Consider the following 57,671-nt stretch of genomic DNA (forward strand, 5'->3'; position numbering starts at 1 on the left):
TGTTGCGGCCGTAACGTTCTTGGATTTTGTCATCAGCGCGGGTCACATCGAAAGCCTGTTGGACTTTTTGATTGGACAACAGCGAAATGGCGGATTGGCGATGCAGATCGTACGACCGGCCTTCGGCTGATCTCTCCATCGCTCGTCGTTGATCATCGATCGAAGCCAGCAAATCCAATCGGCGGTCCATACGTTTGGGTGAAAGCCCCTGGGGGAGTTTTAGGTTGGGTGCTTGATAGGTCCGGGCATCCGGACTGCCGGGCGGTTTTTTGGACTGGTTGGGGAATGTGTATTCCGGATAGGCACCCCGCCACATCGGATCGCCATAGGGAGACGCTTCGATAAAAAACGGATCACGGCGACGCCCCATTTGTCCGCCATAGGCACCGGGAATCACACCGCCCGACCAATGCACGAGTCGTTCGGGCAAGACGACCGCCGGTGGCAGGTTGTCGTTACGCGGCGGTATCGCATCTCCCACGATAGAAGCGATGGAAGGCCAATCGCCGGGACGCGGTTTGCGGTCCCCCACAAATCCGGGATTAGCCACCGAGCGTCCGGTGAGCATAAAATAATGACCGAGCGTGTGTCCGTTGGTGGGATGCGTCAACGAACGGACGACCGACCAGTCGTTGCTCCGCTGTGCCAACAACGGCAGATGTTCACAGATTTCGATTCCGGGTGTCTGCGTGGCAATCGGCTGAAAGTCGCCGCGAATTTCGGCAGGGGCCTGCGGCTTGAGATCGAAACTATCTTGCTGCGCCAAGCCGCCGGATAAAAAGATATAGATGCACGCCTTAGCGGTCGGTTCCACGGGCGTATATTTTCCCTCAACCCGCGTTGCCGCATGCAGCGCGTCGAGGTGATTCATCCCCAGACCGAGCAATCCCACCGCACCGGCCTGCAAAGCAGTCCGTCTGGCGAACACCGGATGTTGAGCTGCTTGTGGGTTGTATCCGCTCATCGGGCACGTCCTGCAAGGGGGGAAATTCCGGTTCCTGCGCGAAGCATTTCACCCATTATGCGCTGTTGATGCGTTGCTCGCAATTACAAGATAAATCAACCGGCAAAATGCGCGAGGTTTTCATCAAGTTCCTCTTGGCAGTGTGCGGCCTTGTCGTTATAAATCGCCGCTGCCTGCCACGGGTATCGTGTTGGAATTCCATTCCAATCGTCTTGCGGCGGCCACTTCGAGTCTCTCAAAAACACCGACTACTCACAAAACACAATCGAATGTTGCGTGATCCTCAGCATGCGCTAGCAGGCTGTGTATCGCCAATTCCCCGGTCTTCGCACGCCGGTTGCCTACCACGATCGTGGGCAGACCTGCTCCCCGCGATATCGAACGGGAAAGGAGTCCTTACGTGTCTTCCCCTCTGCGAATCATGATGTTTTGCGCTGTAGGCGCGATGGCGTTCAGCCATTCGGGTTGCACCGCGGTTCCCCGCAATCAGTTGTCGCAAAGCCAAAACCGGGCGCGGCAATTGTACGAACAAAACCAAGCCTTGGCCGCCGACCGGCAACAAATCCATAACCAAGCGGCCTCGCTAGCTGCTCAGCAGCAACAATTGGAGCAGGAGTTACAAGCGCTCCGCATGGCCAAACAAACGGATGAGCAATTGTTGGTCAGCGCTCAAAGCGAACGGGACAAACTGCGTTCGCGGTATACGAATCTGTTAGACACAACTCGCAACGCGACCAACCCGCTCTCAGCCGAATCGACGCGGCAGTTTCAAGATTTGGCCCGTCGGTACCCGAACTTCGAATTTGATCCGCAAACCGGCGTGAGCAAGTTTCACTCCGACGTCTGGTTCTCCTCCGGGAGTGCCGAAGTGCAAAAGAATTCGCAAGAACTGCTGACGGAATTCTCGAATATCTTAAATCAAGGGGATGCCCAAGATTTGAATATTCTGGTTGTGGGTCACACTGACGATCGCCGAATCGCGAAAGCCAGCACCAAATCGAAACACCCCAGCAACTTGCACCTGTCCGCCCACCGTGCGATCAACGTCTGCGATTCGCTGGCAAAACACGGATTGCGACGCGAACGGATGGGGATTGCCGGTTACGGTCCCTACCAACCCCTGGCCCCGAATAAAGATAACGAGTCGCGACAGAAAAATCGTCGAGTCGAGATCTTCGTGTTGGCCCCCAATGCCCCGATTGCCAGCTTGAGTTCAGGCAACGGGATTCAGTAGTTTTCCGCCATTTTCCGCGGGTTTGTTAAATTGCGAGAGTATTCCGCCTGGAGATGGCCTTGCCAGGATTCCGAAATATCCTCAATATACCGCCGCACAATCCAGGGACGGAGCTACGGATCGCTGATGACAGGACAGGCCACACGACATGACGTTCGGTCCAACGCTTCCGTTGCGCCACATGGCGACAGGAACGTTCACCCGCCGCTGAAAGGCCCTAGTCAACTTTGGGTCAATCGGCAACGAGGTGCGTCGCCAAGAAATTCCGCTGCCCAGAAAACATTTTTGTTTTCGGTGATCATTCCCGCATACAACTACGGTCGCTTCGTCGGGCGGGCCATCAAATCGGCGTTGCAGCAAAGCGGCGATGACTTTGAAGTTTTGGTTATCGACGATGGCTCCACGGACAACACCCGCGAGGTCGTCGCGCGGTACGAAGATCGTGTCAGCTATTTCCACCACGAGAACCGTGGGCAGTCCGCCACGCGCAATCGAGGCATCGATCTGGCCCACGGCCGCTATCTCATTTTCCTCGACGCCGACGATGCCTTGTTGCCCCATGCGTTGTCGCACCTGCGGCGTGAAGTGCAAGCGCATCCCGAAGTCGGTATGGTGTTCGGCCAACATTTTGCCGTTTGTGAGGAAGGCATTCGTGTCTCGGGTAAGCTGCACCCTGAGTTGGGTGAGCCGATGGAAAACTTTCGTGACTTCCTGGACCGCAAATTCGGCATTTGCAACGGCACCGCTGCGGTCCGGCGCGATGTCTTTGACGTCATCCGTTTTCCCGAACATATTCGCAACGGCGAAGACCTACCCGTCTTCGCTGCGACCTTGTTACATTTTCCCTGCCGCTCAATCAATGAAACTTTGCTGGAAGTCAACGCTCATGACGGGCGCGTGCGGCGGAATATCGAAGCCATCCGCGAGACCGCCGAACAGGTGATCGACGAATTGTTCGATCCGGAGCACATGCCGCAACCGGCTTTGCGGTATCGTAAATTGTTTGCCGCCCGTAAATACCTCTCCATGGCTCGGTCATTTTATCGCTCTGGACATTACGCGGAGTCACGCCGCTATTTTCGCAAAGCGGTGGCGACACAATGGCGGCGTTTGCTGAACTCCACCGCCGTCGCCCGCTACCTCAAAAGCTTCATCCGCCAAGGCCTGGCGAAAGTCGGTCTCGATCCGCAAACCCACAGCTAAGCCCAGAGCAATGCGGGGACGTCGTGTCATCCGGCGAACTCGCGCCGTGCCTGCTGCCCTTGAGACCCGCTGTGTGCTCCGATAAGCTTTCCGACGACGATTCATAAAATCACTCGTACGGATATTGGTTGGAGATGCGGCATGAGCGAAGCTGCGGGAAAAATCATTGTGCTGACCGGCGTCACCAAGGGCTTAGGCCGCGCGCTGGTCGATCGATTTGTCGAAAGCGGACAGACGGTCATCGGTTGCGGCCGCTCCCAGGAGGCCCTTGACGAATTGCGATCGCGCTATGCTGCGCCGCACCATTTCTCCACCGTCGATGTCAGTAGCGACGACAGCGTCCGTGCCTGGGCGGAAACGGTGCTCAATGAATATGGCCCGCCCGACATCCTGATCAACAATGCGGCGATCATGAACGAAAAAGCTCCCCTGTGGGAAGTCGGGGCTGAAGAATTCGCGCGGATGACCGCTGTGAACATCAACGGACCGGCCAACGTGATCCGCCATTTCGTACCCGCGATGGTAGAACGAGCCACGGGGGTGATCGTGAATTACAGTTCCGGCTGGGGACGCGCCACCGGACCAGGAGTCGCACCGTATTGTGCCACGAAATGGGCCATCGAAGGCCTGACGCAAGCATTGGCCCAGGAACTTCCCGAAGGCATGGCCGCCGTGCCGCTCAACCCGGGCATCATCAACACCGATATGCTAAAAATCAGCTTCGGCAAATCCGCCGAACGCTACGGCACTCCCGAGGAATGGAGCCACGCCGCCGCCGAATTGATTCTGGGCATCGGCCCTCAAGACAACGGCCGACAACTAACGGCCGCATCGTAATCACGCCGCTGCTGACAACGCCCGCAATAAAAACCGTTGAGGCTACATAGCAGCAATTTTTTCGTAAACCGACAGTGACGTGCGCACTGCCAGTCCAAGAGTGATCAGCAGTCCCACCGCTGCGACGCCTTTCAACCACAGGGGAACGGCGCGCTGGCCGGTCAAATCGGGACGCGTGGCCAGCCATAACATGGCTCCGGCCAAAATGGGGAAGCCGACGACAACCATTGCCTGTGCGAAGATGATCAGGTTGACCGTGTTGAAGTCAAACGCCTTGATCGCCACAGCAACGATCATGCCGGTTAGTAGCGCTAGGATCGTACCCACCTTCGGACCTTTGGCATCCATGTCGCCGCCAAATCCCAAACCGTCGGACAGCATCGAGCCGCCGATCATGGCGTTGACCATAAACGAACTGAAGGCGGCGCTAAACAGCCCCATGCAGAACAGGCTTTTGGCCAAGAACGCGTGCTCCCCGAACAAAGGTTCCAATTGCAGCGCGACATCAGTCGCCGACTTGAGATCGCTGCCGGCCATCTTTCCATGCAGCACCGACGCAGCTGTGAGCATGATCATCAAGGTGATCGTCCCCAACACGGCGATGCCGACTGAGGAATCAATCGCTCCTTGCCGGAGATTGTCGGTCGTCCAACCTTTTTTGCGGACGAGATACGATTGATAAAACGCTCCGGCGACGGAAAACGTCGTCGCAAACAAACCGATCAGCGGCGCGAATCGTGTCATCATGTCGACGCCCTCTTCGGACGCGGGAAGACTGGGAATCAAACCCCGCGCGATGTCCGCCGGGGAGGGGGCGGCCAAGATGAGATTTGCGGCGAATCCGACGAACATCAAACCGACCAAGAACATCATCATCTTCTCGACCGGCTTATACAGATTTTGGAAACCGAGCAGGACGCAAATGATCACCGCGTTCAACCCGATCACCAACAGATTTGGCCAGGTGGTCAATTTGGCGAAAAGACCAGCGTCCGCGGCGACCGTTGCATCAGCACTTTCCACAAATGGTTCGATGGCGGCCAACACGCCGAGGTTGTTGCCAAATTGAAAACAGGCAGCAATCAGAAACAGCGAGATCCCCGCCAGTGCTGCCACGGGACGCCCCGCGCGGCGAGCCAATTCGTCGCACAACGTCCCCTCTAAGACGACCCCCAGCCTGGCCGAGAGGGCCGTCATGCCCATCATCAACAACACCGCAATCGCCAGCACCCAGATCATGCTGTAACCGAATTCGACGCCGATCCGCGAACTCGTCAAAATACTGCCCGGTCCAACAACCACCGAAGCGACAATGATCGCCGGTCCGACGGCGCGAAAGATACTGAGAAACCCGGAAGCGGCTGGACGTGGTTCGTTCATGGTGTTGCTCTTCTGTAAGACGGCTGTAAATCACTCGCCGCCATCATAACAGCAACGCCCAAGCAAACCCAACGCACGCGTCCCGAAACCCATTCCGGGCCCCACCCATTCCCAAACCAACGGCTCCGCCGTCGTACTCCGCGTCCCCGACAAGAAATCTTGCCCCCCACAATGTTCATTCCCGCATAACCCCAAGCTGACTTATGTTCCCGACAGCCGACGATTACAATGCCACTTTCGCTGCAATAGGCAATTCCCGTCTCACATTGAGGTCATACTCAAACCCGCCATAAAGGAAGTTGTGATGTCTCGTCATCGTCTGACTGTTTGCTGTATGTTGTTCCTGCTCTGCGGCCCGCTGTTGTCCGCCTGCAATTCCGCCCCTGACAAACCGGTCGACCCGCCCGCTACAACCGAAGTGGAAACCCCGGCGCCGGTGGTCGAAGAACCGCCGTTTGAATTGGAAGAGGGCTTCGTCTTTCTCGCCAATCACGAAGACATGAGCGAATTCACAGTCCCGGTCGGTGAGGCATCAACGTGGTCCATCGAAGGACACACCATCCGCTGCGGCGGACGCCCCCGTGGGTACTTGGCGACGAAGAAGAGTTACCGCAACTTTACGCTGCGACTCGATTTTCGTTATGAGCGGCCCAAGAACCTGAAAGACGATGACAAGTTCAAAGGGAACACCGGCTACATGATGTACATCAACAACGACAACACCCCCTGGCCCGCCTGCATCGAGGTGCAAGGAAAATATGTACAGCTCGCAAAAATCGTCGCCATCGGCGGCGCGGATGCCGTCGAAGCGACCGACGACGAAGAAGCCCGCATCCAACACCGCAAACCAGCCGGACAGTGGAACAGCCTGGAAATCCAATCCCAGGACGGTGCGCTATTGTCGATCCTCAACGGCGTAAAAATCGCCGAAAGCCAGCCCGGCCCCCTCACCGAAGGCCCGATCGGCTTTCAAGCAGAAGATTGGAAAATCGATTTTCGTAATGTGCGGATTCAGGAGAACTAAGCAACGTAGCGAGTCGGTACGTGGCAATTTTCTTAGCCACAGATGGAACACAGATTAAACACGGATTTTCCGGAATGACCATCAAAAATCCCAAACCGACCGCTTGCGGTCGCATTGTGCGATCTGCAACGGAAGACGCTCCGGCGGAGGTGGATTGAGATGCAATCCTGGGTAGATCAGGCAGCCGCCTGATGCGAATCACGACTTAGAAACTGTCCGAGCCAATGCGGAGACATCACATGCAACTTGTCGGCGATGATAGCTACCATATCTACCCGTCACTCATCTACGAGTGCCAAGATATGAGCACCATCAAGAAGGAATGGGCCGAGCAGAGAAACGATGGCTGGCATTTTCAACCGGGTCAGTTTGGAGGCGGGATCCTTGCGCAGCCGCGAGATATTCCCGAACGCAGCCGGAACGGATTCGCGAGACCAGACGGTCTGGATGCCAATTTAATGGCTCCTCATGGCATGGTTTTAGGAAACGAGGCCGGAGAAAAGCTGTCGAATTATGTTAATTATTTTTTGCCGATACAGCCTCCTGCATTCGCCATCGCCGCAGGATTGACAAAACGTTATCGCACTCCCACCGTGGCGTTCACTGCTGAGCACGCGGATTGCTTGACCGACGAGCGTTATCTATTAGTTCTTCCCAAAGTGAAGCGAAAAACATTGAAACTGTTGGACCAGCTTCCCGTCTGGCTTGCATATTTCGGAATTGATTTAGACCTTTCCTCCTCGAACGTTCCTCAACAGCTCTGCGACGAAATGCATGATTGGTTTGATGATCCGGACCGCACGATGTGGGCATTTCCGATAAGCGGGGGCGAGCCGAATGCCGCTTGGCAGGTGGCGGTCATCTACTATATTGCTTTGCATTGGGATGTGAACATTACGGGGTTGAACAATATGCATTTCATTGCGAATATTGAAGGCCGACCGAATTTTCGCAAGAACTGGACATCCAACAGGTAGCTTGTCAGAGGCTTGTCCAAGCTCACCCGCGAGTTGCCACTAAGGCAGATCGATTCGAGTACTCAATCGAAGGAACCTGTAGTGAAACCACTTCGCAAACTGATCGCGGCAGCGATCACGGTCCTCTCGCTGGCCACCGTTGCTTGGACGCAATTTCCCGGGGGACCGCCACCGGCGCGGCGGCATACGACGACGCAATCGACCGGGAAACTGCAGCTCGTTCCCGACACTCAAAAACCGCCGGGAAAGAATAGCGTGTCGATCCAGGTCGACGGTGACATGCGCGTGATTCGCGCCAACGGCATCCCGAATCATTCGACCGGGGCTTTCCCCAATCGCGGGAATCCGCACCGCATCACTGCACAAAAATACTTGTTCCGCATTCCGGCCGAGCCTGAACAAGCCCGACGAATCACGCCGCTGGGATTGCAGGACTTTGGTATTGCCGTCAACGGCATTCCGTTTGATCCGGGAGCGGCGGAGTTTTTTCTCGGGAATCGGCAGAGCGGCTGGCAATACGAAGCTCTGTCGGGAGCGGTTCGATTGGGGATCGATGGAAACTACGCCCACGTGCAACCAACAGGCGCTTACCATTATCACGGACTGCCCACGGAGTTGCTTGAGATACTTGGACTCAAAAAGGAGAGCCATTCTCCGTTGGTCGGTTGGGCAGCGGACGGGTATCCGATCTATGCCGTTTATGGCTACGCCGATGCTGAGAATCCCGAAAGCAAAGTAAAAGCACTCGCCTCAAGTTATCGTTTGAAATCAGGACGTCGCCCCAGCGGCCGCGGCGAACCGGGGGGAAAATACGACGGGACATTTGTCGCCGATTATGAATTCGTTGAGGGCGCGGGAGACCTGGACGAATGCAACGGCCGCTTTGGCATCACCCCTGATTTCCCCGAGGGAACGTATGCCTATTTCTTGACCAAAGAGTGGCCGGTGATTCCCCGAGCCTTCCGCGGCACCCCCTCCCGCGACTTCGAACGCAGCGGCCCCCCCGGTGGACGTGGCCGCCGTCCGCCGCCGCGACGTCGGCGTTAACCGTGGGTCGGCGGGAGGTGCTTCGTTTTACGCGTGATTCTCTGGCCGAACCCTAGTTCCTGATTTTGCATTCTGGCAGCGCGTCTTGAATACGCTGTAATCCCGCTTCGCTAATTTTAGTCTCTTGAAGATCCAGCTCTTCCAGTTGAACGAGGCTGACAATTGTGTCGATCGACGCGTCCGTGATAGGCATACCACCAAGTGAGAGGCTCTTGAGCGTGGGCGTGAGTTGCAAGATCTTCAGGTCCGCGTCAGTCACGACGGGATAGGTCCGCGTTGCTGCACGCTCGACACGCGTCCATGTATCTTCTGATAAATCGATTTCGGCGACGGGATTACTCAATCGACGGAGTAACCTTCTGGAGGACTTACCGGTTTGCTTCCGTTGCCGAGCACTGGCCGATGTAAAAGTGCCCCCCAATTTGGAAACTTCGAGACAGACCGTGTTTTGGATTTGATGAGAATGCCAAACGGTGTAAGCACTCGACAACACCAGGATGACGATTCCGATTGCGATGCTGTACCACAGTAATTGGTGACGAGCTGTCATTGTCGGTCATTCCCTATCAACATCAGCCTAAAAACCACGAGAGAAGGCAACAACAGCCAAGTCGCCATTTGCGGCCTTTTTAATACCCCACGACTTCTATGATGAATGTATGCGGTAATGCCTTCTTCAGACGTTGAAAACCCTTATTCGTCAATTTTGTGTTTCGCAAATGCAAGAATCGTAGTTGCTTCAAACCGGCCAACACTTCGACACAGCCGTCGGTTACGTCGGTGAATTCCAGGTAGAATTCGTGCATGTTTTTGAGCCCCGCCAACTTCTCAATTCCGGCATCGGTTACGGCGGTATTTCGCAGGTTCAATTCCCAAAGCTGCACTAGTTGTGACAGATGTTGCATTCCCACGTTTCCCACATGGGTATTTCTGAGATCCAAAAATTCCAATTGCCGCATCCCGGAAAGATGTTCCAATCCCGCATCGGTGATATACGTATTGCTCAGGCCCAATCGCTTGAGGCGTTTGAGACCGGAAATTGCTTCCAGGCCAGCGTCGGTGGCTTGCGTGCCGCCGATGTAAAGGGCCTCGAGTTTCTCAAGGCGGGCCAACTCTTTGACTCCCTCATCGCTGATCCCGGTGCCGTGCATACCGAGCATCCGCAAATTTTTGAGGTGCGTAGCCAACTCGTGAACGGCCGCGTCCTTTAAGAGAATTCCACTTGCGTCCAATTCCTCCAGGCCTGTGAGTCGGCTCACGAGTTTTAATAATCCTTCTTCGCTGACTGACATCGACGGTAAGATCAGCGACCGTAAATTGGACATCCCGGCCAAGGCATTCAAGCCCTTGTCGGTGATTGCCGTGCCGTTGAGGATTGCCGAACGCAGTTGGACCAGCGCTGCCAGACCACGCAACCCTTCGTCATTCAACTTGGTATTGACCAGCAACAGACTGTCCAAATGTTTCAGTCCGGCGAGATGTTTCAATCCCGCACCGGTGATCTTCGTTCCCAGCAAATTGACCGAGCGCAATTCATAAAGTTCCATGAGGTATTGAAAGTCCTCGTCCGTCAACGGGGTGTCACGCAGATTCAGGTGCATGAGATTTTTCAGATGTGAAAGTTCACGTAGCCCCGGGCCTGAAACGGACGTGCGGCGCAGGTCGAGTCGCTCAAGCTGATCCAGCCCGGCTAGAAATTTCAGACCTGCCGTGGTCAGCTTTGCATGCCGCAAATTGAGCATTTGAATTTTGTTGAAATGCGCCAGGTCTTTGAGATCGTCATCGACAACTTGCGGGTTGTCGAGCGTCAGACTAAACGGCACAGCGGGAGCCGGGAGTCCGGCCAGTGCACCCGACTCATACTTGCCAAATCGAAAATCGGGCAGTGTTCCCGGTATTGGGGACTCCTCAGCAGCCAGTCGGCTGGTGATGCCTTTCCGTTCAATTCTGATCCAAGAAAATTTCGCCCCCGCCGCTTTCCAGGCAGCGATCACATCCGCCGCAGGACGCACCGGAACCGGCAACGGTTCTTGGCCGAACAATACGGTTTGGCCGACGACGAGCGTGGCAAAAACGATCGTGGCATATTTCAACTTCAGATCAAACCACCGACACATGGGGCGCCTCCCAATTTGTGGTAATCAGCGAGTAGGCTAGGCAGTCTCCTGACGCTACGACTTGATTATGAATTGTGCGAATTGTTATTGATCGACGCAATAGCAAACCGGCGTAATTCTTCAATCGCGGGGTGGCAGCAGGTGCGTTGTTTTCACGTGAATCTCTACCAGAACCCCTACGACTGCGCCGCCCCGAAAGAATCTTTCGGGGCCACCCGCGATGATTAACCACTGGCTCCCCGTGATGCCGTCCCTTTTTTCTCGCGAAGAATTTGAAGGCGTTCTTTAATTCCCCCGCTCTGCCGCTTTTAAAGCTTCTAAGCGAAGATCTTTGAATGGGTTATACTCAAAGTCCTGAGCAGGAACCAGTTTTTCTCCGTCAAAGACACTCAGCGTATTTTTAATGCGATCACAAAACCGATCCCCGTACTCCCACTGAAATTGTTCGGTCGAAAACGCTTCCGGCGGAATCGGCTGGTTCAACGTCGATTTCTGCAATGTAAAGATGCGTGATTCCCTGGACACTGGAGAATCCGGATCGTTGTAATCCCACGACTTAACTGTGACAACATCAGGAATAAACAGTCCGCCCTCTTTTTTGTAGTGTAGTAATGTTTGTCGAAACGGTTTTCGCTGCGGAAGAACAATACTTGTGTCCGACACAGGATTCATCGAGACTGACGAGTCGAATACGATTTCAGTGACAAACATCTCCTTCTTGGTGCGGCGATCCAACTTCCGAATTCTCACCGTATACAATTTGTGTTCGCCCTGTTTTGATAAAGTCACGCTAATCAAATTGCGGATGTCATCGACCGCGATGTCTTTGGGAAGAGTGGGGTCACTAAGTTTTTCAATATATGTTTTTAGATAATCAGCGTAAGTCGAGTAACTAAAACCACCTTTGAAATGTTTGAAAAAGTTCCGGCAGTCAAATAGGTGAGGCCTTCTTTCTCTTATCCGAGTTGTTTCCCGATAACTGACACGGCTGATATTCGCCCGCAAGCCAGGAATGGATGGAAAACCTTCGACATCCACCATGTTTGCCCCATAGTCGCAAGACAACAGATGTTCGGGAGTGACTACGGCACGGTACATCCCTCCGAATTGCATGCGAGATGAGTCCAAGGGCTTTCCCGATGCGATTTCAACAAATCTCGCCTCAGTGGACGGAAGAAACTCGATGTACATTTTGCCAGATTGAAAATCGGCATCGAAGTGAACCGTGCCTTGCTGGCTGATGGAATAAGGGATCCCGAAAGGATCGGTTTTATTTCCGAACCCGGGATGCGTGAGGGTTTCTTCAAGTGTCCATTCACTAGACCAAGTGTGAACCCTATTCAGATTAGATTCAATTTTGGTAGCGATCCGTTCTAGAATCTTTGCACTTCTTTCACCTTGAGTCCCCTTCTGGGTTGATGTGCGAACATCTGTAGAAGGCTCGTCAGCAAGGGTTGTGCCAAATGCCAATACCAATAACACTGCGTTCGCTGCAGCCATGTAAGATGATTTGATCATGCAGACCTTTGCGAAATGCTTGACAATATGCCGATATGAATGGGTGGAGCGCGTAGGCCAAGCGGCCGCCTGACGCCACGACGGAACGGCTTACTCATAAATTGTGCGAATTGTTATTGATCGACGCAATAGCAAACCGGCGTAAACCTTCATTCGCGGGGTGGCAGGTGGTGCGTTGTTTTCACGTGATTCTCTACCAAAACTCCTGCGACTGCGCCGCCCCAAAAGAATCTTTCGGGGCCACCCACGGCAATATGTTGCGAAGGGGACGGACTTTCGTGAAATATGTCACCAAGCGGTTGCCAAAGTACAGCAGCGGCTGAATAATCGTCCCAGGAAATGTTTAGGCTACCGCACGCCTGACGAGGTTTTATTTGATGAATGACGAAGCGGCAATTGTTGCATTTCAGATTTGAACTTGACGACTCAAACATGAAACTGGTTGGAGTTATTGAACTTTATGATAGTTAGATTGAGACATCTGCACCGCGTTGCGGAACATCTGCAATCGTTAAGAAATTGACCCAAATATTTCGGGTGGTACTTGTAAATCCACATAACGCTGCTTTGTCAACTCCAAGCCACCACGCTCGAGGCAATACAAGCACTAAGAATTCCCTGCACATCTCACCGGGCGAGCCTAACTTTGCATATTTAGATTTCGACAGATCAATCCATTCGCAGTTCGCCAACTTGGCTGCATAAAGTAAGCGTTCTCCTTTGTGAAGTTCAACAATACCATCTCTGACGGACACTCGAGGTTGTGGGTCAGACGCTTGATGGAAAGGGCTCATGTTGAGATACAACCAGTAGCCAAAGATAAGTTCCCCCAGCAGCATACAGAATACAATTACACCAATCACCTCGAATATATCGCCCGATAAAACAAGCCAGGTGAATGCAAACACATAGAACACGAGTGAGATAACCATTGCTCGCCTATAAGAACTATAGCGAGGTAAGGTTGCGTTGACGGACTCACTACGCGTTTCCTCAAGCTGAGGATTGGATAGTGCAAAGTCTGCTAACTCAGGCGCAGCCTGTTCAAGACATTTTGAGCAATATCTATTTCCATCCCACAACCTTAAGGATTTCCCTGAATTTGGCGATTCTCCGCAGAGACGACAGACATCCTCTTGAGTGGCCATATGGTCATATCTCCCGTTGAATGCGAATTATTTATCAACCACAGGGTGGCCCACAAAGTTTTTTTGTGGGCCGACGAAGTCGGCTGGAGGTCATTGTTCTCTGGACGAATTTGCTTCGATGATTTCACGTAACGCGCGTAAATAGGCGAGTCGTGCTTGGCACTTCGAGCAATAGCCATCCTTTACAACAACGGGGTCGTAAATCTGGCGGACGAGAAATAAGTCGTTGCATGACAACCGTTGATCGGATGGGAATCCCCACGTTTCACCACAAAACGCTCCTATGTCGAGATAACAAATCTCGCACAACACCATCTCAGTACCGTTAGGAAATCGATAGACGGCATATTCGTGGCGACCGTCGGTCAGGTGTTCGATTCCCGATTCGCTGTCGCCGCACATAAAACACGGAGCCACCGCGCGCGTTTCGAGTTCAGAATAGCAAGTTGGGCATTGTGGATTGAACACGTTTTTCTGCTCCGACATGCAGTCGCGAATTCGCGTCAGGCGGGAGCCTGACCTACTGCACTGCACGTCCTCCTGCGGCTGCGCCGCCCCGATAGAATCTTTCGGGGTCACCCGAGGACTTTAGATCAATGGTCTAGGTGTTATTATTTTTCCCAACCAAACTGGCCAGGACTTCGTTGTCGATCTCGTAGTTTCGGTTTGCTGATTCCTGATCCGGCTGCCACATGCCTTTTCGGACGTGCCGGATAATTTTGCACACAACGCTGGGAGTAATCGAGATCGATCGTTTCCGCATTTCTTCGATCGCTGGATAATCATGCCAAAATGAACGATTGACGAGACCAGTCACGCTACAAAACGACCGGTTTCCGAACTCCGCGCGGATTGTAATGCGGAGGTGTACGCCGTTATCGCTGTCGATGTCTTTTACCGTGACGGCGACAGTATAGGAATTGCCGTCAACTTCATATTTTTTACCCTTCAAGCTTGGCATTGCCATATTGAGGCGACCTCACAGGCGTGGCCTGACCATGTAGCGGCTCGGCATTTGTGTAGATTTATGCGATATCGTTGGCTCGTGCTACGGCGACCATGCACCCGTCGGTGCCTTCAACTCTTCTCTCCTCACAAATGACGACATTGCCAGGCTTGTATTGCCAAACGTCGGTGCCAACTTCACCTGGATACTCAATTATTCGAAAACGGTTGCCGGGCAACCACTCCGCATGCGCGCATACTAATTGATTTGAGTCATCGCTTTGCATGGGGATGTAGATCGGAACAATTGTAGAAAAGCCCTCGGTCCAATGGTCCTCTCCAATCGTATACTCATCAATCGAGAAGCCGTTAGACCAATCGCGAAATCCCGGTTGTGTCCTGAGTCGCGAGATCGCTCTTTCCGCTTCGTCCTTAGTCGCGTACACACCGATGATCTTACATTCGTCACGGCCTAATCGCTCATATTCGTGAAAAAGCGTGAAGACAGATTTCATAACCTGCGATCTATGTAACGTATTAAGCGTCAGGCGGGAGCCTGACCTACTGCGCTAATACTCGCCGTCCGTCGCATGTTCGTTCCAATTCAACGAACGCAATTCGTTCTGAATCACGGGATCGATTGGCATCGCAAAATTGTCTTGGTACCAAACGACGGTCAGCGAGGAACAATCTTTTCTCGAATCACGCGCCGGCTTAACCGATGCGAAGCAGCCGATGCAACAGACAAACGGAATCCATTCCGGCAGTCGCTGTTGCAGTCCCTCTTCCCAATCCCCAATCCGCTTTTCGATATCCTCGCGGATCCGATCCATGTCACCAGGAACACGAACATAATCACGACGATTCGGTGCAATCAAATAGGGGTCACCGATGCTGCCCGCCAACTTTCTGGCAAAACTCAAGTTATGTTCGATTCCCCAATCGTTCGCCACCCGATTGGGTGTGCCTTCGAGCAGACCACGATAGGTCCGTTCCTGATACAACTGCTCCAAAACGATGTCACGGCCCGAATCGAGTGTGAGCTTGCAGGTCAAGTTGTAGGAAACATCGAATTCCACTCGTTTTTCCATTCCTACCAGAAAAGACGTTCGGTCACAGGGTGGCCCACAAAGATTCTTTGTGGGCCGACGAAGTCGGCAGGAGGTGCTGTTATTGACGTGATTCTCTGCACGAACTCCTGCGGCTGCGCCGCCCCGAAAGAATCTTTCGGGGCCACCCGGGAACTGGATCACTTCCCGCCCGCAAACTGCAACGCGTACAAATCCGCGTCCTTCATCACGAACTTTAACCGTACCGGTTTGCCGGCGAGTTTGCTGACGTCTTTACTTCCCTTCCAACTGGCGGCGCGGCTGATTTCGTTGCCGATTAATTCTTGCGAATCTCCCAGCGTGAAGCCGGGGATGGGTTTTCCGTCGGCGTCTTGGATTTCGATGCGGATGCCGCCGGCGGCGGAGGTGGCGAAGTTGAGGTCCAGTTGGTTGCCGGTGAAAATCAGCGGCTTGGTGATCATTTCGCCGCCGGTGTACGGGGCGCGGACTGAGGCGAAACCGTCGAGGCGGATTTCGTAGCGACGCATGTGGGCGGTCGGCTGGCCGTAGTTTTGGTTGACGTAAAACGACATGGTGTCATCGCCGGTTTGCACCACGTTCAGCGCGGGGTAGTTGGTCCGCGAGACCCAGTTCTCTAGGCCGATGCCGGGGCGGACGAAGCCTTCGGGAAAGGTGCGGCTGTATTGGTCGCCGCCACGGGTGGTGATCAGTACGCCGTCGCTACAGTCATTGAAGTAACCGGGATCAACACCGACCTCTTTGGCTTGCTCGGGTGTGAGCACGCGGCGGCCGGGGAAGAAGCGAGCGGCGATGCCGACGTAGATGTGCGGGGCACGGAAGTATGGCGAGGTTTGATTCGTGTAAAGATGTTCGATCGGTCCGCCGTCATAGCCCATCAAGACCGGTTCGGTCCAGGTGATGAAGTCTTTGGAGGTCGTGCGGGAGATGCGGCGGATACCATCGACGAAGACGCGGAAGTAGCAGACGTATTGGTTTTCGGACTCGGACCACATCGGCACGTTTTGCGAATCGAACGCCCCTGCGGTAATCACCGGTTCGTCTTGCAGTTTTTTCCAGCTGAGACCGTCGGCGGAGACGAACGGAACCAGTCCGGTTTTGCGCGTGCCGGCCAAAGCTTTGTACCGCTGGTCAGCGGGAACTCCGTCCCGTGTGTCGAGCATCGGGCAGAAGTTGTGTGAAAAGGGTGCGTGATTGGCCAAGATAACGTTGTTCTCTTTGGAGCCATCGACCTTAAAGAGGCCGAGTTTGGGTTTGGTCCAGGCGATGCCGTCGGTCGATTCGGCAACACAGGTGACTTCGGAATTACTGCCATCGCGGCGGGGTTGTGGTAGTCCGCGGTAATAGGCGCGGTAGGTGTCGCCATCTTTAATGATCGTGCAATAACCACAAAACGCGCCTTCCCAGGGGGCGTCGAATTCGACAGCGCTGCCCATATCGCGGGGGCGGTTGAGGACCAACTGGGCGTCTTCCAATTCGCCGATCAGGTGGCGGTCGACAAATAGTTCGCGTCGCGAGCCGATATCGATGGGTTCCTCGGCAACGACCTCACCGGCCAACAGGGCGCAGTACATGCCCAGCAACATCGACAATCCAGGTTTCGTAAAGCGTTTCATCGTTGTAAGCTCCGCGTTTGATTCTGGGGCATTCATTTGGGGAATTCTTTATTTTCCGAAGCTAACTGGAATATGTTGAAGTTGCAACCAGTTCGCAGAAACAAGACACTAGGCCGCTGCGTAATTAAACGAACCTGGCAGCCTGGACCGGGGTCTCTTTGTCAGTCGTTTCAAAACCCACTGACGCGTCCGACTGATAAAGTCGGCTACGAGTTTCGAGAACAAACGCAACCGGGTTTTGAAACGGGTTCTACGAGTATTGTCGAGAATTTGTGAAGTTGCCCCCGGAACGTTGAATTGAGATACTGCCTATTCCCGATGCAAACGCGTAGACGCACCTGTTTTCCTTGATGGAATCCGGTGGTGAACGTAACAACTGTGGAAGAGACAATCGAACATGGGCTGGGAAGCTTGGTACACGCTGGCGGTGACGGCATTGATTGTGGGCACGCTGGCCTTTGGACGCGTCGGTGCTGACATTGTCTTTGTCGGCGGCGTGACGCTGTTAATCGCAGCTGGGATCATTTCCGAAGAAGAAGCGCTGCAGGGATTGAGCGAGTCGTCGTTGGTGACGATTGGTGCGTTATTTGTCGTAGCGGCCGGTTTGCAAGAAACCGGTGCGATGGCATTTCTGTCGCAGTATGTCCTGGGCAAACCGTCGACAGAACGAGCAGCGCAGGCGCGGATTATGCTTCCCGTCGCGATCATGAGCGCGTTTTTGAATAACACCCCCGTCGTGGCCGTTATGATGCCGGTGATTGGGGACTGGTCCAAAAAGTATGGACAGTCAGTCTCGCGATTACTATTGCCGCTCTCCTATGCTGCTATTTTGGGCGGCACGTGCACGTTGATCGGCACCAGCACGAATATGGTGATCAACGACCTGTTGATCCAAGCGGGTAACCCCGGTTTAGGAATGTTCGAGATTGCCTGGTTGGGACTGCCGGTCTCGTTGATCGGGATTGCCTATGTCATTCTGTTTTGTGGACGACTGCTGCCGGATCGTCGTCCAGCGATCAGCCATGGCGATGACGCGCGGGAATACACAATCGAATTGCTGGTCGAACCGGGCAGCCCCTTGGTGGGCCGCACGATTGAGGAAGCCGGCCTGCGGCATTTGCAGGGTGTGTACCTGATCGAAATCGATCGGAGCGGACACGTCTTGCCGGCGGTCTCGCCCCAAGAACGATTGCAGGCCAACGACCGTTTGGTGTTTGTGGGGGTGATCGACTCGGTGATCGACCTGCAAAAAATCCGTGGCCTGCAACCGGCACCTGATCAAGTCTTTCAACTCAAAAGCCCACGTTCCGAACGACGACTCTTGGAAGCGGTCGTCTCGACATCCTGCCCATTGGTGGGGAAAACGATTCGCGAAGGCCGATTCCGAACCGTCTACAACGCAGCGGTCATTGCGGTTGCTCGTAACGGACAACGGCTGGAAAAGAAAATCGGCGACATTTCTCTGTGGCCGGGTGATACGCTGTTGCTGGAAGCGCATCCTTCGTTTTTAGAACGGCAAAAAAACTCCCGTGATTTCTTTCTCGTGAGCATGCTTGAGGATTCCGCGCAGCCGCGGCACGAGCGGGCCTGGATTGCCCTGGGTATCCTTGCTGCGATGGTCACGGTGGTGTCATTGGATTTCATGACGATGCCGTTGGCTCCGATGCTGGCCGCTGGGCTAATGTTGATCTTCCGTTGCTGCGGCGGATCCGATGCGCGCCGTGCGGTGGATTGGCAGGTGTTGATCGTCATCGCCGCTGGGTTTGCTCTGAGCAAAGCCATGGCAAGCAGCGGCGCTGCCGAGGGGGTGTCCGATATGCTCGTCAAAACGGTCGGAAACAATCATCCCTACTTAGCGCTTGCAGCGATCTATTTCATCGCGATGGTGTTTACGAATCTAATCACCAACGTGGCGGCTGCTGTGATTATTGTGCCGATCGCCATCAAGACCGCAAACGACATCGGGGTCAGTCAGCTTCCGTTTGTCATGGCAGTGATGGTCGCCGCTTCCATCGCGTTAGCAACCCCCATGAGCTATCAAACCAACCTGATGGTCTACGGTCCGGGGGGTTATCGGCTTACCGATTACGTCAAACTCGGAGCACCGTTGAGTCTCATCCTGTGGATTGTCACTGTGCTGTTGGCGCCACAAATCTGGCCGTTCAATCCGTTGGGGGGGTAACGCATTACACAACAGTTCCCCCGGTCTGTGTACGGACAGCAACCCCTAATCTCTGCCGACTGGGGATAACGCGTTCTCTGCTAGGAGCGAGTCTGATCGGTGGATCGGCTCGAATTGAGACCAGCCAGAACGTACAATGTCACCAATGCGGAGCGAGAGACAACCCAGCGGCGTTTCCGCGGGCCGGTGCCATTCACATTGAGGAGACATGCGCAGTGACGATACACATTCCCGGATTATCCCCATTGGACCGACGTTCGTTTCTGTTTACCGCGAGCGGCCTGGGAGCAGCGGTTTTGACCGGTTCTGCTCAGGGTGCGGAAGGACGTCCCCCGGTCACCTCACCACGAGCGACATCAGGCGATCGCGTTGCCGAGCCGGACTGGGAAGAGCGGTTGACGGTGACGGTCGGTCCCAAGGATGCACAACTTGTCGGCAGCGATGACAAGGTACTGCAGGCGGCTGTGGATTATGTGGCCCGTTTGGGGGGCGGCACGGTGAAGATCCTGCCGGGTGTCTACAAGACTCGCAGCGCCGTCCATTTGGCATCGCGTGTGCGGATCGTCGGTTCGGGCCCCGATTCTGTGATCATCAAAGAGCCCTCGCATTCCGCAAAGCTGGCTGAGGATTCTGATTGGTATGATCAAGAAGTGACCTTGGCCGCCGGGCATGGGTTTCGAGTGGGTGATGCGGTTTGTCTACGGACTAAGAACGCGGACAACGGGAGCAACGAGGTGCTCAAACGCACGTTTGTCGCCCGGTCCGGAAATCGCTTCAAACTCGACAAGGGGCTGCGGAAGAACCTTTGGTTGTCCGGCAAGCCGACTGCGTCGGCGCTGCATGCGCTGTTCGAGGGTGAGCATGTGGAAAACGTGGTGATCGAGAATTTGACGCTTGACGGCAATCGCGAAAACAATGAAAACTTCAACGGCAATTACGGCGGCTGCGTTTTTATGCAGGATTGCAATAACATCACGTTGCGCAATGTCACAACCCGTAACTACAACGGCGACGGTATCAGTTGGCAGATTTGCCACGACGTGGTCGTCGAGAATTGCCACAGTCACGACAACGCCGATTTGGGTTTACACCCCGGCTCCGGGTCCCAGCGACCGGTGATCGTCGGGAACAAATTGGAGCGGAACGGCATTGGGGTCTTTTTCTGCTGGGGTGTCAAATACGGTCTGTGCGAGAAGAACCTCATTGAAGCCAATACCAAGTATGGCGTCTCCATTGGACATTGCGACACGGACAATTTGATCCGCAACAACGATATCTTGCGCAGCGGTCGGGTGGGCGTGTTGTTTCGGGTGGATGAACGGGGCAAAAATTTTGCGCCGCACCGCAATACGGTTGCCGACAATCGCATCATCGACAGTGGTGCCGAAAAGGGAGTCGCAGTCGACTTACAGGGCAAATTGGAATCGATCACAATCCGCGGTAACGACATTCGCGAAACGCGTGGTGCGGGCGAGCGGGTGGGGATTCAAATTGGTAAACAGATCAAGGATCTGCGATTAGAAGACAACGAAATCCAAGGGTTTTCGACGCAAGTGAGCGACAACCGCGAATAATGCGTTGCAATCGGTCACTTGTCGTGGTCAGCAGTGGACATTCTCAATTTCGACGCGAATAATACCATCACGGCTTTTTTGACATATCCTTTAAAGGCCATGCGATTCCGCAAAATTGGCTGTAGACACGTTGCGAGTCTGCCGACGCAAGATTCCCCGGGTATTTACGGGGCATATCGCCGTAAACTTCACTGGCAGACCCTGTTGAGTTCGTGCTATTCTTATCCCAGCGAACAGTGAAACAGTAAACTATTGGGGAAGATCCGCGTTCAATATAAGTAGAGACGTTGCTCCCACTTCCCTGCTCCACAACAATGCCATCACAAAAGTGTCCTGGATAGAGGCCATTTGCAGGCCTGTCCGCGCCAACGGATCGCCGTTCGGCCGCTTAAAAGACGATAAAGAGGAATAGATTTTTATGGATTTGCCCACATGTCCCGCTTGTGGCCAATCAGTGCTTGATGATGATGCGACGGAATGCCCATTCTGCGGCTCGTCAATGAGTGCGGCGCCGACTGGCAAAGCGTCTGCAAACAAAAAAAATCCACCTGCAAAATCGGCAGCTGCCTCTGCGACGAAATCGTCAACCAAGCCTGCTGCGAAATCAAATAGCTCATCGGATACCGCTCCGGTCGCAAAATCCGATACGGCCTCTGCTGCCACCACACCACCGAAGCGGCTTGGTTTGTTTGACGAGAAGGAAGTGGATCCGGATGAAATCATCGCCACGGATCAAGAAGCTCTCAAACGGGCCTTTCCGGTGCGCGCGCAGCCTGTCAAAGGTTGCAGCCACAAGGTCGTGTGCCCGATGTGCGAGACCACGGGTTACATTCCCATCAAAGGGGCCGGACACGACGTCAAATGTCACAACCCGGATTGTCTGGTCCCGATTTTCACAGCACCGGCGATCGAGAAGAAAGAAGTCGCAACCGAACCGGAATCCTCTGGATTACCAGTGTGGATGTACGGCGCGATTGCGGGTGTCGTGATTGCGCTGGGTATTGGCGGCTATTTTCTGTTTTTCAATAAACCCCCGATCAACGATGCCGACAAACCGATTGCCATCATTCCACCCAAAAATGGAACGGATCCAAGTGATAAGGTCGAAAAAGTCCCCGTTCCCGATGAGGACAGCGGAGTCAAAGCGCCACCGGTAGTAAACCTACCCAGACTGGCGGCGGACCTGGCAAGCGCGGCACGACGTGTCCCCCGCACCCGCAAACCTTTCGCGCGACGTTGGTCGGCCGAAGCAGCTGCGCGAATGGGGAAAGTGAACGAAGCGAATGGACAGCTTCGAAAGTTGGAAGAAGTCGGTGAAACAGTATTCTTCCTCAAGGTCCCCCCCCTGGCAGAAATCGGTTGGCAACAACGCCAGGAAAAAGCGGACGACGCCGAAGTTGCGGCCACACTGGAAGAAGCTTTGCAGGCGGCAAGCACATTACGACCTCAAGGCCGATTCCGCTACGACGCGGCGATGCCCTTGGCCAGCTTGCTGGTGGCTGCCAATCGGGATCAAGAAGCGCTGGATCTGATTCGCAAGCATCACACCTCGTCGATGACGGGTCGTGCAGCGGCTGACGTTTTTGTCGCCATGCAGGCCACCGATTTTGACTTTGCTCGTGCAACTGAGGCAGCCCCAATCGGCGGCTGGCATGCCCCGCAATTCAGTGGAATGATAGCAGCTTTGGTCGCTCGCGGTGAATCAGATGCAGCGTTGCGTTGGGCAAAGTTGGCAGACAGTCCTGAAAAACTTGCTGAAGCCACGATGGTCTGGGCAGATTTCCTCGTTCAATCGGCAACAATCGCGGAACTGCCTGATCAACTTGCAGCGATCGACGCGGCAATCAAAAACATTTCACCCGCCGGTCGCGCCTTGGTGCGTGGTCGCACCGCCTTGGCCCTTCTAAAACGTGAACAAGCCGAAACCGCTGATGTTTGGGCCGCGGCAGCCCGTGCAGAATTGGCCGGCATTCCGGTTCCGCCGCCCATGGAACTGAAGAACAAAAAAGAAATCATCCACTTTCGCACACCAGAACTGGGTGAAATCCGAACGGCGGTACGGGCGACCGCTGAATTGGCCCGTCTGGAAATTGCGCTGGGCAACACCGAAGCGGGTATTGATGCAGTCGAGCGCGGACTGCAACTTTGCAGAGCGATGGGCCCCGCTCCAGCGGTCGTACAAGGTTGGCTGAATGAAATTAATCAGTTGGGAATGTCTGTCATAGAAGCCCGTATTAAATCGGAATTGTCGCTGCCCAGTAACGACTTAGCACGGCAACAAGCCGCCGATTATGTTCGCAACTGCAAAGTGCTGAAGGAAATGGCGGATAAGCGATTTGAATTGCAAGTCGCCACCATCGAAGCGGCCATCGCTCCCACCTCGTTGGAGGCGGTCGTTGCATTCATTACTGACAAGGAAAAAATCCCCGCCAACGAAGCGTATGACGACACCGCAATCTCCTGGATGTTGGTCGAACAATTCCTGGCAAGCGGCGAGAATGACCGGGCCAAGCAGATCCATAACCAAATGGCAAAAGATTCAAAATCGAATGCCTGGCAACTCCCGCAAATCCGCAACTTGATCGCTGATGGAGAGATTGAGGACGCCGCGGATCAGATCAACCGCCTCTCTGGAACCGCTGACCAACGTGACCATGCCGTGCATCGACTGCTGAGTCGTCTTGTGCGCCAAGGTGATTGGAAATCGGCGTTGACCATCGCCCACCTCCTGTCAGATGCCGGATTGTCCGAGGAGGCATTACTCCTTGTGTCCGCCCAGGCATCGACGATGGGACATGGCGTAGAAATCCTGAAATTTGCCGACCAACTGCAACCGCAGTACACAGAAAAAGTCTCGATCTACACAGGTATTTTGCTGGGCTCGACGGTCAAGAAACCGGCAAGCCCTAACCCCCCAGTCCCCCCAGAGGGCGCCGACGCAGCTGCCGCGAACCTGTAGAATTCCTTTTGTCGGGAAAACTTAGGGGCAATTTTGTGATGGACTTCCCTAAACTACGCAGCCCGAATAAAATCACGCGCTGCCGTCAAGCGGGTCGAATGCTTGGTTCGGATTAGGTGAAATCAGGCGGTTCGTTCATTCGCCTCAGTTCGTCTAGATCTACGGGGTTCGGCTGCTGTGTTGATGGCATCGATGGAGTTTTCTCGATAAGCCAAGTAGATGTTGTCCTTCCACTCGATTTTTCATCGAACCCGGCGGTGCCGCATAACTCGGCAAGCCCCAAGCGCTCTGTGTCGTTTGAAGCTCCTTACCCGTTTCACTGAATTCAAGTACTGGTGCAGCATTCACATTGTGATGTCAGGTTGTTTTGTATTCGACGAGCACAAATCCAATCGGGTTGTGCGCGGAATTCACCAAGAGCAACGTAACATTTTAAAATGGTTGTGCCACGACAAATCGTTTCAAAACCCTCTGACGCATCTCGCTGAGATTGATTTGCAAGTTTTCGGAGCTAACGCAACCGAGTTTTGAAACTCATTCTAGGCATTTGTGCCATCCTGCATACAGCCGATACCGCTGTCTATCGAATCAAGGAGTCCGTAGTGGCCCGCATTTTTCATTTGATGTTTGCGTCGTTTGTCCTAGTCGCTTTAGCTACCCCGAACGTCTCTGCTCAAGAAGAGACACCGGCTACGGATGCACCTGCAGAAACGCAGGCCGCGGAGACTGAATCCGCTGCCGCACCGGAACCGCAAGGGCCGCGCCCCTTGGTGACCTTTATGTTCACCAACGCCAATGAGTTTTTGGCCGATTTAAAGTTTTTGATGGGGGAAGGACATGATGAGGACAAGGCGCTTGAGAACCTGCAACTGCTGTTGTTAGATCCCTATCTGGTCGGTCTGGATCCGAAAAACCCGCCGGTACCGCGCGACAAACCATCAGGAGCAGTGGTCTATTTGGAAGATGCCAAACTCCAATCGGTACTGTTCTTTCCGGTTCTCAACGAAGCAGAATTCTTCGACACCATTTCCGATGTCGGCATCGATAATAAGGAGGTCGGCGGTGGCTTTTACGCCATCAGTGGCGAGGTCCTCCCCAACAGTCACGCTCGGCTGGCCAACGGATACGTCTATTTTGCTGAATCCAAATCATTGTTGCTGCGTGACCTTCCCAAACCCGAAGAGTTGTTCCACGACTTTTTGGAAAAGAAGTACGACGTCGCCGCTCATATCGACGGGTCGTCGACATCGATTGAACAACGGCGGGATGCGTTTCGGGAGTTTCGCAAAGAAACCACTGGTTCGATGAAAAAGCTGAAGGACGAAGAGGAACTTGATTTTCAGATTCGTCAGTCCGTCGTCGAATTCCAACTCGACGAAATTGAACGCTATTTCTCCGAATCCAAAATGATCGAATTGGGTTGGACAACCGACGTCGAAGGCAAGCGGGGCGTGGTGCATATCGAACTGGAAGCGTTACCGGATACCGAATTGGCCAAAACCATTGAAGTCTTAGAGCAGACCGACGGCGACGCCAACACGACAGTGACCAAGGACTATGTCAGTTTTAGCTCGACGCATTTTCAGTTCGACCCAATGCGGCAAAAGCATATGCTCGCGATTTCGGAATTGCTCCGTAAAAAGGCGCACGAACAGATCGACGTGGATGAGCAGATTGCCGATGCGGATAAAGAGAATGCCAAAAAGGTAAGTGACCTGATATTCAGCCTGCTGGATGCTAACACCAATGAAGGCACACTGTTCGGCTGGATGAAAGTTCTCAAGAACGATGAAAAACAACACACGCTGTTGGGCCAAACCACGGTGAAGAACGTCCCGCAGATCGTCACGATTCTTACCGACAGTGGCGTGGCTGAACTGAACGTGGATAAGGTCGCTGACAAAGCGGACATCCATAAGGTAGCGATTTACGGCGATTACGACGGATTGAAAGGGCAATTCGGCGACGATTTGGCGATCTATATTGCGACCGGCACCGGTGAACTGCAGGACCGCGTGTGGGTGGGCTTGGGACACGATGCTGTCGCCGAAATTAAAAAAGCGATCGAGGCCAACGAAGCGGCCGGACCGGTGGCTGCGCAACTCCGCATTAAAGTCGGTTCATGGGTCGATGCCTTGATCGATCCGGAAAGCAAAAAAGCGGAAGCTCCGGAGAAAAAAACCAGACGACCACGTCGCGGCCGCCGTCGCGCCCGGGGAACCAAGAAAAAGGAAGCGTACGACATCGGCCGCATAGCCTGGCAAACGCTGGGAAATGTCGACGATGATATTCTGGTGATCACACTCGAAAAAGTGGCGGAGAATCGGGTCGTTGTTCATGAAGACATCGACACCGGCCTGTTGAGATTCATCGGCAAAGTGCTAGCCCAGGAAATCAACGCGAATCTCAAGTGATCTGACAGCTCACGCCAAAGGCACCGATCAGGCCAGATGATGTTTTGATCGTTGCCTTTGGTGAGATTCTAAATAACGTTCTCCAACCTAAGAGCATGCGCATGCCTAAGTTGACAGCCCTAGTTCTCACCACCCTGTTGTTCGTCACGGCCGTCACTGTTTCAGCCGACGGAGAAGCGAAACCCAAGTTGTCGGATATCGCCCCGGTTGAGAATTTCACCTCTGCCGCCGATGAGAAAATTGTCGCGCTGCAGAAATATGTCGCCACGCCCGAAGCCTTCGACAAGTCTGCGCGGAAATTAAAGCGCGATGCGGGGATGGTGGCCATCTTCGCGCAGGTGATTGCCGAACACGATCAGGATTCTCCGGCAAAACAATCTGCTGTCCCGCTGCGTAACGCCGCCTTGAAATTAGCGGTGGCGACCACCCTGGAAGACGCCACACAATCGCTCAAAGAACTCAAACAGGCTCAGGCAGGCAAAGTGACCAGCGGCGATGTAGCCATGGATTGGGCACAGCTCATCAATTTCGACAGTTTGATGAACGAGGTCGCGGTGCGAAACAGAGCTGTCGGCCGCGCGGTCCGAAAAATGCGTCGCGGCTTGGATCAAAACGCGCGGGACGAGGTGGCCCACGACGCGGACATCCTCGCCGTACTCGCCATGGTCGCCGCCGCCGATACCCACCCCGTCAAAGACAAAGCCACAATCGACGGCTGGAAAAACTTCGCAAACGAACAACGAACAGCAGCAATTGCAACAGCTGCCGCGTTTCGCAAAAACGATGCTCAAGGAGCCAAGACAGCTTACACGCGTCTGGCGAAATCCTGCAGCGGTTGCCACAAAGCGTACCGCAAATAACATCGCTCACCGACAATTGTCGGCAGAAACTATTCGTGCCAGAAGACGGTTGCGGGTATGGGTTCGTCGCTTTGTTCAACCAGAACCGTCCCCCCCGGCTGCACATGATTGCGGCGTAGGTAGGCCAGAGCGACCGGCAGGTCATTGCGATAGGAGAGCGCGGCTGAGGTGATTTCACCGATCGCATTACCCCCCTCTTTGCCGAGGATGGGTGTCCCGATCGGCGGGACCGGACCGGCCGTCAGCCGCAGGCCGCGCAACTCGCGATTGACATGTCCCAGCGCATCAATGCGGGCAATCGGCTCCTGTCCCAAATAACATCCTTTGCTAAAGCTGATCGCCTGATCGGTGCGGGCGACCTCCTGAGCCAGATTGTCATCGGTGATGTCCACCCGATCCCAGGGCATGCAGGCTTCGATGCGCAGCGCATGAAACGCTTGACTGCCGACCGGGCGAATGCCCCCGTCAATCAGCCGCGACCAAATCGCCGCCAATTCGCTCCGCGCCATAACGAGCGAAAACCCCGGTTGGGACGTCCAATTCACACGGCGGATAGTCAATGGGATGCCGTCGATATCGACAGCCCGATGGCCGTAGGGCAACAGGTCCTCCACAGCAATACCCAACCCGGACAAACGATGTAGACAATCCGGCCCGGTTAATAAAAACTCGCCCCATTCGTCCGAGCGGGGATGAATTTCCACATCTTCAGCGATCAGATACTTGTCGAGATGCGCGGCAATTACGTCAGCGGTGCCTGCGGCCGCCTCGATGCAGAGGCGATTCTCATCGACGAACACAAATAAATGCGCCAGTACCTTCCCCTTGAGCGAGGTCAAAAACGCCTCACAGCCTTGCCCAGGTTGTAACGGCAATAGGTCGTTGGTGCAAAAATTCTGCAGAAATTTCACACGATCGTTGCCTGTCAATTCGAAATGACAACGCTGGCTGAAATCGACGACGCCCGCTTCGGCGTCGGCGATTGCGTATTCTCCATGGGGATTGCCGTAGTGGAGAGGCGCCGCAACGGAATCTTCAGCGAAAACGGCGCCGGATTGTTTTTGCAGATCGGCAAGTGTAATAGCAAGTGACAACGGGAAATGCCCTCTTGTGTCTGATGTGAGCTTTTAGATTTTTAAACGTGTTCGCCGTGGCGACGGGAACCGGTGGTAATTGCCATCCGTCAAGCCGGTGGAACGGGCGGGTTCGTGTACTGTGCGGAGTGATCGTCAGCGGCATCGTCTCGTGAGAAGCCTTCGGGATCGAAATAACAATCCAGCCCGATCCAGAACGAACGCGCGAATCGCACAAAGATGACCGGAAACAACAGACAAAAGGCGATCACCGGCGGGAGGACTTCGCGATTCTCATATCCCAGCACAATGTGGAACAGGATGTACGAAAAACTCATCGTCATCGCTGTCAGCCCATAGTTGATGTAAATCGAGCCGAGAAAATAGCCCGGCGCCCGTTCGTATTTCAGGGAACAATGCTCGCACCGGTCATACATGCGAATCAAACTGCGATACAACCGCCCTTCTCCGCAACGCGGACAGCGTAGTCGAAACGCCCTCGATAAAATCGTATCTAATGGAAGTCGGTTCAAGAGTTTGCCTTCGGTGAAGATGGCCTCGGTTGGGTCTAGGGATGCCGCGCGTCTTTAGATATCCCATTTTAGCGGATCGGATTCGATTTGGCTGGCCGAGACGAATAATTCCTGAAACTGGGACGACAACGTTTCGGCCAGACGTTCCATCGCCGGGCGTTCGCTGGCGTAATGTCCAGGCAAGACCAGGGCCATCCCCAAATGCCGCGCCTCCAAGCAATCGTGAAACCGGGCTTCTCCGGTCAGTAAGACGTCACAACCGAGGCGGTGCCCGTCCCGCAGAAACTCCGCCGCCGCTCCACAAGCCATGGCAACACGGCGCACGGTCCGCTTGGGATCCCCCACAAATTGCAGATGCTTTACGCCCAGACCGGCTTTCACGCGGTTGTTGAATTCGCTCAGGGTGATTTCGTCAGCCAGGACGCCATACCGCCCTGCTCCGATATCCGCACGTTGTTCGGCGAGCGGGTAAACATCATAGGCCGGTTCTTCATAGGGATGTGCGGCAAGCATCGCCTCCACAGCGCGGCTGACATTCTCACTCGGGCAAAGGACTTCTAAGCGGATTTCAGTGACTTGCTCCAGCCGCCCCGCTTCACCAACGACGGGAGAACTCGCCTCCGCTCCATGAAAAGTCCCGGTTCCGGGGGATGCAAAACTGCACTGTGAGTAGTCACCAACTTGTCCCGCTCCCTGGTTCCACAGTGCCTGACGCACAGCAAGCAGGTGTGCTTCCGGGACAAAACAGACAATTTTCGCCGATGCATGTATCCGAGGTCGCAGCGGCGCGATCTGCTGCAGGTCCAGCATTTCCGCCAGTTGTTGATTGATCCCGGCAGCGGCGCTGTCGTAACTGGTGTGCGGACTATAAACCGCGATGCCGGCGGCGATCAGATCCAACAACATTTTGCCCTGGGTATCGCCATCGGTGATTTGCTGAATCGGACGAAACATGATTGGATGATGGCTGACGATCAGTTGAACGTCTTGTTCGATGGCTTCAGCAGCCACATCCGACGTGAGCGTCAAACAAGTCATCACCTTAGTCACCGCCGCATCGCCGCTCCCCAGCAACAGCCCCACATTGTCCCAATCCTCAGCCAAGAGTGGTGGCGCAAATTGCCGGAGAAATTGCACAATGTCAGAAACGCAATACATAGGTGTCACCATCCCTCAGCTTCGCCAGAGAGCATCGTTCCAATCGATCCAGAATTTCATCGACAATAGTTGTTATTATAGAACGGATCAATTCTGTTGTAGCAACAATCGTGTTGATCGCGTTTGCCGCTTTCAAAAAGGCCTCACGCGAAGGCGCAGTCCCCTGAACGCTACGGAACCGCAACCCTGGGTGGCCGTTTCTCTTAGCCACAGATTAAACACGGATAAAACACAGATATTAGCGGGTGACAATCGAAAATCCCAAACCGACCGCTTGCGGTCGCATTGTGGGATCGCTACCAGACGATACTCCAGCGTGATTTGCGATATGGAACAAAATGTTCACGCGTAGTAAATAATTTAGAAGAATAATCCCCTAGAACCACAACACGTAAATCCAACCCCTTGCACATCAATCAACACCTTTGCCGCCTTAGCGCCTTCGCGTGAGGTATTTTTTTAAAGCAACACAATGATCCTACACGTCGACATGGACGCGTTCTACGCGTCAGTGGAACAACGCGATCGGCCGGAGTTGCGGGGGCGACCGGTGATCGTGGGGGGTACGCCTGAAGGGCGGGGCGTGGTGGCAGCGGCGAGTTATGAGGCGCGCCAATTCGGGATCCATAGTGCGATGCCCGCGATCACTGCGCGACGACTGTGTCCGCAAGCGGTCTGTCTGCCGGTCCGCATGCGACATTATGCCCAGATCTCCGCCAAGATTCGCGAATTTTTCCAGCGGTTCACACCGACGATTGAACCGCTTTCATTGGACGAGGCGTTTCTGGATGTGGCGGGGACAGAAAAACTGTTTGGTTCCGCTTGCGATGTCGCACGACAGATCCAGACGACCATTCGCGAGGAGTTGAACTTGGCGGCATCGGTCGGTGTTGCCCCGAATAAATTTGTTGCAAAAATTGCCAGTGACCTCCGCAAGCCACAGGGGTTTGTGTATGTTCCGCCCGACGGAGTGGCCGCGTTTCTTGAACCCTTGGAAATCGAGCGGTTGTGGGGCGTTGGGAAGGTTTCCCAAAAGGTTCTGCACAAATTGGGGGTGCGGACGATTGGTCAATTGCGGCAAATGGACGTCAGTATTCTGCGGGACCATTTCGGCAAACAGGGGGACCATCTGTGGGAACTGGCACATGGGCTCGACGAGCGGCGCGTGGTGCCGGATCACTTGGCGAAATCGATTTCGCACGAAACCACCTTTGCTCAGGACGTGAGCGACTTCGACGTCTTGCGGGCCTGTTTGTTGGATCTCACGGAACAGGTCGCACGGCGGTTGCGACGGCAGAAACTTAGCGGCCGGACAATTCAGTTGAAAATTCGGTTTGCCAATTTCCGGACGATCACACGTGCGCACAGCCTGCCGGCGCCGACCAATGTGACGCAGACGTTGTGGGAGACAGCTGCGGAATTGCTAGCGGCGAACCAGTCGGCAGCGACACCGCCGGTGCGGTTGTTGGGGATGGGGGTGAGCGGTTTTGACAATCGTGGCCCGCAGCAAGGCTCATTATTTGCCGACGAAGAAACGGAGCGGCACAGCCGGCTGGATGTTGTGCGGGACGCGATTCGGGAGAAGTTCGGCGAATCGGCCTTGGGCCGCGGGGCGCGTCTGACAGATCAAGAAAAATCAAGCGGCGGACCGAGCGAATAACGCACAACAGCGGCAGGTGGTGCGGACTATGCCGAATTCGCGGCGATTAAGAACCGAAAAAACTGCGATCTGGCAATTTCCCCACTGGAATCCGATACGCCAAGCCGCATATACTGGGAACTTAAGGCAAGATTTCCTCCTGATGAAAATCGCGGGCAACGGGACGAGGCATGGCGAAAAAAATCGTAATCGTATCATTAGCGGCATCGGGACTGGTCGGAGCCATCGCGTTGGTGGATTTGATCACAGGATTCCCGTTTGGCAAATTTAGCGCAACGATGGACATCTGCATGATCATCGGTGCTGCCGTCGTGCTGTACATGGCTTACGACACGATTGATGAGGTCAAGTAGCCGACGCTTGCCGCTGAATCACTGGAACGGCTGCGCCGAGTCCCCTCGCGGCGCGGCCGTATTGTTTTTCCAGCTCAACGATTTTTCAGCGCAGAGCAGCTCAGCGAAAATACGCGGGCAGATCCGGGACCGTGTCCCGCAGGATCTCAAGAATGGCCTTCCGCTCGGCCAGGGGGATTTTCTGAAAATCCTGCCCCGGCTCCTCTCCGCTCAGCACATTCCAAATGCGCTTGTACAAGCGGGCTTTGGCGGCGGCGGGGAGTTGCTGAAATGCGGGGGTGTAGATCTGGTAGCTCAAGCGGTACTTGAACAGCCGCGTTTCCAAGTCAAACTGCCGTAAGCTGCGGCCGTGGGAATCTTCCGGCCCGTAGAATTCAAAGGCTCCAGTAAAACCGCTGTCACCAAACACTTCCTCCGTCAGCGGCGGTTCGTCGATAAAAAATAGATACCGCAACAAGAACTCCTCGACGGTCGATTCGCGTTCCAGACGCGTTTCGTAGTTCAGCCGCGTCAGTAGGTTTTGCAGATAGGTTTGGTGCTCCATCACCATCAATGCCACAATGTCGCTGTGAGGCGTCAGGTAAGGTTGGACGTTGAAAAACGAGGAGAGGTCATTGACGTTGCCGTGCAGCAACGGGGCTATGCGGAATTCACGGGCCGCATCGGCGCCGATGACATTGCCCATGTGCGGTTGATCGCCATGGTCACCGGTGACGTACCATCCGCCCCAGCGTTTGTTCAGCGGGCTGTCATGGTTAATGAGGGAGCGGCCGTTGAGCGGTTCGCCGCGATGGTCGGTGAAAAAGGAGCGTGCCAGATGTCCGGGAACCTGCAAGGTATTGGTCGTGACGTGGCAGGTGAGACAGTTTGTGGCGCGGACGAACTTGGCCGGCTGTTCGGGAGATTGCGGCAGGGTGTAAAACATGCCCCCCTTTTGGGGATCGACCGTGGAAATCTCCAAAGCCGTACTCCCGGGAGTCCAACTGACATAGGTCTGGTCATTGAAGTAAATCGCCCGCGGCGTTTTGGGGCTGATCAACTTGCGGTTGAGTGAGGTTTTTGAATAAACCAACACCTGCGATTCGACCGGTATGTCCAGTGCCCGCAACAGAGACCGCAGGTAGCCCCGCGATGGTTCATGCTTCAGCCGCACCTGCCGAGCGTCTAATTTTTTGCCGAGTTGGGCAATCGGATCCGTGCTGGATTCATCCTCATAATCGATCGGCGAACGGCCATAAGGAAACGGCGTCGCGACGTCAGGAATCCGCTCCTCCGCCCGAGCAATGGCTCCAACCGCCAATTCCCCGATCAAAATACTTATCAGCAAACAGATTCGCATCTTTGCAAAACCTCTTCCCATCGGGACCGCTGCCCCTTAACGTTATCAAATCCCGGCGTGTCATCATGGCTCAGGGGATACTTGAGGGTAACACAACGGAGTCGGTCGGCACAGCAAACCCGCAGACCTTCTGGGGGACGCGCGGACGGTTTCCTGATACAATAACAACAGCGAAACCGGCGACGGTTTCTCGGATTCTGCCATTCTTCATTTCCAGGGGCGCGTTCCCGGCGCTGGATTCATCATGGTTCATTACTCCTCACGCAAATGGCCGATCATTCTCGGTGTGATCCTCGTCGCACTGGTCGTGGCGATGTTGGTGATTTGGATCGTCAATCAAGCCTCCTCCCAACAGTGGGGGATGTTGATTCTCGGCGCCATCTTCTTTTCGCTGGTATTGATCGGCGTCGTGCTGTATTTCATCCTCACGATCAAAGAGGTCAACCTCAGCCGGCGACAGGCGAATTTTATTGATGCGGTCACGCACGAATTGAAATCGCCGATTGCCTCGATCAAGCTCTATTTGCAGACGCTCGACATGCGCGAAGTCGATCTTGAGCAACAGCGGGAATTTCATCGATTCATGCTCGAAGACGTGCAACGGCTCGACGCGCTGATTGACCACCTGTTGGTCGCGGCGCGGTTGGATTTTGAAGAACAGGAGGAAGCGCCGCGGGATGTTGATGCGGTGGAATGTTTGACCCACTGCGTCGACATTGTCTCGCGACGTTTTCAGTTGCAACCGGAACAAGTCGAAATGGATCTCGTTCCTTGCACCGTGCATGCCCGCAACCGCGATTTGGAAATGATCTTCACCAATCTGTTGGACAATGCCGCCAAGTACGCCGGCGAACATCCGAAAATTCACGTGCAAGCCCGCCCCGGTGGTTCGGATCGTGTGATCATTCGCATTTCAGACAATGGCCGTGGTGTGCGGTTTGAAGTGCGGCGAAAAATCTTTCAACGGTTTTTCCGCGGTGGATCGGAGTTGGTTCGCACCACTGTCGGCACCGGACTAGGGCTGTATCTGGTCCGTTCGCTGGTAAAAAAGGCCAAAGGCAAGATCTCGGTGAATAATCGTGGACCGTTCTCCGGAGCGACGTTTGAAGTCGAGCTGCCGGGACGTATGATAGAAGAAGCTCAACAGCCACCGACGCCGGATCAACCGGCTGAAAACCTGACACCCCAGCATTCGACGGAGACTCCGCCGTCGCCACACTCATGAACAAGAAAGTTTTGATTGTCGAAGACGAAGCGCACATCGGCATCGGGATCAAGTTCAATTGTGAGGCTGAAGGTCTTGAGGCGACATTGGTCGAAGATGGGCCGTCGGCGTTAAAATTGATCGCCGATGAACCCGATGAATTCTGCGCCGTCATCTTAGATATCATGCTCCCCGATATGAGCGGCTATGCCGTGCTCGAAGAGATCCGCGCCCGCGGCATTCAGATTCCGGTGCTGATTCTTAGCGCGCGAACTCTGACCGAAGATAAAGTCCGCGGATTCGATGCCGGCGCCGATCAGTATCTGACGAAACCGTTCGAACTTCCGGAGCTCATTAGCCGGGTCAAAAGCCTCGTCAATCGCCGCAAGCCTGAACCGGCAACCCTGCCGACTCCCGATGTCTTTGCCTTCGGCAATGCCCGCATCGATTTTAAGCGGCACGAGGTCACAGTCGATGGTGAGTTGTTGGAACTGACGACCAAGGAATTGGACCTGTTGCGATTTTTCGTCGCACGGGAAGGGCAAGTGTTGTCCCGCAGTGATTTGCTGGACAACGTCTGGGGCGTCGATTCGTCGCCGATCACTCGTACGGTCGATAATTTCATTGTCCGCCTGCGACGCTACTTCGAGATCGACCCGGCCAACCCGCAGCACTTCCTCTCAGTCCGCGGCGTCGGCTATCGCTTTGTCGCCGACCCCAATGGCGAGGAGCACGATGAAAGCAAAACAGAGGACGATGAAAATGAATAACGTCGCTCGCTAACACAAGCCGTCCATGGCAGCATCCATCTCCGCCGCGATGCGATCCCAATGATACCGGCGCATCGCCAAGCGACCGCGCTGAGGAGTCGCCCCCCACAATGGGCCCGTCTGCTGACGCGCAGCTAATTCCTGCAAACGATCCGCCAACCCGCCCACGCTGCCGTCAAAAAAAATAGCGGCAGTCTCATCACTCTCCAATGCCGCCAATGTTTCCGGATAGGCCAAGCGCCGCGGCACGACCGGAAACGCGCCGGCAGCGACCGCCTCGACAATACCGATTCCGAAAAACTCATGCACAGCTGTCGAAACGGCGACATCCGCGTCCAGCAGGGCTGCCACGTATTCTTCGCGTGATTCTTGGTAGCCCCAACGATCGATCCGGTCGGCGAAACGATGCCGCGCCTCGGCGAACACATCGGGAACCTGCGCAAAGGATTCGCCGATCACGCTCAGCCGAAAATCGAGACCGGACCGCTCAAGGATTTCGAGCGCCGCAAAAAAATCGCCGGGGTTCTTGTCATGCTCCCAGCGTGCTGCCCATAAAATCCGCAATGGACCGTCCCGCCGCGCACCGCGTGCGGGGAACTCATGAATGCCCGGCGAATGCACAACCGATTTGTCGCGGATGCCATCGATCATCTCCGCATGCGAATAATCGGGCATCCGCTGCAGAAACGTCGCGGCGGCCTCAAGAAAAATATCCCGATGATATGCCGAATTGAACCACACCGCCTCAGCGGCATGCGCTGTGGTAATGTTCGTGTAGGCAAAATGCAGATCCCGCTCTTTTGCGCGTTGTTGCGGATATGTCAGTTGGTTCTCATGGAAATAGACCACCGCCGGCAACGCTGCCACGTGCGGTGCGGTCAGACCGCGAAACTCCGGCAGATTCAACATGTCGGAACAAAAGATCGCATCCCACCGCTGGCCCTGATCGACGCGTTTGGCGACCATCTCGGCAAACGTCACAGCAGCATGCCGCATCCGCCATTTCCACTTATAGGCCGGCAGCCCCAGCAGTGTGAATTCATGCCCGCTCCGCGCTTGCCAACCATCCAGGAATGCGCGATGGCTGCCGCCGTAGTAGGGTTCAAGGGCTAAGATGCGCATAGACAACGGGGATTTCCAAAGGACACCGGCGGACGGATCTATTTTTCCTCCATTATGGTCCCGTTGCTGCGGTTTGTATATTCTGTGAGACGTTGGCGCGATGCCATACTTCCGTTGCTGTTCTTTTTGTCGACCACTGTTTTTTAGAATACAAAAATATCATGACCGCACCGCAAGGTCTTCTCACCTCCAGCGAATTGGCCGAACATGTCGCGGCTGAAACGATTGACACCGTGTTGGTCGCTTTTACAGACCTTTATGGACGTCTGGTTGGCAAACGTTTCGATGCCTCGTTTTTTGTCGAACAGATCGAAAAATCGGGCACGCACGCGTGTGACTATTTGCTGACCGTCGACATGGAGATGACGCCGGTCGCTGGTTATCGCTTTTCCAACTGGGAACGTGGTTACGGCGACTTTCATCTCGTGCCCGATTTGTCGACGCTACGCATTGCCACTTGGTTGGATCGGACCGCCATGGTGCTGTGCGACGTCCACGACGAATCGGCCCACGCGCCCGTCAGCATCGCCCCCCGTTCGTTGTTGCGAAAACAAATTGAACAGGCGGAGAAGTTGGGGTACGCCGCCAAGGCGGGTTCGGAATTGGAATACTTCATCTTCGAGAATTCCTACCGCGATGCTGCCGAGGGGGGATATGCGAGTCTCAAACCAGCCGGTTGGTACATCGAGGATTATCACACATTGCAGGGCACACGGGAGGAATCGTTCAACGGCGCCGTCCGCCGGCATTTGTCACGGTCGGGAATTCCGGTCGAATGCACCAAAGGGGAATGGGGACTGGGGCAGCACGAACTGAATGTGCGATATGCCGACATCCTGGCCATGGCTGACAACCAGGGCGTTTATAAGCAATGCGTGAAGGAAGTTGCCGATGCACAGGGCATCAGCGTGACCTTCATGGCCAAATATTCCCACGACCATGCCGGTTCCAGTTGCCACATCCATCTCAGCCTGTGGAAAGATGGCAAAAACGCCTTTGCCGGTGATCAGGAATTCGCCGGGATCCAATGTTCAGACCTGTTTCGCTGGTTCCTCGCTGGTTGGATGGCGCATGCGGCAGAGCTGATGGTCTGTTATGCCCCCACGGTCAATTCCTACAAACGGTATCAATCCGGCTCCTGGGCACCGACCCGTTTGGCCTGGTGCCGCGATAACCGCACCGCTGGATTTCGCGTTGTCGGAAATGGCCCGAGCCTGCGGATCGAATGCCGCATTCCCGGTGCGGACTGTAATCCGTATTTGGCCTACGCCGCTGCTCTCGCCTCGGGTTTGGACGGCATCGCCAACAAAACCGAACCGCCGGCAATTTTTGAAGGGGACGTTTATGCAGCGGAAGAATTGGAGCATGTTCCCCGTACCCTCGAGGAAGCGACAACCAATTTCGAAAACAGCGAATTTGCCAAAGCCGCATTTGGCGCAGAGGTTGTCGAGCACTACGCACACTTCTTCCGCACTGAGGTCGACGACTATCACAAGGCGGTCACGGATTGGGAACGGCAACGTTATTTCGAACGGATTTGATCGACCTTGTGGGACTGAGCCGCGTACGGCAGGCAGCTTCACGGGCGACGTGAATATTTCAGAGCAGCAGACATGACGACACCATTACAAAACTCCCGGTCGGCTCCGCTGATTGGCATCACGACGTATGGGCGGGATGAGGGGAACCGGTTTACGCTCCCAGGCGAATACGTCGATGCCGTCCGCCGCGCCGGCGGCATTCCGTTGCTAATTGCTCCCGGTGAATCGCAGGTGGATGACGTGCTCGCGATCCTCGATGGCTTAGTCCTCGCGGGGGGCGGTGATCTGTGCCCCAGCCTGTACGGGGGGAGCATGCATGAATCGATCTACATGGTCGACAGCGAACGGGACTCCAGCGAATTGGAATTGGCACGCACAATTATCGAGGCGGGATTTCCCACACTGGCGATTTGCCGCGGCGCACAATTGGTGAATATCGCGCTGGGTGGCAACCTGCACGAACATCTTCCCGATGTGGTTGGCGAAGAAATTCTCCACCGCCTACCGCCGCGCGAACCGGTCGAACATCACGTCACCATCGACGCCGATTCTCGTTTGGCTGCCGTGATGGGCGAAACCGATGTCTCGACCGCCTCGTGGCATCACCAAGCAATACGCGACGTCGCACCAGCACTAACAGTCACCGCCCGAGCACCCGACGGCACAATCGAAGCCGTCGAAGCGCGCGAACATCCTTGGCTGCTCGCCGTACAATGGCACCCCGAACTAACCGCCGCCCGCGACGCGCACCAACAACGTCTATTCAACGCCTTAGTCGAAAAAGCACAACAAACCGAATCGTAGGGTGCGTCGCGACGCACCTTTCTCGCGTAGGACGAGAGATCCCCCCAACCGAACCAGCGACACAAATCATTCCGCTTCACGCGTTGAACCGAACGCATTTGAATGTGTTTCGTAGATTGCGGGATGGCACGTCGCTTGGTGCTCGAAACCCCTCACCCCGGCCCTCTCCCAGAGGGAGAGGGGGAAGGTTTTTTGGCGGGCGTTTTATTAGCAGTGGCCGGGGAGAGCGCGGCTTTTGCTTCGCCGCGACTATTCTTCCATGACCTCTTTCTCTTTGGTCGTCGCTTGTTCGTTCACGCGACCTTCGTATTTTTTGGTCAGTTCCTGAACCTTGTCTTTGGTCGTATCCCGAATGTCTTCGGTCATCAGCTTATCTTTTTCCGCCTGGTCCGCGTGTTTGTTGCCGTCTCGGCGGATATTGCGGATCGAGATCCGGGCCTCTTCGGCGAATTCTTTGACCCGCGACACCAATTGCCGACGGCGTTCTGTGGATAGCGGCGGGATGTTTAGGCGAATGATGCGGCCGTCGGAGTTGGGGGCCAAGCCGACGTCGCTGGCTTGAATCGCCTTGGAGATCGCGCTGATCGAGGAGGCATCGAAGGGGCGGATGGCAATTTGTTGCGGTTCGGGAACAGTGATGCTCGCCAACTGCTTAATTGGTGTTTGTGAGCCGTAATATTCGACGCGAATTGAGTCGACTAGTCCGGGTGTTGCGCGGCCGGTGCGCAGCCCTTGCAGTTGGCCGTGAAACACTTCAACGGCTTTATCCATCCGCTCCTCGGCATCGAGCAAAATTTCGTCTTGATCCATGGGTGAGGTTCCTGTTTATGTAATGTCCGAAAAACGGTTCAGCGAGGCAGAACGGTTATTCCGCAGCCTCTTTGCGAATTTGTGCGGCGGGCAAGACACGGGTGCCAATTCGCTCTCCGGCGGCGGCCCGTTCCAAGTTGCCCTCCCGTTTAAAATTGAAAACAACGATCGGTATGCCATGCTCCATGCAATGATGGAAAGCTTGTGCATCCATCACCTGCAGGTTTTGTGCTAGCACATCCTGATAGGAAATGTCCGAATAACGGACCGCATGCGGGTTCTTTTCAGGGTCTTCGGCATAAACGCCGTCCACGCGGGTCGCTTTGAGCACGACGTCCGCTTCGATTTCCCGAGCGCGGAGCGCGGCGGCGGTATCGGTCGTCACAAATGGACTGCCCGTTCCCGCCCCCAAAATCACCACGCGGCCTTTTTCCAGATGGCGAATACAGCGGCGACGAATGAACGGTTCCGCCACACCCTCCATGCGAATCGCCGTCTGCAACCGTGTGGGGACCCCGGCGTTTTCCAAGGCATCTTGCAGTGCCAACCCGTTGATCACGGTCGCCAACATGCCCATGTAGTGGGCTGTGGGAGCCTTGATCGAGGCGCTGACGGCAGAAAATTGCTTGCCGCGGAGAATGTTCCCCCCGCCAACCACAATTGCCAATTGCACACCCGATTCGACGACCCGCTTGATTTGTTGTGAAACGGCGGCCACCTCGGACATGGTAATGCCCGATTCGCCGCTACGGCAAAAACTTTCGCCGCTCAATTTGAGTAACACACGCGGATAAATCAGCGCGTCTTTGGAGACTGAAGAGTCATCGGACACTGGGGAATCATCAGAGTCGGGCATCGCCGCTGTTCCTTTTGGGCATTGAATCTGTCGGACGGAAAACCGTGCCAATTATTGGTCGAGTCATGCCGTTTTATATCAGGTCACCCACTTCGTGCAACCGGCAAGGTCGGTGAACCGGAGCGTAATATCGACTTAACCGGTCCGCCGACGTCGACGCCGCGCGCCGTGTAAGCGGACATTTGCCTGACCGACGACATCCTGCAATTCCGCTGCGACGCGGGGATCGCCGGAAACGCGCATCTCCGGGGGCGTTGAGAGGATAAACCGCACCTGCCGCGAACGATCTTCCTGATCGACCGATTCGACGACCAGCACGACTTCGCATTTGCCGGGATGCCGGCGGAGAACATCATGTACGCGTTCGACATCTTGGTCGCTGTGGAGGCCGCTTTGGAATTTGATCGCCACCTGTTCGGTGAACTTCCGTTTGGCATCCTCGATGGTCACCATTTCGTTGACGATCAAATTCGGCTCGCGACCGCGCCGATCGACTCGCCCGCGAATAAAGCAGATCATTTCCGGTTTGATCAATTCCTCATACCGGGCATAATCTTCCGGCCAGCAAATGCACCGCACAATGCCCTGGACATCCTCGAAATCAAAGTTGGCGTAGCGGGAATGGCCGTTGGTGCTCGGTTTTTTGGTGGCCGCCATCTTCACCGAATTGATGATGCCCCCCAACAGAACTTCGGCTTTATCGTCCAAGGCATGCAGGTCGCTGGTCGTGTGCGTCGCATACAGATTCAAGACGGCCGCACTTTCCGTCAACGGATGTGACGTCAGATAAAATCCAAAAACCTCTTTTTCAAAGGCAAGTTGCTGCGCGTGTTGCCAGTCTGGTACCTCCGGCAAAGTGCAGACCGGTTCGTCTGCGGTGGTCTCCTCTGGTTCGTCGTCGCCGAACAAGCTTTTTTGACCGCTGGCTTTATCGCGATGAATCGCAGCCGCCCCCTGCACCGCTCGTTCGACCACGGCCATTTGTTGTGCGCGGGTGCCGTCGAGGTTGTCCAGCCCTCCGGCTTTGATGAGGATTTCCAACGTCCCTTTGGTCATGTTTTTGGGATCGACCCGTTCGGCGAGATCGAAGATGCTCTTGTACGGCCCGTTGGCCTGCCGTTCCTCGACGATGGCCTTGGTATTGCTTTCACCGAGACCTTTGATGGCATTCAATCCAAACGTCAATCCATCTTCGATGACGCCAAATTCTTCCACCGATTGATTCACATCGGGGGGATACACCTTGATGTTCATCCGCCGCGCATCGTCCATGTGCTCGTTAATGCGGTCGGAACTTTCCATACCGCAGGACAACAGCGCCGCCATGAACTCCCAGGGATAATGCGCCTTGAGGTAGGCCGTCTGATAAGCAATCGCTCCGTAGGCTGTGGAGTGTGATTTATTGAACCCGTAACCGGCGAAGAACTCGATCATCTGAAACAGTTCTTCCGCCTGTTTCCGATCCATGTTGTTTTCGACCGCCCCGTTCAAAAACTCCTCGCGGTACTTGGCAATCACAGCCAGCTTTTTCTTACCGATCGCCTTAATACATTGATACGACGACGAAAGTTCGATATTCCCCAACCGGTTGAGAATCCGCATCACCTGTTCTTGGTAGACCATCACCCCGTACGTCTCAGCCAGGATCTCGTCGACCACCGGGTGCACGGTCGGTGGATCCATGCGCCCGTTTTTCACGTCGACGTAGGTCATCACCATGCCCCCTTCCAACGGGCCGGGGCGATACAGGGCCGACGTGGCGATGATGTCTTCAAACCGGTCAGGACGCATTTTCTGCAACAGGTCCCGCATCCCACCGCTTTCCAGCTGGAAGATGCCCTTGGTCTCGCCCCGTTGCAGCAGTGCAAACGTCTCCTTGTCGTCCAGTGGAAACTTGGAGGGATCAATATCGTGGCCGGCGTGCTTTTTGACGTTTTTGACCGCCTTGTCGAGAATCGTCAGATTCCGCAGTCCCAAAAAGTCCATCTTCAGCAGTCCGGCAGTCTCGACGTCGGTCCACTGCGTGAGGATGTCCTCTTTGCCGGTGATTTTCTGCAGCGGCACATACTCGTCCAACGGCCGGTCGGCTATCACTACACCGGCGGCGTGGGTTCCGACGTTGCGTGCCAAACCTTCCAACCGCATCGCGAAGTCCAGCACCTCTTTGATTTCCGGGTCGGAGTTGTAAACCGCTTTCAACTCGCCGCTCTCTTCGATGGCATCTTTGAGTTTGATTCCCAAGGTTTCAGGAATCATTTTGGCGACTTGATTCACGCGGTCGATGGGGATGCTCAGCACCCGCGCCACGTCGCGGACCGCCGCTTTGGCTTTCAGCGTGCCGAACGTACCAATTTGGGCGACGTTGGCTTCGCCATATTTTTCCTTCACATAGTTGAGCACGTCCGCGCGGCCGTCGCGGCAGAAGTCGATATCGATATCAGGCGCTTCAGCCCGGTTGGGATCGAGAAACCGCTCGAACAGCAGGTCATATTCCAACGGGCAAACGTTGCTCAGCCCCAACACATAGGCCACGATCGCTCCACACGCCGAACCGCGTGCCAGATTCGGGATGCCCTTGGACCGGGAAAAGCGGACGAAGTCCCACACGATCAAAAAGTAACTCGAATACCCCATCCGCTCGATGATGCTCAGCTCGTAATCCAAGCGGTCAAAATATTTCTGGTCCGCATCCTTTCCATACCGCCATTCAATGCCATTGGTGCACAACTCACGGAGGTACTCGACGTCGGTTTTACCTTCGGGCGGTTTGAATACGGGATAGTGCCGCGCGGTTAGGTCAATTTGAATATCGACCTTGTCGGCGATCTCCTGACTGCGGGCCACGGCGTCGGCGTGATCGGGGAAGGCAGCGTACATCTCTTCGGGCGAGCGGACGAAAAACTGTGAGCCTTCCATCTTCATTCGCCGCGTGTCGCTGCGGTAGCTCTTGGTATTCACGCACAGCAGCACATCGTGAGCAGCCGCGTCATCCTCGCACAAATAATGCGAGTCGTTCGTCGCCACCAGCGGCAGGCCTTTTTTGTTGGCGAAGTCGACCGTTGCATCGGCACAGATTTTTTGAATTTCCAAACCGGCATTTTGAATCTCGAGGTAATAGTCCTCGCCGAACATCTTGTGAAACCACTGAATCGTGTTATCGGCTTCCTGCATCCGTTCGCCAAGGATTTGCTGCGACAATTCCGCTGCCGCACATCCGGAAAGGCAAATCAATCCTTCGCGATGACGTTCCAGCAGTTCCTTGTCGATACGAGGCTTGTAATAAAACCCCTCCAAATAGGCCGCCGATGCCAGCTTGACCAGATTTTTGAAACCGGTGTAGTTTTTGGCCAACAGCGTGAGGTGGAAACTCGCCTCTTTCATCCGCGACGCATTGCGATCAAACCGGCTGCCGGGGGCGATATAGGCTTCGTAGCCTAGGATCGGTTTGATCCCTTCGCGTTGGCAGGTTTGGTAGAACTCCAACGCGCCGAATAAATTCCCGTGATCGGTGATCGCCAGCGAATTCATGCCCATGTCTTTGGCTTGTTGAACCAAAGCAGGAATCTTGCTGGCACCGTCGAGCAAGCTGTAGTGGGTGTGGCAATGCAGATGAACAAAGGGACGTGCGTCGTTCATAACGATCCTTCAGTGGGTGTGCCTGGGGCGCGGACGGTCCGTCGCGAGCGGTTTTCAAGCCATTGTATCAACCGCCTTGCGGGGCATCGACCAAATCGGGCGGAAAAGTTGATAACGGGCAGTTTTGCCTATGTTTCAAGGCAAAACGAGACCAATGGCTCGCCTATTTGCTCGTATTTATTTGCAAAAAGCACGGGGCGTGCTCATTGATTCTGCTTGTTGTCGCCAGCAGCTTGGGACATGATGGAAGGATGAACACGTGGGAAAGGTGCCCAGCGAAAACAGACGGATTTTTTCTTCAAAGATTTTCAACGAACGATGAGGCGCACAAATGGGGTTTAAAAAAACGGGACGACTCGTCCTCGCTCTGGCGATGACAGTCACGATGGTGACAGCGGCGCAGGCCGGACCGATCCAGGTGGGAGGCACGTATAACGTTAGAAACACGAACTTCCCCAACAGTTTTACGAGCGGACCGCTGACGATCAACTCGACAGCCAAACCGATCGGCGGCGCCGGTTCGGGCGGACTGACGGTGCGTGAACGGATTACCGACACCAGCTCCGAAGCGCAATGGATTGAATGGATCTTCGAAAAGACCGATGCGCCGTTGGCCGATGTGACTACCGGGGGTTGGAAGACTGAAATCTTCAATGTACCGGTCACCACTCCGGTGATTTATGATGGATTCTTCATTTACTGGACGATCAACGGCACCGCCGCGCAAAACATCACCACCATCCCCGGATTGGGCGCCCCGCAGGTCAACCCGCTGAACTCGTCGCATTTGGTGTACGGCGGGTATTTCCCAGCCGAAGGCCCCTTCACCGGCCCGTTGAGCTTCGATGCACTCCTGACCAATTACGGATTGGGAATTTCGGATGGAAACATGGACATCAACCAAATCAACGGCTTTGTCGTCGGCGCTCACCTGACAACATCAGTCAGCGCCGACGTAGTCCCCGAACCAGCCAGCATCACCATGCTGGCCATTGGCGGCATCGCCCTATGCGGCTACGGCTGGCGACGTAAACGCCGAACGGTCTGAGACGACTACGACGCTCGAAATGAAAACAGACCGCCCGCTTGAAAACGTCGGCGGTCTTTTTTGTTCGGTGGTTCTAAATTCGTGAGCCGTGAGCGTGGGCGCGCTGGTTATGCTATCTGCCGCCGAATGTCATCAAATGCCTCGGAGACAAGTTCCGCTTTCCCATCCGCATAATCGCGATGGCCTTGCTGGATATCGTCAATTGTCTTTTGGCGTTCGTATTGTTCGCGCCACTGCTTGAGCAGGTTCTCAGGTGACATATCAGCAGCGTCACTTTTGAGGTACTCAGTGATAAATTGATGAAACTCTAGCGTTTCACTGGGAACATGAGTTGTCATAGAATTTGCCTCCATGATCAACATATCACAATGCGGCTACCAAGGTCAAAATGGATTTCACAGCAAGACGGGATTTTTCTGGTAGACTACCCGGACACACAACATAGGAGCGCTCGCCATGTCCGAACCGAAACCAGCCAAATCTCAGGTAATTTTCTGGGTCTTTTTGTTCTTCGCTATTGCCACCGCTGTGGTTTTGATCTCCGTTTTTAATATACGTTCGCGTCATGAGCGTCAGCAGGCGGCGATTGTTGAGATTAACCGGCTCAGGGGCATTACTGAGACGCAAGTCAGACGCCCCTGGGGTATTCCCGATCGGCTTTGGCCTTCCGTGGATCACCTGTTTGTGCACCTGGAAAAGGTGGACTTCAATAGCAAGAAAGTCAACGACGACGACCTGCGGTTGTTGCAGGATACGGATCACGTATGGAAGTTACTTTTGCACAACACTGAGATTACCGATGCAGGAGTGCAGTACCTAAAAGATATGCCGCAGCTTAGGGTATTGACGCTCGGGAACACCAAAGTGAGTGATGCGGGGCTGGCAAACCTGACTGGGATCACAACTCTCATCGATCTTTCGTTGGGGAACGATAAACACGGCGATGCTGGATTGGTGCATATTGGCAAAATAACTAGCTTGAGAATGTTGACAGTCGGTGGAGCGGACATTACCGATGCGGGGTTGGCGCACCTGAGCAAATTGAGGAAGCTGAAAACTCTCAGATTAAGCGGCGCCCAAATAACCGATGCCGGATTGAAGCAATTCAGTTCGTTGCGAAATTTGCATTTGCTGGAAATCTCTGGCACAAACATTACCGATGCCAGCTTGACCGATCTCGGCAGCTTTTCAAAGCTGAAAAGATTGGCGCTTGTCGATTGCCCGCTGCGCGGGCCAGGGTTGGCGGAATTGGGGCGGCTAAAAAACCTGCAGAGCTTGCAGCTCACTCATACGCGGATTGACGACGACGGCTTGCGATATCTGCCGCGGCTCTCCCGACTGAGGAGTCTCAATTTGTCGGATTCAAACATCAACGGCGCAGGGCTGCAACATCTCAGTGGTTTGCCGGAACTTCACTCGTTAACCTTGCAGAACACGGGTGTCAAAAACGCGGGGTTGGAGCACATAGCAAAATTGAAAAAGCTCTCCGGCTTGATTTTAACGAACTGCCCGATCGACAAAGCGGGTTTAGAAAAACTCAGAAACGCTCCTGAATTGTCATATTTGAACTTGAATGACACCCCCATTGACGACGACGCAGTCGCAGCGCTCGCGATGCTTCAGAAATTAAAAGTCTTACAACTGAAAAACACCGCCGTCACCCCAGACGGCATTGCCCGACTGCAGGAGGCATTGCCGGATTGTAAAGTTTATACCGATCCGTAGTTATTGGAGTCGTTCGTCCATGAGAAACGGTGCGGAACCGAGGAGATAATTAGGAGCGCTCGCCATGTCCGAACCCCACCCCCCAAAAAAATCTCGCTGGCTCCGCGCGGGGCTAATGCTGCTCGTCTGCGTCATGTTGCTACTCGCCGGCGGGGTGTTTAGCGTGTGGTTGCCGTATCACCGCGAACGGCAGGCGATTACCGAATTGAAACGTTTGGGAGGAGACGTTGGCTACGATAACATTTGGCCGGAGTCGCTGGCTGATCTAATTGAAGAAGAAAATCTAGGTTTTTATTCGAGGGTCTATTACGTCGATTTGAACGGCACGGGTGTACGCGACGGCGATCTTGCGCTGCTACACGATCTGTCGTATCTTGAAGATCTTTGGCTAAACGACACGCATATCACCGATGCCGGACTCAAGCATATCGGCGGAGTGTCACCTCTTTACGAATTACAACTTAACGGGACACAGATCAGCGATGCTGGATTGGAACATTTGCGAGAGCTGAAGGATCTCGATTTTCTCTCCTTAGACAAAACAAAAGTCGACGGCTCGGGATTGGTCCACATTCAACAACTGCCAAGCTTGTCTTATCTCAGCCTTGGCGAAACGGCAATCAACGATGATGCGTTGGCACAACTAGGTGGCATCACCTCACTGTCAACGCTGAACCTGACGAAAACGCAAATTACCGAGTCCGGGTTGGTGCATTTAGGTGGTTTGACCACGCTGTCAAGCTTGGTCTTGGATGGCACCTCGATCAATAACGCGGGGCTGAAAAGGATCAGCGGCTTGACCAACCTGGATTGGCTATCGCTTGAGGAGACGCAGGTCAGCGATGCCGGCATGCAGCATCTGCGTGCGATGTCGGGCCTTACGATATTGTATCTGAATAACACCCCAGTCGGTGACGAAGGTTTGGAACAAATTGCGGGGTTGCCCGCTCTGGAATATCTCAACCTTAAAAACACCAAAGTCACCGATGCGGGTTTGTCGCACTTGGCAGGTTTAAATCGGCTGACTTACTTGGACCTCAGCGAAACACCAATCACCGACGAAGGGTTGAAGTCGCTCCTCGGCCTGTCCAAATTAGAAACGTTGTCACTCGACAGCACGCAAGTCACCGATGCCGGTGTCGAGCGATTGTTAAAACTGCCAAATCTCTATGAATTGTCGGTAGAACAGACTCAAGTCACGCCAGCCGGTCTGAAAAAAATCGAAGAGGTGACCACTCGTCGATCCTTTGATACGGATTTCTCTTTACCGTAACCTACTCCGCCGCCGCTGGCACCGGGACGCCGTCGCCTTCGTTGACGGGATCTTCCGACAGATCCATCGACATCACATAAATCACCATCCCGACCAGCATCAACACCACGACGGCGATTTGTACTTTTTTGTTTCCCATAGCTTGCTTTCAGCACCTTGATTAAAAAGTCAATTCGTTTTCGAACGGGCGTCGATTCTCGCGAAGCAGCGTCGGAGAATCAAGGGACGTCGTAGGCGTGAGGTTTGAGGAGACAGGCGTGAGGACGGACGGGGAACATTCCTCACGCCTCATGGCTCGCGCCTCAGGCCTCACTGCTCAAGCCTTCGCTCAGCGCTGGGTCCGCTTCGGCCAGTGCTTGCCGTGCCATGCGGGTTACGTAGATGATCAACACGATGCAGACTGCTAGTCCGGCGAATAACACGAATTGGTGGAGTCGGGAATGCGAACTGACGTTGCCGGCGATTTTGGCGGCATGCCCAGCGACGTAACCGAAATAGACTTCGACAAAAATCCCCGGAATGATCCCCAGACATCCCAGAATAAACGTGCTGAAGCGAGTGTTGGTCGTCCCCAGCGCATAGCTGACTGCGACCGGGCTGAGTGGCGTGAGCCGCAATAATATCTGAAACTTCAGTCCCCGGCGTTCCGCAGCAGCGGCGACTGCGGCGATTTTGGGCTGCTGACTCAAAGCCGCAGCCACACGTTTGCGCAGGACAAAACGGGAGATGACGTAGCACAGGCAGGAGGCTCCCAGCGCGCCGATGACAACGATCACGGCCCCTTCGATCAATCCAAACAGTACCCCCGCTGCGACGGCGAACAGTGTATCGGGCACGAAGAGCGGGGTGGCTAAAGCCACGATCACGACCAGTGCGAGCGGTCCCCAGAAGCCCAAAGCGGCAATATCGGCCTCGATTTTGGGGATTTCGCTCCCCATCCAACGCCCAAACAGGATCACTGTGGCGACCAATGCCACAACGATGACTAGCCGTAAGAGGATCCTTTGCCGGTTTTTCACAGTCGCCTACAGAGTCAAAACCCAAAAATCATCGAAAAAACCGTCCTGCTAATGGACGAACCGGTCGACATCGTATCGCAGGAGCACAATCAGGGATAGCTTTTTCGCCTCCCCATGGTGCAGCGAATTCATTGGCTAGGAACGCGAACGCCCCAAAGATCGGCAAAATAGGAGACAATGACGCTTTCCCAACAGCCAGAGTTTCTGGCAGGAACGTTGGTCGAACTGACCAGATTACGGTCGCATCGGGCATGAATAGTGCTTAAACTGTACAAAGCACACATGACGCTCTGCCTCGAATCGTGTCCAGGCAGAGTCGTGTATCGGAGGTGTTCAAATCCACTCTGGAACGTTTTTCGGATGCGGCAAAACCGTAGCGTGAGACGCTGACTGTGTTGCGCTCCTAAAACTTTGGAGACAAAATTTTATGATGATGAATCGACAACGCGTTCGCAAATTTTGCCTTCGGCGGCGGACGATCCGCGAAGGTTTTACCCTGGTGGAACTGTTGGTGGTGATCGCCATCATCGCCCTGCTGATTGCCCTGTTGATGCCAGCCGTACAAAAGGTGCGTGAATCGGCTCGCCGCACGCAGTGCCTGAATCATCTGCACCAAATTGGCCTCGCCTCCCACAATTACCTTTCGACGTATAACGTGTTTCCTCCGGGTTGGATTCAAGGCGACTACTTCGAGGAATATCAGAATCCTGCCACGCCGGCCAGTTATGGTATCGTCGCTGGATTCACGGGCGCCCACCCCACCGGCGAGGTCGACCTGGACCTCCCCACAGGCTCCAACAAATGGAGCGTTTCCTACATGTGGGGTTGGCATGCGTTTCTGCTGTCGGAGATGGATCAAGGCACGGTGAACATCAAGTTTAACGAGCCGAAATCAACGAACTACAACCTGCAGGGCATTCAAATGGTGATTCCCACCTATGTCTGTCCCAGCGCAACACTCCCCGACAAGCGCGCCGGCGATTTGGGCTACGCGACCTATCGTGGTTGCATGGGCAACACGGCCGACAACGGCATGATGAACATGAACAGTACCTACAGCGATCGTGATTGCACGGACGGAACCACGATGACGGTTCTCTTCGGAGAAAGCCGGTTCGGATTCTGGGGCGATGCCCTCTCCTGCTGTGCCCGCGTCCCCCGCGAAGACGACACGTATAACGAAAACGATCCCTTGCGAAATGGAAGAGATCAAAAGCTTTGGGACTGGTACAGCGCCCCCTTCCAAGCGGGTTGGGAGATGGATGATGTTCCCGATGTCGATGACGACGGCGATGACTCAGACGATGTCGACGACGAAGAGAATCATCCGATTCCCGATCGAAATGCGGTCTTCACCTATTTCGGCTTCGGTAGCTTTCACGGCGATGCGGTGAACTTCTTCTTCGTCGACGGCTCCGCTCGTCCGCTCAACAAGACAATGGACAAAAGCATTCTCAATGCGTTGGCCACTCGCAACGGTCAAGAACGAGTCGCCGAAGAATTTTGATCCACGTTCGCTTTAAGCAACCATGAACCATCGGCCGCCGAATCCATTTCGGCGGCCGATTTTCATTGGCGGGTTATTTTTTGGCTTGACCTTGTTTGGCGACGGCATCCATCGCCGCTTGGATCGCTGCTTGATCCCCCAGGTACTCATGCCGGATTGGTTTGAGGTTTTCATCCAACTCATAAACCAACGGCACGCCGGTGGGGATATTCAGACCGACGATATCTTCTTCGCTCACGTCGTCCAAATATTTAACCAGCGCACGCAGGCTGTTGCCGTGGGCGACGATGATTAACTTTTTGCCCGCTTTAATCGCCGGAGCAATCGTCTCGTGCCAATACGGCATGACCCGTTCCACGGTGTCTTTGAGACATTCCGTCAGCGGCAGTTGCTCGGCTGACAGGTTCGCATATCGTTGGTCATTGCCGGGACAGCGTTCATCACCGGGATCCAATGGCGGCGGCGGTGTGTCGTAGCTTCGCCGCCAAACCAGAACTTGCTCGTCGCCGAACTTTTTGGCGGTCTCAGCTTTGTTGAGTCCCTGCAGATCACCGTAATGCCGCTCATTGAGCCGCCAGTCCCGCTCGACCGGAATCCACATCAGATCCATCTCATCCAACGCCAACCACAACGTGCGGATCGCCCGTTTGAGCACCGACGTATACGCCTGGTCGAAGGTGAAGCCTTGCTCTTTGAGAATTTTGCCGGCCCCGCTGGCTTGGCCGATCCCAGCTTCGGTCAGATCCACATCGGTCCAACCGGTAAATCGGTTTTCCAAGTTCCACTGACTCTCACCGTGCCGCAATAAAACGACTTTATACATCGAACTGTGTCTTTCCTAGAATGACGTGTGCTACGAACGTTTTAACAATCTGGTTTCTGTTTCCGTTTTTGGCGGATGCCAATGATTGGATTTTTAACGGTGCTTCGCGATGCACCCTATAAAAAGCCTCGCGCAGAGTCGCGAAGACGCAAAGAGTTGTTTTGTGAAAGGAAGCTGTTGTGGAACATTGATTGGTCGCGCGGCTTGGCTGGAGTCTGGCGTTCCAGGTTTGTTGTGAATGCGGACTTTCCTTCTTTTTCTCTCTTTGCGGCTCAGCGTCTTTGCGCGAGTCCTTTTTTGAGGCTTATCTCCCCTCTTGCATAGTAAGGTGCGTCACAACGCACGCTACCGGGCTTGGGTTCACTCTTGTGTACTGAGATCGGGCGCGTCCTGCAAGTCGCCGGTTCCGGGATAGGTGACTTCGAACCGGCAGTTTTTGAGGAATTCTTGGTCGGGGTGCTCTACAGTTTCGATTCGAATCACAAAACCCCGTTCGTAGGTCTCGAAGACCAGCGGTTGACTGAATAATAAGTCGGGGGCGACGATCGGGCACTCTGCATCGCAAACTTCTGACAACTCGTCTGGAAACCGGCCATTTTGGCGGTAAAAGCGATCCACTCGCAGCGCCCAACGGGCCAGCATTAACCGTTGCCGCATGGCGAGTATCGGCCCCCGCAATTGTGGAGTAGCTGCGAGATAAGGCTTAACGAACGAAAAGGAACTTTGTGCGACCCGCTGTTGCCAGTCGCTGATTTCTGGATTGTCCAACCCTGGTTGGTCGCTGATCGCCGCCAATTCGGAAAGCATTTGTATCCAGTACACGGCGTTTTCGATCACCTGTGGCTCAGAGAGCACTCGTTTGCACCAAGCGATCCATGCAGGTGCCCCCGGCATGCTGATCGCTTCTCGAATCCGGGGCAGCGCGGCTCCGTCAATTAAATGGGTGCGAATGGCAATCAACATCGGTTGGCAACGACAATCGCTTGCTGCGCGCGAGAGTTCGCCATCCAGTGCTATAAAATCCGCCGGTGTGATTTTTTCCCCGGAGAGCAGTTCCGCTAGAGAATTGAGGCTCGTGTTTTGCATGGCGATCGCTGTGAATCGAGACTCGGTCAGCGATTCTTCTCCGACAAGCCTGGCTAACTGAAACCCTTGGATCGTCGACGAGAATGCCGTTTGGGCTTCCCCGGTCCCCAAGGACCAGAGGACTTGTGCATGCAGCAAGCCGCTCAAGGCACGGCATTTCAACATCTCGGACCGACGCGGATTGCTTGCGGACGCATCGACTAAAAGTCGGCAATGCGGACGAGCCACCGCTTGCGCAATCAGCTCTCGACTTTTTTGATTCGCCTGCAATTCATCACGCAGCGGCCTGTGCGCACCGGCGCGGGTTGGTGTTTCGGCGGTCATCAATTGTAAGTACGCTTGTTCCGGTTCCTGCAGCGCGGCGATTGCTTCCAGCAACAATGGACCGGCATCGTCCTGCGGATTGTCGAGCTTGACCGCTAGGTCCGCGCTATGCACCGGCTCACCGCTACCTTCAATACGGTGAATTTCCGCCTCCCAAGCAGCGTGGGACTGATACAGTTGGTAGCCATAGACCGCTGCGGCAACCACGAGCAACGTCGGAACCGTCCAAAGCGCCACTCGCTTCAGCAGTGACGGCCGTTTCGCCGATTTGTCCTCCATGAAAATCGCCTTTCCGCGAACGTTCGTTTTTTCAACCTCAACCAGCAGACGACACCGCCGTTAGGGAATGTTCGGCCAACGTTTTCGCCAACCGATGCGGTCCAGGATCCAATCCAACTCCGCTTGTTCCACGGCGCTCATCGCCGCCGCTGCTGGGGGAGCCAATACGTCGGGGCAATCGATCACCCCCCGCTCATGCAGCATCGTTTTGAGTAGTTCCTCAGAATAGTCCAGATAGAACTGCAAGTAAGGCAAAATCTGTTCTACGTAGATCTTGGCCGCTTGCTCTGTCTCGCCCTCCAGATGCGCGTGAACGGCGGCGGCGTGCAGGTCGAGGGCTTCGGTCCCCGTCATGAATGCCTTCACGCCCAATCGCAACAGATGCAGCAAATGCTTACCGCCCGCTCCACCGATCACCGAGATAGTCCCGCCGGAAAGTTCCAACAACTGCGCGGTCTTGGTCACAAAGTTCTTGCCTTCGGCTTTGACGTGCTGCACGCCGGCAATCTCTCGATCCATCCGCCACAATAACTGGGCTGTCAGAATCGATGAACTGGCGGGGGTGTCTTGGATGATGATCGGCAGCGTGGTTGCCTCCGACAGCGACGCATAGTAGTCGAAGGCACCGTCTGCATCGGGCAGATCGACATACGGCAGTGCCGCCATAATCATATCCGCGCCGAGCTGTTCGGCTTGGCGGGCATAGTTCAGCGAGGTGCCGACCCCCGGAGCAGTGACGCCAAGAAACACCGGCACGCGGCCGGCCACTTCGTCGACAATCATCTCGGTCAAACTTTGCCGGGCATGATCGGGGATTTTGTGAAATTCCGAAGCGATCCCAAAATGGCCAATCGCGACAGCGCCGCACTTCAGGCAATATTGCACCAACCGCCGCTGGCTCGCTTCGTCAATAGCCCCCTCGCGCGTGATGGCTGTGGGCAGAATCGGCATCATGCCCCGCAGTCCAACTGGCGACGTATTGGGATCCTCCGCGCTGTTCATAATGACGGCACTTTCACTGCTATTGATTTCAAAACCTTCTGAAGCGTCTCGCTGAGACTGATCTGCAAGTTTTCAGAACAAGCTCAACCGGGTTTTGAAAGTGGTTCTGGATGATAGTTTTTGGTGGGCGACTCAAGTTCGCATCCGCGCCGCCCCTAATTCGGGACCGGCGGGGAGATCATACCAAAACAATCGGCAGTGAAAACCGCAACCGTGTGAGGCTGCCGGTGCAACGACTTTGATGCGGGGTGTCAGACAACCGCACCGCTTTTGCCGCTAGGGACGCGGTGATTCATAGGGAAGTTGAGGCGGTGGATTATTTCTGTCGATGACATCAACGGCAACACGAAATCGGGGCTTCCCCTCTAGCTTGAGTGCGTAGAACCGGGCGGAATATGTGTTGTCCAAAGGTTTTGGAAAGCCAACCCAACGGTCCTCAGACAGCATCCCGCCGCTGCTCGATTGCCAGAAGCCTTCATCCCGCGCTGCGACGCGGTATGTCAACTGAAACACGTTTTTTCCATTCGGGACAGCCCGCAAGCTATATAACCTGGTTTTACCGTTCGGATCACGATAGAAGAATGCCATGAACTCACCTAGACCGAATTCCAAGTCCATGAATTTGCTTCCCGCTTTAAGTTCGCGAATCCCTAGTTCCCGCAACAATTCGACATCGATTGTCTTGGGCGGAAAGTCCTCAATTTTCATCGTCTCGGCGAGTTGTTTCAGACGGTTTTTGTATTTATCAGGGTCTGACGTCGTTTCGCTGAGTGCGTCTGCGGCTAGCATCGCTTGCAGCGCCTCCTCATCCCGTTTTTGCCGGTGCAGCAACTTGGCGGTAGCGGTCAATGCCTCAAGCGATGTTGTGGATCGGGCTTGAAGATACTCCAACAATCGCTGTTCTAATTCTCGATCCCCGAACCAATGGCGGCTGAATACGACAACCGTTTCGACTGCAGCCTCCTCGTCCAGCAACGCCGCGCAGGCGGCTAGGATTTCTTGGTGCTGCATACGGTCCCAATACGTTACGTAGTATGTGAACGGTCCTTGTTTGGCTTCACCAACGAATTCGCCTTGGAGGTTGTATGCAGTGCGGGAGGCACGGTCGGGAAATATCTCTAGAACCGAGCGGTTGCGTTTGATACGTAGGGATTGTTCCCAAGGTTGAAAGGTCGGCGCTATCCAATTGTCTTCTGCCGATTCGTTAGAAATTGTACGCAAGACTTCCTGGGGAGGTACGTCGGATTGAAATTTCCAGACGCTTTGATTCCGATTCATCAATCCGTGTCCCGTAAACAGCAATTCCGCGTTCCACTTGCCCAAAAACGGCAGTGGCTCCGCGGACTGGAAGGCGGGATAAAACTTATCTGGAATCGATGGTAAAGGTCCATGTTTTTTCCGCAACTCGTCGAACTGTTTGACAAGCGAATCAGCGATCTGTTTGGCGATGTTCTCGGCCGCAAGATGATACTTTGCCGCAGATGACCCGATTCCCGTCGTCGTCGAGTCATGTTTCAACGTGCCGTGCCAATCAAACTCTACTTTCGGCGGCGTGAGATCCTCTCCGTAGGTGCAAGTGCTACGGGTCATGCTATCGGATGCGTTGATATGGATTTCAGCCTGCAGGAAATGTTCGATCAACAGCCCCGACTCTTCAAGGTTTTCCAGGTCGAGTGTCACAAAAATATCCGGAGCCCGTTCCTCCTGCGGAAGAGATTCCCCCAACGGATAGTAGTCAATCCGCTCCAGCGACGGTTGTTGTTTCAACTGCTCCAGCACCAGTCCGCCGACCCGTTTCATGAACGTGTGGTCGCTGTGATTGATGATCGTAATGTGGCGATCGGCGAAATAACTGGGATTGATAAAACCTGTATTCGCAGACGTCGACATATTGTTGTGAGCATTCAGTTTGCCATATTGAACTTCAAACGTCACACCGTCCGCCTGTTCCGTCCCGTCGGGCGAAAAGCCGAACCACAGGAAAGCCAGGATTGTCAGGGGCAGCCAAACGCCGAAGAACAACCACCAGTGCCGATGTTTGCGGATTTTTTCGCGGGAAATGAACATCGTTTCGTCCGTTATTGCAGTGAGTGGATACGCCGGCGAGCTAGTGCGCAACGCCCCGTAACCGGTCATTCGTCCGAGGCACGTTTATCTTAACCAACTTTTTGAATATCTTTTTGAGAAAGTGCACAATTCGGTCGCCGGATGGATCATCCCGTAGACATGCGATACATTGCAGGTGGAGATTTCGCGGCGGCCCCTTGCCGTTCGTGCCGGAATCGTCCTCTTCGTGAAATCGTGACTGGACCAAGAATGACAACCCCTCCCCCCCCTGAAAATAACGCCGCACATGCCGACATTGGTATCGTCTGCGCGCTGCCGATGGAAATCGCACCGTTTTTAGAACGTTGCGAAAAACTCCGCAAATACAAGAGCGATCACTTTGTATTTCGCGGCGGCCGCTATGGAGAGATTAAAGTCGCCATCGTCGAAACCGGCACCGGCTTCGCTCCCGCCCGGCGGGCGACACAGGCCTTGATCGATGCGCACTCCCCTTCCTGGATCCTCTCCGCCGGCTTCTCGGGCGCGCTGCAACCGGAAATGAAAATCGGCCACATTGTGATGGCCAATGATGTTTGCGATGTGCATGGACAGGAATTACGAGTCGACATCAACATGCCGGCCAACCCTGAGGGCGGACTCTATGTGGGCCGGATCCTGAATACCGACGAGATCGTCCGCACCGTGGATGAGAAACGGCAATTGGCCGAACAACATCACGCGCTGGCCGTCGATATGGAAAGCTTGGCTGTCGCTCAAGTCTGTCGCGATACCCAGACGCGGTTTTTGGCTGTGCGGGTGATCAGCGACGATATGTCGGCCGACCTGCCGCCGGAAGTCTTGTCGATTCTGGGAGCGACCGGCACGTACCGCGTTGGTGCCGCCATGGGAGCCATGTGGAAACGCCCAGCCGCCGTCAAGGATTTATGGAAGCTCCGCGAATCAGCCAATTTTGCCGCCGAGCGTCTCGCCATTTTCCTGGATGGAGTCGTCGCCCAATTGTATGAATCGCGACATTAGCACCGTAGCGATTTCAAAAAACGCGGTATGAACGTGACGCCTGATAGGTGAAACCAGATGCATAGAACACGACTCGTCAAAACAGTGCTGATCATCATTCTGCTTGCGGGCTTGCCGAATCTAAGTTTCGGTAAAGAGGCACCGCAAAATCGACTACCCAATATTGTGCTGATCACCGCAGATAATCTGGGCTACGGCGACGTGGGCTGTTACGGCAACTCAACGATCAAAACGCCCGCCATGGATCGATTGGCGACACAAGGGGTGCGCTGCACCTCGTTTTATACGGCCTCTCCCACCTGCACCGTTTCGCGAGCGACCTTGCTCACCGGACGTTATCCACAACGCATCGGGCTGAATCATCAACTCAGTGCCAAACAAAACCTGGGCATCGGTTTGCGGCAGTCTGAAAAACTGATTCCGCAATATCTCAAACCGTTGGGCTACGCCACCGCTTGTTTTGGCAAATGGAATATCGGCTTCGCGCCCGGTAGCCGTCCAACCGAACGGGGGTTCGATGAGTTTTTCGGCAACGCGTCGGGGAACTTCGACTAT

At 54.7% G+C, this 57,671-nt stretch carries 50 protein-coding genes and 1 pseudogene (2 of these 51 only partly in view); 24 read left to right on the top strand and 27 right to left on the bottom strand.

The window, feature by feature from the left end:
- Positions 1-964: the 5' portion of a DUF1501 domain-containing protein gene (locus Mal52_RS21365; protein WP_145378548.1), read on the bottom strand. 521 nt of this gene lie to the left of the window's left edge; only the first 964 of its 1,485 coding nucleotides appear in the window; it begins with the start codon at positions 962-964; its stop codon lies beyond the left edge, outside the window.
- Positions 965-1,364: 400 nt separating this feature from the next.
- Here Mal52_RS21365 and Mal52_RS21370 point away from each other — a divergent pair, with 400 nt between their 5' ends.
- The 3 genes from Mal52_RS21370 to Mal52_RS21380 all read left to right on the top strand — a co-directional run bounded on the left by Mal52_RS21370 (position 1,365) and on the right by Mal52_RS21380 (position 4,238).
- Entirely contained in the window at positions 1,365-2,198 is an 834-nt protein-coding gene (locus Mal52_RS21370; RefSeq protein WP_145378549.1) for an OmpA/MotB family protein, read from the top strand.
- Positions 2,199-2,492: 294 nt separating this feature from the next.
- A complete protein-coding gene (locus Mal52_RS21375) occupies positions 2,493-3,401 on the top strand; it encodes a glycosyltransferase family 2 protein (RefSeq protein ID WP_231962726.1) in 909 nt (302 codons plus the stop codon).
- Positions 3,402-3,542: 141 nt separating this feature from the next.
- Positions 3,543-4,238, top strand: a complete 696-nt coding sequence (locus Mal52_RS21380; RefSeq protein WP_145378551.1) for an SDR family oxidoreductase — start codon at positions 3,543-3,545, stop codon at positions 4,236-4,238.
- Positions 4,239-4,280: 42 nt separating this feature from the next.
- Here Mal52_RS21380 and Mal52_RS21385 read toward each other — a convergent pair whose 3' ends face one another.
- Positions 4,281-5,618, bottom strand: a complete 1,338-nt coding sequence (locus Mal52_RS21385) for an Nramp family divalent metal transporter (protein ID WP_145378552.1) — start codon at positions 5,616-5,618, stop codon at positions 4,281-4,283.
- Between the two features lie 304 nt (positions 5,619-5,922).
- Here Mal52_RS21385 and Mal52_RS21390 point away from each other — a divergent pair, with 304 nt between their 5' ends.
- The 3 genes from Mal52_RS21390 to Mal52_RS21400 all read left to right on the top strand — a co-directional run bounded on the left by Mal52_RS21390 (position 5,923) and on the right by Mal52_RS21400 (position 8,666).
- Positions 5,923-6,642 carry a 3-keto-disaccharide hydrolase gene (locus Mal52_RS21390; RefSeq protein WP_145378553.1) on the top strand — a complete coding sequence of 240 codons (720 nt, stop codon included), beginning with the start codon at positions 5,923-5,925 and terminating at the stop codon, positions 6,640-6,642.
- Between the two features lie 239 nt (positions 6,643-6,881).
- Positions 6,882-7,619, top strand: coding sequence for a hypothetical protein (locus Mal52_RS21395; RefSeq protein WP_145378554.1), 738 nt, complete (start codon positions 6,882-6,884; stop codon positions 7,617-7,619).
- Positions 7,620-7,700: 81 nt separating this feature from the next.
- The gene (locus Mal52_RS21400) at positions 7,701-8,666 is read left to right on the top strand and encodes a YHYH protein (protein ID WP_197534376.1); all 966 of its coding nucleotides are present in this window, start codon (positions 7,701-7,703) and stop codon (positions 8,664-8,666) included.
- 52 nt (positions 8,667-8,718) lie between these two features.
- Here Mal52_RS21400 and Mal52_RS21405 read toward each other — a convergent pair whose 3' ends face one another.
- The 3 genes from Mal52_RS21405 to Mal52_RS21415 form a co-directional block, all read right to left on the bottom strand.
- The gene (locus Mal52_RS21405; protein ID WP_145378555.1) at positions 8,719-9,216 is read right to left on the bottom strand and encodes a hypothetical protein; all 498 of its coding nucleotides are present in this window, start codon (positions 9,214-9,216) and stop codon (positions 8,719-8,721) included.
- 79 nt (positions 9,217-9,295) lie between these two features.
- On the bottom strand, positions 9,296-10,783 hold the full coding sequence (locus tag Mal52_RS21410) for a leucine-rich repeat domain-containing protein (RefSeq protein ID WP_145378556.1): 1,488 nt from the start codon (positions 10,781-10,783) through the stop codon (positions 9,296-9,298).
- A gap of 285 nt (positions 10,784-11,068) precedes the next feature.
- On the bottom strand, positions 11,069-12,301 hold the full coding sequence (locus tag Mal52_RS21415) for a hypothetical protein (protein ID WP_145378557.1): 1,233 nt from the start codon (positions 12,299-12,301) through the stop codon (positions 11,069-11,071).
- 247 nt (positions 12,302-12,548) lie between these two features.
- Between Mal52_RS21415 and Mal52_RS30605 the strand changes: the two are divergent.
- A pseudogene (locus Mal52_RS30605) lies at positions 12,549-12,686 on the top strand (IS30 family transposase); the annotation flags it as partial.
- An 82-nt stretch (positions 12,687-12,768) separates the two neighbouring features.
- Here the strand turns inward: Mal52_RS30605 and Mal52_RS21420 are convergent.
- From Mal52_RS21420 to Mal52_RS21445, 6 genes are all read right to left on the bottom strand, one after another.
- The gene (locus tag Mal52_RS21420; protein WP_145378558.1) at positions 12,769-13,449 is read right to left on the bottom strand and encodes a hypothetical protein; all 681 of its coding nucleotides are present in this window, start codon (positions 13,447-13,449) and stop codon (positions 12,769-12,771) included.
- 90 nt (positions 13,450-13,539) lie between these two features.
- On the bottom strand, positions 13,540-13,866 hold the full coding sequence (locus Mal52_RS21425) for a hypothetical protein (RefSeq protein ID WP_145378559.1): 327 nt from the start codon (positions 13,864-13,866) through the stop codon (positions 13,540-13,542).
- 184 nt (positions 13,867-14,050) lie between these two features.
- On the bottom strand, positions 14,051-14,416 hold the full coding sequence (locus tag Mal52_RS21430) for a hypothetical protein (protein ID WP_145378560.1): 366 nt from the start codon (positions 14,414-14,416) through the stop codon (positions 14,051-14,053).
- Between the two features lie 58 nt (positions 14,417-14,474).
- A complete protein-coding gene (locus tag Mal52_RS29930) occupies positions 14,475-14,909 on the bottom strand; it encodes a DUF7336 domain-containing protein (RefSeq protein ID WP_197534377.1) in 435 nt (144 codons plus the stop codon).
- A gap of 54 nt (positions 14,910-14,963) precedes the next feature.
- Positions 14,964-15,473, bottom strand: a complete 510-nt coding sequence (locus Mal52_RS21440) for a hypothetical protein (RefSeq protein ID WP_145378561.1) — start codon at positions 15,471-15,473, stop codon at positions 14,964-14,966.
- 170 nt (positions 15,474-15,643) lie between these two features.
- Complete coding sequence (locus Mal52_RS21445; protein ID WP_197534378.1) at positions 15,644-17,098, bottom strand: glycoside hydrolase family protein; 1,455 nt, start codon at positions 17,096-17,098, stop codon at positions 15,644-15,646.
- A gap of 397 nt (positions 17,099-17,495) precedes the next feature.
- Between Mal52_RS21445 and Mal52_RS21450 the strand changes: the two genes are divergently transcribed.
- Positions 17,496-19,280, top strand: coding sequence for an SLC13 family permease (locus Mal52_RS21450; RefSeq protein WP_145378562.1), 1,785 nt, complete (start codon positions 17,496-17,498; stop codon positions 19,278-19,280).
- Positions 19,281-19,495: 215 nt separating this feature from the next.
- Positions 19,496-20,854 carry a right-handed parallel beta-helix repeat-containing protein gene (locus Mal52_RS21455; protein WP_231962410.1) on the top strand — a complete coding sequence of 453 codons (1,359 nt, stop codon included), beginning with the start codon at positions 19,496-19,498 and terminating at the stop codon, positions 20,852-20,854.
- A gap of 249 nt (positions 20,855-21,103) precedes the next feature.
- Here the strand turns inward: Mal52_RS21455 and Mal52_RS21460 are convergent, their stop codons facing one another.
- Positions 21,104-21,577: a hypothetical protein gene (locus Mal52_RS21460; RefSeq protein WP_145378563.1), complete on the bottom strand. Its 474-nt coding sequence runs from the start codon at positions 21,575-21,577 to the stop codon at positions 21,104-21,106.
- Between Mal52_RS21460 and Mal52_RS21465 the strand changes: the two genes are divergently transcribed.
- The 3 genes from Mal52_RS21465 to Mal52_RS21475 all read left to right on the top strand — a co-directional run bounded on the left by Mal52_RS21465 (position 21,558) and on the right by Mal52_RS21475 (position 27,087).
- Positions 21,558-23,813: a tetratricopeptide repeat protein gene (locus tag Mal52_RS21465; RefSeq protein ID WP_145378564.1), complete on the top strand. Its 2,256-nt coding sequence runs from the start codon at positions 21,558-21,560 to the stop codon at positions 23,811-23,813. The two genes, Mal52_RS21460 and Mal52_RS21465, sit on opposite strands and share 20 nt — an antisense overlap.
- Positions 23,814-24,415: 602 nt before the next feature.
- The gene (locus Mal52_RS21470; protein ID WP_145378565.1) at positions 24,416-26,227 is read left to right on the top strand and encodes a hypothetical protein; all 1,812 of its coding nucleotides are present in this window, start codon (positions 24,416-24,418) and stop codon (positions 26,225-26,227) included.
- Between the two features lie 101 nt (positions 26,228-26,328).
- Positions 26,329-27,087, top strand: a complete 759-nt coding sequence (locus Mal52_RS21475; protein ID WP_197534379.1) for a cytochrome c — start codon at positions 26,329-26,331, stop codon at positions 27,085-27,087.
- Positions 27,088-27,116: 29 nt separating this feature from the next.
- Here Mal52_RS21475 and ygfZ read toward each other — a convergent pair whose 3' ends face one another.
- The 3 genes from ygfZ to Mal52_RS21490 form a co-directional block, all read right to left on the bottom strand.
- On the bottom strand, positions 27,117-28,181 hold the full coding sequence (gene ygfZ, locus Mal52_RS21480) for a CAF17-like 4Fe-4S cluster assembly/insertion protein YgfZ (RefSeq protein WP_145378567.1): 1,065 nt from the start codon (positions 28,179-28,181) through the stop codon (positions 27,117-27,119).
- Between the two features lie 89 nt (positions 28,182-28,270).
- Positions 28,271-28,693 carry a DUF983 domain-containing protein gene (locus tag Mal52_RS21485; protein WP_145378568.1) on the bottom strand — a complete coding sequence of 141 codons (423 nt, stop codon included), beginning with the start codon at positions 28,691-28,693 and terminating at the stop codon, positions 28,271-28,273.
- Between the two features lie 54 nt (positions 28,694-28,747).
- Positions 28,748-29,851: a Nif3-like dinuclear metal center hexameric protein gene (locus Mal52_RS21490; protein WP_145378569.1), complete on the bottom strand. Its 1,104-nt coding sequence runs from the start codon at positions 29,849-29,851 to the stop codon at positions 28,748-28,750.
- 472 nt (positions 29,852-30,323) lie between these two features.
- Between Mal52_RS21490 and dinB the strand changes: the two genes are divergently transcribed.
- Positions 30,324-31,511: a DNA polymerase IV gene (dinB, locus tag Mal52_RS21495; protein WP_145378570.1), complete on the top strand. Its 1,188-nt coding sequence runs from the start codon at positions 30,324-30,326 to the stop codon at positions 31,509-31,511.
- Positions 31,512-31,681: 170 nt separating this feature from the next.
- Entirely contained in the window at positions 31,682-31,864 is a 183-nt protein-coding gene (locus tag Mal52_RS21500; protein WP_145378571.1) for a hypothetical protein, read from the top strand.
- A gap of 100 nt (positions 31,865-31,964) precedes the next feature.
- On the opposite strand, the gene Mal52_RS21505 is transcribed toward Mal52_RS21500, so the two are convergent.
- Complete coding sequence (locus Mal52_RS21505) at positions 31,965-33,203, bottom strand: hypothetical protein (RefSeq protein WP_145378572.1); 1,239 nt, start codon at positions 33,201-33,203, stop codon at positions 31,965-31,967.
- Positions 33,204-33,447: 244 nt separating this feature from the next.
- Between Mal52_RS21505 and Mal52_RS21510 the strand changes: the two genes are divergently transcribed.
- Both Mal52_RS21510 and Mal52_RS21515 read left to right on the top strand, forming a co-directional pair.
- Entirely contained in the window at positions 33,448-34,428 is a 981-nt protein-coding gene (locus Mal52_RS21510) for a sensor histidine kinase (protein WP_145378573.1), read from the top strand.
- Positions 34,425-35,177 carry a response regulator transcription factor gene (locus Mal52_RS21515; RefSeq protein ID WP_145378574.1) on the top strand — a complete coding sequence of 251 codons (753 nt, stop codon included), beginning with the start codon at positions 34,425-34,427 and terminating at the stop codon, positions 35,175-35,177. The genes Mal52_RS21510 and Mal52_RS21515 overlap by 4 nt, the downstream gene beginning before the upstream one ends.
- Before the next feature lie 9 nt (positions 35,178-35,186).
- Here Mal52_RS21515 and Mal52_RS21520 read toward each other — a convergent pair whose 3' ends face one another.
- Positions 35,187-36,299 (bottom strand): tRNA-queuosine alpha-mannosyltransferase domain-containing protein, encoded by a 1,113-nt coding sequence (locus Mal52_RS21520; protein WP_145378575.1) that lies wholly within the window; start codon positions 36,297-36,299, stop codon positions 35,187-35,189.
- A 161-nt stretch (positions 36,300-36,460) separates the two neighbouring features.
- On the opposite strand from Mal52_RS21520, the gene Mal52_RS21525 reads away from it, so the two are divergent.
- Both Mal52_RS21525 and Mal52_RS21530 read left to right on the top strand, forming a co-directional pair.
- Positions 36,461-37,840, top strand: coding sequence for a glutamine synthetase family protein (locus Mal52_RS21525; RefSeq protein WP_145378576.1), 1,380 nt, complete (start codon positions 36,461-36,463; stop codon positions 37,838-37,840).
- Positions 37,841-37,912: 72 nt separating this feature from the next.
- On the top strand, positions 37,913-38,644 hold the full coding sequence (locus Mal52_RS21530; RefSeq protein ID WP_145378577.1) for a gamma-glutamyl-gamma-aminobutyrate hydrolase family protein: 732 nt from the start codon (positions 37,913-37,915) through the stop codon (positions 38,642-38,644).
- A 249-nt stretch (positions 38,645-38,893) separates the two neighbouring features.
- On the opposite strand, the gene frr is transcribed toward Mal52_RS21530, so the two are convergent.
- The 3 genes from frr to dnaE all read right to left on the bottom strand — a co-directional run bounded on the left by frr (position 38,894) and on the right by dnaE (position 43,946).
- Positions 38,894-39,454, bottom strand: a complete 561-nt coding sequence (gene frr, locus Mal52_RS21535; RefSeq protein WP_145378578.1) for a ribosome recycling factor — start codon at positions 39,452-39,454, stop codon at positions 38,894-38,896.
- Positions 39,455-39,509: 55 nt separating this feature from the next.
- Complete coding sequence (gene pyrH, locus Mal52_RS21540) at positions 39,510-40,310, bottom strand: UMP kinase (protein ID WP_145378579.1); 801 nt, start codon at positions 40,308-40,310, stop codon at positions 39,510-39,512.
- A 135-nt stretch (positions 40,311-40,445) separates the two neighbouring features.
- Positions 40,446-43,946, bottom strand: coding sequence for a DNA polymerase III subunit alpha (gene dnaE / locus Mal52_RS21545; RefSeq protein ID WP_145378580.1), 3,501 nt, complete (start codon positions 43,944-43,946; stop codon positions 40,446-40,448).
- Positions 43,947-44,277: 331 nt separating this feature from the next.
- Here dnaE and Mal52_RS21550 point away from each other — a divergent pair, with 331 nt between their 5' ends.
- Positions 44,278-44,994, top strand: a complete 717-nt coding sequence (locus Mal52_RS21550) for a PEP-CTERM sorting domain-containing protein (protein ID WP_145378581.1) — start codon at positions 44,278-44,280, stop codon at positions 44,992-44,994.
- A 107-nt stretch (positions 44,995-45,101) separates the two neighbouring features.
- Here the strand turns inward: Mal52_RS21550 and Mal52_RS21555 are convergent, their stop codons facing one another.
- Positions 45,102-45,332, bottom strand: a complete 231-nt coding sequence (locus tag Mal52_RS21555; protein ID WP_145378582.1) for a hypothetical protein — start codon at positions 45,330-45,332, stop codon at positions 45,102-45,104.
- Positions 45,333-45,450: 118 nt separating this feature from the next.
- Here Mal52_RS21555 and Mal52_RS21560 point away from each other — a divergent pair, with 118 nt between their 5' ends.
- Both Mal52_RS21560 and Mal52_RS21565 read left to right on the top strand, forming a co-directional pair.
- Positions 45,451-46,719, top strand: coding sequence for a leucine-rich repeat domain-containing protein (locus Mal52_RS21560; protein ID WP_145378583.1), 1,269 nt, complete (start codon positions 45,451-45,453; stop codon positions 46,717-46,719).
- Between the two features lie 64 nt (positions 46,720-46,783).
- On the top strand, positions 46,784-47,992 hold the full coding sequence (locus tag Mal52_RS21565) for a leucine-rich repeat domain-containing protein (protein ID WP_145378584.1): 1,209 nt from the start codon (positions 46,784-46,786) through the stop codon (positions 47,990-47,992).
- Between the two features lies 1 nt (position 47,993).
- On the opposite strand, the gene Mal52_RS29935 is transcribed toward Mal52_RS21565, so the two are convergent.
- Together Mal52_RS29935 and Mal52_RS21570 are read right to left on the bottom strand one after the other, a co-directional pair.
- Positions 47,994-48,131, bottom strand: a complete 138-nt coding sequence (locus Mal52_RS29935; protein ID WP_197532511.1) for a hypothetical protein — start codon at positions 48,129-48,131, stop codon at positions 47,994-47,996.
- 163 nt (positions 48,132-48,294) lie between these two features.
- The gene (locus Mal52_RS21570) at positions 48,295-48,969 is read right to left on the bottom strand and encodes a TVP38/TMEM64 family protein (protein ID WP_145378585.1); all 675 of its coding nucleotides are present in this window, start codon (positions 48,967-48,969) and stop codon (positions 48,295-48,297) included.
- A gap of 469 nt (positions 48,970-49,438) precedes the next feature.
- Here Mal52_RS21570 and Mal52_RS21575 point away from each other — a divergent pair, with 469 nt between their 5' ends.
- Positions 49,439-50,518: a DUF1559 family PulG-like putative transporter gene (locus Mal52_RS21575; RefSeq protein WP_145378586.1), complete on the top strand. Its 1,080-nt coding sequence runs from the start codon at positions 49,439-49,441 to the stop codon at positions 50,516-50,518.
- A 73-nt stretch (positions 50,519-50,591) separates the two neighbouring features.
- Here the strand turns inward: Mal52_RS21575 and gpmA are convergent, their stop codons facing one another.
- The 4 genes from gpmA to Mal52_RS21595 form a co-directional block, all read right to left on the bottom strand.
- Complete coding sequence (gpmA, locus tag Mal52_RS21580) at positions 50,592-51,341, bottom strand: 2,3-diphosphoglycerate-dependent phosphoglycerate mutase (protein ID WP_145378587.1); 750 nt, start codon at positions 51,339-51,341, stop codon at positions 50,592-50,594.
- A gap of 360 nt (positions 51,342-51,701) precedes the next feature.
- Positions 51,702-53,030: a hypothetical protein gene (locus tag Mal52_RS21585; RefSeq protein WP_145378588.1), complete on the bottom strand. Its 1,329-nt coding sequence runs from the start codon at positions 53,028-53,030 to the stop codon at positions 51,702-51,704.
- Positions 53,031-53,090: 60 nt separating this feature from the next.
- Complete coding sequence (locus tag Mal52_RS21590; protein ID WP_145378589.1) at positions 53,091-54,032, bottom strand: dihydrodipicolinate synthase family protein; 942 nt, start codon at positions 54,030-54,032, stop codon at positions 53,091-53,093.
- Positions 54,033-54,308: 276 nt separating this feature from the next.
- On the bottom strand, positions 54,309-56,099 hold the full coding sequence (locus tag Mal52_RS21595) for a hypothetical protein (RefSeq protein WP_145378590.1): 1,791 nt from the start codon (positions 56,097-56,099) through the stop codon (positions 54,309-54,311).
- A 249-nt stretch (positions 56,100-56,348) separates the two neighbouring features.
- Between Mal52_RS21595 and Mal52_RS21600 the strand changes: the two genes are divergently transcribed.
- Both Mal52_RS21600 and Mal52_RS21605 read left to right on the top strand, forming a co-directional pair.
- Positions 56,349-57,116, top strand: coding sequence for a phosphorylase family protein (locus tag Mal52_RS21600; protein ID WP_145378591.1), 768 nt, complete (start codon positions 56,349-56,351; stop codon positions 57,114-57,116).
- Positions 57,117-57,173: 57 nt separating this feature from the next.
- Positions 57,174-57,671, top strand: the beginning of a protein-coding gene (locus Mal52_RS21605) for a sulfatase-like hydrolase/transferase (protein ID WP_145378592.1). The gene runs 861 nt beyond the window's last position; the window shows 498 of its 1,359 coding nt (coding positions 1-498); it begins with the start codon at positions 57,174-57,176; its stop codon lies beyond the right edge, outside the window.

This window comes from Symmachiella dynata (genome assembly GCF_007747995.1).
Lineage (GTDB): Bacteria > Planctomycetota > Planctomycetia > Planctomycetales > Planctomycetaceae > Symmachiella > Symmachiella dynata.

Bases quoted from the DNA above. Each gene is read 5' to 3' on its own strand.
- Mal52_RS21380 (WP_145378551.1), top strand. From the start codon at position 3,543: ATGAGCGAAGCTGCGGGAAAAATCATTGTGCTGACCGGCGTCACCAAG.
- Mal52_RS21385 (WP_145378552.1), bottom strand. From the start codon at position 5,618: ATGAACGAACCACGTCCAGCCGCTTCCGGGTTTCTCAGTATCTTTCGC.
- Mal52_RS21390 (WP_145378553.1), top strand. From the start codon at position 5,923: ATGTCTCGTCATCGTCTGACTGTTTGCTGTATGTTGTTCCTGCTCTGC.
- Mal52_RS21395 (WP_145378554.1), top strand. From the start codon at position 6,882: ATGCAACTTGTCGGCGATGATAGCTACCATATCTACCCGTCACTCATC.
- Mal52_RS21405 (WP_145378555.1), bottom strand. From the start codon at position 9,216: ATGACAGCTCGTCACCAATTACTGTGGTACAGCATCGCAATCGGAATC.
- Mal52_RS21410 (WP_145378556.1), bottom strand. From the start codon at position 10,783: ATGTGTCGGTGGTTTGATCTGAAGTTGAAATATGCCACGATCGTTTTT.
- Mal52_RS21415 (WP_145378557.1), bottom strand. From the start codon at position 12,301: ATGATCAAATCATCTTACATGGCTGCAGCGAACGCAGTGTTATTGGTA.
- Mal52_RS21420 (WP_145378558.1), bottom strand. From the start codon at position 13,449: ATGGCCACTCAAGAGGATGTCTGTCGTCTCTGCGGAGAATCGCCAAAT.
- Mal52_RS21430 (WP_145378560.1), bottom strand. From the start codon at position 14,416: ATGGCAATGCCAAGCTTGAAGGGTAAAAAATATGAAGTTGACGGCAAT.
- Mal52_RS29930 (WP_197534377.1), bottom strand. From the start codon at position 14,909: ATGAAATCTGTCTTCACGCTTTTTCACGAATATGAGCGATTAGGCCGT.
- Mal52_RS21445 (WP_197534378.1), bottom strand. From the start codon at position 17,098: ATGAAACGCTTTACGAAACCTGGATTGTCGATGTTGCTGGGCATGTAC.
- Mal52_RS21450 (WP_145378562.1), top strand. From the start codon at position 17,496: ATGGGCTGGGAAGCTTGGTACACGCTGGCGGTGACGGCATTGATTGTG.
- Mal52_RS21460 (WP_145378563.1), bottom strand. From the start codon at position 21,577: ATGATTTCATCCGGATCCACTTCCTTCTCGTCAAACAAACCAAGCCGC.
- Mal52_RS21475 (WP_197534379.1), top strand. From the start codon at position 26,329: ATGCCTAAGTTGACAGCCCTAGTTCTCACCACCCTGTTGTTCGTCACG.
- Mal52_RS21490 (WP_145378569.1), bottom strand. From the start codon at position 29,851: ATGTATTGCGTTTCTGACATTGTGCAATTTCTCCGGCAATTTGCGCCA.
- dinB (WP_145378570.1), top strand. From the start codon at position 30,324: ATGATCCTACACGTCGACATGGACGCGTTCTACGCGTCAGTGGAACAA.
- Mal52_RS21500 (WP_145378571.1), top strand. From the start codon at position 31,682: ATGGCGAAAAAAATCGTAATCGTATCATTAGCGGCATCGGGACTGGTC.
- Mal52_RS21505 (WP_145378572.1), bottom strand. From the start codon at position 33,203: ATGCGAATCTGTTTGCTGATAAGTATTTTGATCGGGGAATTGGCGGTT.
- Mal52_RS21510 (WP_145378573.1), top strand. From the start codon at position 33,448: ATGGTTCATTACTCCTCACGCAAATGGCCGATCATTCTCGGTGTGATC.
- Mal52_RS21515 (WP_145378574.1), top strand. From the start codon at position 34,425: ATGAACAAGAAAGTTTTGATTGTCGAAGACGAAGCGCACATCGGCATC.
- Mal52_RS21520 (WP_145378575.1), bottom strand. From the start codon at position 36,299: ATGCGCATCTTAGCCCTTGAACCCTACTACGGCGGCAGCCATCGCGCA.
- Mal52_RS21525 (WP_145378576.1), top strand. From the start codon at position 36,461: ATGACCGCACCGCAAGGTCTTCTCACCTCCAGCGAATTGGCCGAACAT.
- Mal52_RS21530 (WP_145378577.1), top strand. From the start codon at position 37,913: ATGACGACACCATTACAAAACTCCCGGTCGGCTCCGCTGATTGGCATC.
- frr (WP_145378578.1), bottom strand. From the start codon at position 39,454: ATGGATCAAGACGAAATTTTGCTCGATGCCGAGGAGCGGATGGATAAA.
- pyrH (WP_145378579.1), bottom strand. From the start codon at position 40,310: ATGCCCGACTCTGATGATTCCCCAGTGTCCGATGACTCTTCAGTCTCC.
- dnaE (WP_145378580.1), bottom strand. From the start codon at position 43,946: ATGAACGACGCACGTCCCTTTGTTCATCTGCATTGCCACACCCACTAC.
- Mal52_RS21550 (WP_145378581.1), top strand. From the start codon at position 44,278: ATGGGGTTTAAAAAAACGGGACGACTCGTCCTCGCTCTGGCGATGACA.
- Mal52_RS21555 (WP_145378582.1), bottom strand. From the start codon at position 45,332: ATGACAACTCATGTTCCCAGTGAAACGCTAGAGTTTCATCAATTTATC.
- Mal52_RS21560 (WP_145378583.1), top strand. From the start codon at position 45,451: ATGTCCGAACCGAAACCAGCCAAATCTCAGGTAATTTTCTGGGTCTTT.
- Mal52_RS21565 (WP_145378584.1), top strand. From the start codon at position 46,784: ATGTCCGAACCCCACCCCCCAAAAAAATCTCGCTGGCTCCGCGCGGGG.
- Mal52_RS29935 (WP_197532511.1), bottom strand. From the start codon at position 48,131: ATGGGAAACAAAAAAGTACAAATCGCCGTCGTGGTGTTGATGCTGGTC.
- Mal52_RS21575 (WP_145378586.1), top strand. From the start codon at position 49,439: ATGATGATGAATCGACAACGCGTTCGCAAATTTTGCCTTCGGCGGCGG.
- gpmA (WP_145378587.1), bottom strand. From the start codon at position 51,341: ATGTATAAAGTCGTTTTATTGCGGCACGGTGAGAGTCAGTGGAACTTG.
- Mal52_RS21585 (WP_145378588.1), bottom strand. From the start codon at position 53,030: ATGGAGGACAAATCGGCGAAACGGCCGTCACTGCTGAAGCGAGTGGCG.
- Mal52_RS21590 (WP_145378589.1), bottom strand. From the start codon at position 54,032: ATGAACAGCGCGGAGGATCCCAATACGTCGCCAGTTGGACTGCGGGGC.
- Mal52_RS21595 (WP_145378590.1), bottom strand. From the start codon at position 56,099: ATGTTCATTTCCCGCGAAAAAATCCGCAAACATCGGCACTGGTGGTTG.
- Mal52_RS21600 (WP_145378591.1), top strand. From the start codon at position 56,349: ATGACAACCCCTCCCCCCCCTGAAAATAACGCCGCACATGCCGACATT.